Annotated in this window: 49 protein-coding genes (2 of these 49 running past the window's edge); 35 read left to right on the top strand and 14 right to left on the bottom strand. The window is 45.2% G+C overall.

The features are described 5' to 3' along the window. On the bottom strand, positions 1-608 hold the 5' end (the start) of the coding sequence (locus tag I2F54_RS05030; protein WP_195500636.1) for a hypothetical protein. It extends 1210 nt beyond the left edge of the window; 608 of the gene's 1818 nt are visible here — the first part of the coding sequence; it begins with the start codon at positions 606-608; its stop codon lies beyond the left edge, outside the window. A gap of 639 nt (positions 609-1247) precedes the next feature. Here I2F54_RS05030 and I2F54_RS05025 point away from each other — a divergent pair. The 5 genes from I2F54_RS05025 (at position 1248) to I2F54_RS05005 (ending at position 5682) form a co-directional block, all read left to right on the top strand. After that, entirely contained in the window at positions 1248-1643 is a 396-nt protein-coding gene (locus I2F54_RS05025) for a hypothetical protein (protein ID WP_009121068.1), read from the top strand. 2 nt (positions 1644-1645) lie between these two features. Next, positions 1646-2935 carry a DUF3440 domain-containing protein gene (locus tag I2F54_RS05020; protein WP_009121067.1) on the top strand — a complete coding sequence of 430 codons (1290 nt, stop codon included), beginning with the start codon at positions 1646-1648 and terminating at the stop codon, positions 2933-2935. Further along, positions 2932-3459 carry an IbrB-like domain-containing protein gene (locus I2F54_RS05015; RefSeq protein ID WP_009121066.1) on the top strand — a complete coding sequence of 176 codons (528 nt, stop codon included), beginning with the start codon at positions 2932-2934 and terminating at the stop codon, positions 3457-3459. Before I2F54_RS05020 ends, I2F54_RS05015 begins: the two co-directional genes overlap by 4 nt. 118 nt (positions 3460-3577) lie before the next feature. Then, positions 3578-4513 carry a UDP-glucuronic acid decarboxylase family protein gene (locus tag I2F54_RS05010; protein WP_022218806.1) on the top strand — a complete coding sequence of 312 codons (936 nt, stop codon included), beginning with the start codon at positions 3578-3580 and terminating at the stop codon, positions 4511-4513. A 41-nt stretch (positions 4514-4554) separates the two neighbouring features. After that, positions 4555-5682 (top strand): ATP-binding response regulator, encoded by a 1128-nt coding sequence (locus I2F54_RS05005; RefSeq protein ID WP_087411880.1) that lies wholly within the window; start codon positions 4555-4557, stop codon positions 5680-5682. Between the two features lie 65 nt (positions 5683-5747). Here I2F54_RS05005 and I2F54_RS05000 read toward each other — a convergent pair whose 3' ends face one another. From I2F54_RS05000 to uvrB, 4 genes are all read right to left on the bottom strand, one after another. After that, on the bottom strand, positions 5748-8639 hold the full coding sequence (locus I2F54_RS05000; protein WP_195500635.1) for a PD-(D/E)XK nuclease family protein: 2892 nt from the start codon (positions 8637-8639) through the stop codon (positions 5748-5750). Then, a complete protein-coding gene (locus I2F54_RS04995; protein ID WP_195500634.1) occupies positions 8636-12022 on the bottom strand; it encodes a UvrD-helicase domain-containing protein in 3387 nt (1128 codons plus the stop codon). The genes I2F54_RS05000 and I2F54_RS04995 overlap by 4 nt, the downstream gene beginning before the upstream one ends. Positions 12023-12183: 161 nt before the next feature. Then, on the bottom strand, positions 12184-13242 hold the full coding sequence (locus I2F54_RS04990; RefSeq protein ID WP_009121061.1) for a linear amide C-N hydrolase: 1059 nt from the start codon (positions 13240-13242) through the stop codon (positions 12184-12186). A gap of 82 nt (positions 13243-13324) precedes the next feature. Then, positions 13325-15385 carry an excinuclease ABC subunit UvrB gene (gene uvrB / locus I2F54_RS04985; RefSeq protein ID WP_087411885.1) on the bottom strand — a complete coding sequence of 687 codons (2061 nt, stop codon included), beginning with the start codon at positions 15383-15385 and terminating at the stop codon, positions 13325-13327. Between the two features lie 119 nt (positions 15386-15504). On the opposite strand from uvrB, the gene I2F54_RS04980 reads away from it, so the two are divergent. The 5 genes from I2F54_RS04980 (at position 15505) to I2F54_RS04960 (ending at position 19132) form a co-directional block, all read left to right on the top strand. After that, positions 15505-16803, top strand: coding sequence for a phenylacetate--CoA ligase family protein (locus I2F54_RS04980; protein ID WP_009121059.1), 1299 nt, complete (start codon positions 15505-15507; stop codon positions 16801-16803). 20 nt (positions 16804-16823) lie between these two features. Continuing rightward, entirely contained in the window at positions 16824-17249 is a 426-nt protein-coding gene (locus tag I2F54_RS04975; RefSeq protein ID WP_004290856.1) for a hypothetical protein, read from the top strand. 233 nt (positions 17250-17482) lie between these two features. After that, positions 17483-18286, top strand: coding sequence for an outer membrane protein assembly factor BamD (locus I2F54_RS04970; protein ID WP_009121058.1), 804 nt, complete (start codon positions 17483-17485; stop codon positions 18284-18286). Between the two features lie 52 nt (positions 18287-18338). Further along, positions 18339-18674: a DNA-directed RNA polymerase subunit omega gene (locus I2F54_RS04965; RefSeq protein ID WP_009121057.1), complete on the top strand. Its 336-nt coding sequence runs from the start codon at positions 18339-18341 to the stop codon at positions 18672-18674. Next, entirely contained in the window at positions 18674-19132 is a 459-nt protein-coding gene (locus I2F54_RS04960) for a DUF4293 domain-containing protein (protein WP_009121056.1), read from the top strand. Before I2F54_RS04965 ends, I2F54_RS04960 begins: the two co-directional genes overlap by 1 nt. A 100-nt stretch (positions 19133-19232) precedes the next feature. Here I2F54_RS04960 and I2F54_RS04955 read toward each other — a convergent pair whose 3' ends face one another. Together I2F54_RS04955 and I2F54_RS04950 are read right to left on the bottom strand one after the other, a co-directional pair. After that, complete coding sequence (locus tag I2F54_RS04955; protein ID WP_087411886.1) at positions 19233-19919, bottom strand: porin family protein; 687 nt, start codon at positions 19917-19919, stop codon at positions 19233-19235. Positions 19920-19967: 48 nt separating this feature from the next. After that, positions 19968-21764, bottom strand: coding sequence for a muramidase family protein (locus I2F54_RS04950; RefSeq protein WP_195500633.1), 1797 nt, complete (start codon positions 21762-21764; stop codon positions 19968-19970). A gap of 184 nt (positions 21765-21948) precedes the next feature. Here I2F54_RS04950 and uvrA point away from each other — a divergent pair, with 184 nt between their 5' ends. The 3 genes from uvrA (at position 21949) to I2F54_RS04935 (ending at position 27000) form a co-directional block, all read left to right on the top strand. Further along, on the top strand, positions 21949-24777 hold the full coding sequence (gene uvrA / locus I2F54_RS04945; RefSeq protein ID WP_195500632.1) for an excinuclease ABC subunit UvrA: 2829 nt from the start codon (positions 21949-21951) through the stop codon (positions 24775-24777). Between the two features lie 52 nt (positions 24778-24829). After that, entirely contained in the window at positions 24830-25318 is a 489-nt protein-coding gene (gene ybaK, locus I2F54_RS04940) for a Cys-tRNA(Pro) deacylase (RefSeq protein ID WP_195500631.1), read from the top strand. Between the two features lie 119 nt (positions 25319-25437). After that, positions 25438-27000 (top strand): peptide MFS transporter, encoded by a 1563-nt coding sequence (locus I2F54_RS04935; RefSeq protein ID WP_118047759.1) that lies wholly within the window; start codon positions 25438-25440, stop codon positions 26998-27000. A 79-nt stretch (positions 27001-27079) separates the two neighbouring features. Here the strand turns inward: I2F54_RS04935 and I2F54_RS04930 are convergent, their stop codons facing one another. Continuing rightward, a complete protein-coding gene (locus I2F54_RS04930) occupies positions 27080-27577 on the bottom strand; it encodes a GNAT family N-acetyltransferase (protein ID WP_022218814.1) in 498 nt (165 codons plus the stop codon). Between the two features lie 313 nt (positions 27578-27890). On the opposite strand from I2F54_RS04930, the gene I2F54_RS04925 reads away from it, so the two are divergent. Continuing rightward, complete coding sequence (locus I2F54_RS04925; RefSeq protein WP_009121048.1) at positions 27891-28217, top strand: PadR family transcriptional regulator; 327 nt, start codon at positions 27891-27893, stop codon at positions 28215-28217. Positions 28218-28272: 55 nt separating this feature from the next. Then, complete coding sequence (locus tag I2F54_RS04920; protein WP_195500630.1) at positions 28273-29331, top strand: PspC domain-containing protein; 1059 nt, start codon at positions 28273-28275, stop codon at positions 29329-29331. A gap of 148 nt (positions 29332-29479) precedes the next feature. Here the strand turns inward: I2F54_RS04920 and I2F54_RS04915 are convergent, their stop codons facing one another. The 4 genes from I2F54_RS04915 to I2F54_RS04900 form a co-directional block, all read right to left on the bottom strand. Beyond that, entirely contained in the window at positions 29480-31690 is a 2211-nt protein-coding gene (locus I2F54_RS04915; protein WP_229097133.1) for a dipeptidyl-peptidase 5, read from the bottom strand. 44 nt (positions 31691-31734) lie between these two features. Beyond that, positions 31735-33066 carry an MATE family efflux transporter gene (locus tag I2F54_RS04910; protein WP_087426030.1) on the bottom strand — a complete coding sequence of 444 codons (1332 nt, stop codon included), beginning with the start codon at positions 33064-33066 and terminating at the stop codon, positions 31735-31737. Between the two features lie 146 nt (positions 33067-33212). Beyond that, positions 33213-35060 carry a membrane protein insertase YidC gene (yidC, locus tag I2F54_RS04905; protein WP_009121044.1) on the bottom strand — a complete coding sequence of 616 codons (1848 nt, stop codon included), beginning with the start codon at positions 35058-35060 and terminating at the stop codon, positions 33213-33215. Between the two features lie 39 nt (positions 35061-35099). Continuing rightward, positions 35100-36713, bottom strand: a complete 1614-nt coding sequence (locus I2F54_RS04900; protein ID WP_009121043.1) for a CTP synthase — start codon at positions 36711-36713, stop codon at positions 35100-35102. A 209-nt stretch (positions 36714-36922) separates the two neighbouring features. Between I2F54_RS04900 and I2F54_RS04895 the strand changes: the two genes are divergently transcribed. The 20 genes from I2F54_RS04895 (at position 36923) to I2F54_RS04800 (ending at position 56364) form a co-directional block, all read left to right on the top strand. Next, positions 36923-38353 carry a DUF3078 domain-containing protein gene (locus I2F54_RS04895; protein WP_009121041.1) on the top strand — a complete coding sequence of 477 codons (1431 nt, stop codon included), beginning with the start codon at positions 36923-36925 and terminating at the stop codon, positions 38351-38353. A gap of 203 nt (positions 38354-38556) precedes the next feature. Next, positions 38557-38976, top strand: coding sequence for a SoxR reducing system RseC family protein (locus tag I2F54_RS04890; protein ID WP_009121040.1), 420 nt, complete (start codon positions 38557-38559; stop codon positions 38974-38976). A 38-nt stretch (positions 38977-39014) separates the two neighbouring features. Beyond that, positions 39015-39980, top strand: coding sequence for a Fe-S cluster domain-containing protein (locus tag I2F54_RS04885; protein WP_022218819.1), 966 nt, complete (start codon positions 39015-39017; stop codon positions 39978-39980). 38 nt (positions 39981-40018) lie between these two features. Next, positions 40019-41356 carry an electron transport complex subunit RsxC gene (gene rsxC, locus I2F54_RS04880; protein WP_087411892.1) on the top strand — a complete coding sequence of 446 codons (1338 nt, stop codon included), beginning with the start codon at positions 40019-40021 and terminating at the stop codon, positions 41354-41356. A gap of 23 nt (positions 41357-41379) precedes the next feature. Then, positions 41380-42372 carry an RnfABCDGE type electron transport complex subunit D gene (locus I2F54_RS04875; protein ID WP_009121037.1) on the top strand — a complete coding sequence of 331 codons (993 nt, stop codon included), beginning with the start codon at positions 41380-41382 and terminating at the stop codon, positions 42370-42372. Next, positions 42369-43055 (top strand): RnfABCDGE type electron transport complex subunit G, encoded by a 687-nt coding sequence (locus tag I2F54_RS04870; protein WP_009121036.1) that lies wholly within the window; start codon positions 42369-42371, stop codon positions 43053-43055. The genes I2F54_RS04875 and I2F54_RS04870 overlap by 4 nt, the downstream gene beginning before the upstream one ends. A gap of 15 nt (positions 43056-43070) precedes the next feature. After that, positions 43071-43655 carry an electron transport complex subunit RsxE gene (gene rsxE / locus I2F54_RS04865; RefSeq protein ID WP_022218821.1) on the top strand — a complete coding sequence of 195 codons (585 nt, stop codon included), beginning with the start codon at positions 43071-43073 and terminating at the stop codon, positions 43653-43655. A gap of 28 nt (positions 43656-43683) precedes the next feature. After that, positions 43684-44262, top strand: a complete 579-nt coding sequence (rsxA, locus tag I2F54_RS04860) for an electron transport complex subunit RsxA (protein ID WP_009121034.1) — start codon at positions 43684-43686, stop codon at positions 44260-44262. Between the two features lie 216 nt (positions 44263-44478). Then, entirely contained in the window at positions 44479-45513 is a 1035-nt protein-coding gene (gene galE, locus I2F54_RS04855) for a UDP-glucose 4-epimerase GalE (RefSeq protein WP_009121033.1), read from the top strand. Positions 45514-45818: 305 nt separating this feature from the next. Beyond that, a complete protein-coding gene (locus tag I2F54_RS04850; protein ID WP_022218822.1) occupies positions 45819-46052 on the top strand; it encodes a YecH family metal-binding protein in 234 nt (77 codons plus the stop codon). A 476-nt stretch (positions 46053-46528) separates the two neighbouring features. Beyond that, positions 46529-48049, top strand: coding sequence for a F0F1 ATP synthase subunit beta (gene atpD / locus I2F54_RS04845; RefSeq protein ID WP_009121031.1), 1521 nt, complete (start codon positions 46529-46531; stop codon positions 48047-48049). 32 nt (positions 48050-48081) lie between these two features. Further along, positions 48082-48327 (top strand): ATP synthase F1 subunit epsilon, encoded by a 246-nt coding sequence (gene atpC, locus I2F54_RS04840; RefSeq protein ID WP_009121030.1) that lies wholly within the window; start codon positions 48082-48084, stop codon positions 48325-48327. Positions 48328-48361: 34 nt separating this feature from the next. After that, a complete protein-coding gene (locus tag I2F54_RS04835) occupies positions 48362-48787 on the top strand; it encodes a hypothetical protein (RefSeq protein ID WP_022218825.1) in 426 nt (141 codons plus the stop codon). Then, positions 48771-49940, top strand: a complete 1170-nt coding sequence (gene atpB, locus I2F54_RS04830; protein WP_087426033.1) for a F0F1 ATP synthase subunit A — start codon at positions 48771-48773, stop codon at positions 49938-49940. Before I2F54_RS04835 ends, atpB begins: the two co-directional genes overlap by 17 nt. A gap of 60 nt (positions 49941-50000) precedes the next feature. Next, complete coding sequence (gene atpE / locus I2F54_RS04825; RefSeq protein ID WP_005829122.1) at positions 50001-50258, top strand: ATP synthase F0 subunit C; 258 nt, start codon at positions 50001-50003, stop codon at positions 50256-50258. Between the two features lie 12 nt (positions 50259-50270). Then, positions 50271-50771: a F0F1 ATP synthase subunit B gene (atpF, locus tag I2F54_RS04820; RefSeq protein ID WP_022218827.1), complete on the top strand. Its 501-nt coding sequence runs from the start codon at positions 50271-50273 to the stop codon at positions 50769-50771. A gap of 19 nt (positions 50772-50790) precedes the next feature. Further along, entirely contained in the window at positions 50791-51351 is a 561-nt protein-coding gene (locus I2F54_RS04815) for a F0F1 ATP synthase subunit delta (RefSeq protein WP_022218828.1), read from the top strand. Between the two features lie 131 nt (positions 51352-51482). Then, on the top strand, positions 51483-53066 hold the full coding sequence (gene atpA / locus I2F54_RS04810; protein WP_087412039.1) for a F0F1 ATP synthase subunit alpha: 1584 nt from the start codon (positions 51483-51485) through the stop codon (positions 53064-53066). A 62-nt stretch (positions 53067-53128) separates the two neighbouring features. Further along, positions 53129-54013 carry a F0F1 ATP synthase subunit gamma gene (locus tag I2F54_RS04805; protein ID WP_009121023.1) on the top strand — a complete coding sequence of 295 codons (885 nt, stop codon included), beginning with the start codon at positions 53129-53131 and terminating at the stop codon, positions 54011-54013. A 143-nt stretch (positions 54014-54156) separates the two neighbouring features. Then, positions 54157-56364 carry an AAA family ATPase gene (locus I2F54_RS04800; protein WP_195500629.1) on the top strand — a complete coding sequence of 736 codons (2208 nt, stop codon included), beginning with the start codon at positions 54157-54159 and terminating at the stop codon, positions 56362-56364. Here I2F54_RS04800 and I2F54_RS04795 read toward each other — a convergent pair. Then, positions 56361-56936 (bottom strand): occludin, encoded by a 576-nt coding sequence (locus I2F54_RS04795; RefSeq protein WP_195500628.1) that lies wholly within the window; start codon positions 56934-56936, stop codon positions 56361-56363. The genes I2F54_RS04800 and I2F54_RS04795 overlap by 4 nt on opposite strands. Before the next feature lie 181 nt (positions 56937-57117). After that, positions 57118-57671, bottom strand: the 3' portion of a protein-coding gene (locus I2F54_RS04790; protein ID WP_009121020.1) for a response regulator transcription factor. The gene runs 163 nt beyond the window's last position; 554 of the gene's 717 nt are visible here — the last part of the coding sequence; its start codon lies off the right edge, out of view; the stop codon is at positions 57118-57120.

The following is a 57671-nucleotide window of genomic DNA, read 5'->3' as shown; positions in this document are numbered from 1 at the left end:
ATTATTCCCTCAGTATCTTGAGTGTCGGCAAAAACAAGAAAATCAGGTAATTCTATTTGCAAGTTTGTTACTTTTACTATGCTAAATTCTCCCTCTATATTAATGAAAATATCAAATGCAACTTTATCTTTTGCTTCAAGTTCTCCAATTTCTTTTACTGCTTCATCTATCCTTTTGGCAGTTACTTCTATTTTACCTGTTTTTTCGAAATCAGTATTATATTTGTTTTCATTTGAGGTTCTTTGTTGGGGAGACGAAGTGCTGCTGTCCTTACTGATATCAATCTTTTCAATATTACTTTTAATTTCATCTATCGTTACATCTTCTACCTTTGTCGTACTTGGTTCAATATCATCTCCTTTCAACAGATGGTATTCTCCGTCTACCAGTTGTAAATCATCTCCTTCTTCAATCTCAATGATTTTATCCAGCGTAATCTTCTCCGTATATCCCACAGGAATCGCCAAATGTTCGCCACCGGCACTGATTGTCATGTCGATATCCTTGTTCAAGTCATAACTATTATCGATGCATGATGTAGTTATTCCTAACGATGTTAATAATAAGGCCACGGCTATAAGCGGTCTTTTCTTTGCGTTTAGAATCATAATTTTATTGTTTATAATTGTTTTGTTGTTTATTTATATTCAATATATGGAAAAATAGAACAGATAAAAAGTATTTTAGGCTATCTTCTAAAATCTGCGCAAATGTATGAATTTTATTTAATTAATAGCTGATAAGCCGTTAAAAAATAAGTTGGTAAGTGAAATAAGGTTGCTTATTTGCTTTAGGGACAAAATCGTCACGTTGAAAATCGTTCATGTCTTTAATAAGGAGAGACATTGCCAATATTTATTCGTTCCACCATGGTGGAACAGAAACTTCCCCATGATGGAACAAAAGTTTCTCCACGGTGGAACGAAAACTTTTCCATGGTGGAACGAATAAGCATTAGCAGCCCAACCTCTTAAACAAAGAAACGGATTGTACTGAGATATGCGAATCAGGAGTGAAAGGAGTTAGAGAAGTTATCAGTCCGCAGGTGGCGGGCTTGGGGGTTAAAGCCGATACTGAGATAGTGTAACTTTTATATTTTTTGTTTATCAGTGTACTATGGTTTTATGTAGGAAACATAAATCATGGCATGTAAAATCTTTATTCTTAAAACTGCTTAAAAAGTGCTTAAGTCGTAAAGTTTAATATTTATCTTTGAACATTCGAAAATATTAAACCGCCAATACAGGATGATACAGATTATACAACTACAAGGAACGGACAAGCGGCTATATGAGCTTGTAGCACCATTGGTGATGAATCCTGATATCTTAAAGCAGAATTATAACTACCCCTTCCGTACATCGGAAGATTTTGTTTGGTTTGTGGCAGTAGACAAAAAGAAAGTCATAGGTTTTATACCGGTAGAAGAAAAGAAGAAAGAGTGTATCATTAATAATTATTATATAGAAGGTAATAATGAAAGTACACTGAAATTATTATTAGAGAAAGTTATATCGGAGACGACTGCGAGTAAGGAACTGACTTCGGTTACTTTCATGGAGCACTGTTCTCTTTTTAAGGAATTAGGCTTTTCGGAGGAAAAGGTCTGGACTCGCTACGTGAAAATGAAAAAAGATAAATAAGTATGGCCGCATCTAAAAATGTATACGAACTTGCGCAGGAACGTTTAGAACTGATTTTTAGAGAGTTCGATACAATATGCGTGTCGTTTTCCGGCGGGAAAGACAGTGGCGTATTGCTGAACTTATGCATAGATTACATCCGGCGCAATAATTTAAAGCGAAAGTTATGTGTGTTTCATATGGATTATGAGATACAATATACCGTAACCATAGATTATGTAGACCGTATATTGGAAGCCAATAAGGATATTCTGGAAGTCTATCGGGTATGTGTCCCTTTCAAGGTTACTACTTGCACATCCATGTATCAGAGTTATTGGCGTCCCTGGGATGAGAGCATGAAAGAACTTTGGGTGCGTCAGATGCCTCCGGGCTCTTATACGAAAGAGGCTTTTCCGTTCTATACGGAGAATATGTGGGATTATGAGTATCAGATGCATTTTGCCAAATGGCTGCACCTGCGAAAAGATGCGGTGCGTACCTGTTTCCTTATAGGTATTCGCACGCAGGAGAGCTTCAACCGCTGGCGCAGTATTCATCTGAACCGTAAATATCAGATGTATCATAATTACAGGTGGACTTCCAAAATAGGCAATGACATATTCAACGCTTATCCCATCTACGACTGGAAAACGACGGATATTTGGACTGCCAATGGAAAGTTCGGCTTCGATTATAACCATTTGTACGACTTGTATTATAAGGCAGGTGTCAATATAGAACGCCAGCGTGTGGCCAGCCCGTTTCTGTGCGAGGCGCAGGAGAGCCTTGCGTTGTATAAAGTGATAGACCCTAATACTTGGGGAAAAATGATAGGACGTGTCAATGGAGTGAACTTTACAGGTATTTATGGCGGTACTCACGCTATGGGATGGCAGAGCGTACGCATTCCGAAAGGCTATACGTGGAAAGGCTTTATGCAGTTTCTGCTTTCTACCTTGCCCGAAGAAACCCGGCGCAACTATTTGAAGAAATTGACCGTCAGCATCGAGTTCTGGCGAACCAAAGGAGGATGTCTTAGCGAGAATACCATAAAAAAATTACAGGATGCGGGTATCCCCATCGAAGTGGTGAACTATACCAATTACAAAACAAACAAGAAACCTGTCCGCATGGATTATCTGGATGATATCGATATTACGGAATTCAGGGAGATACCTACTTATAAACGTATGTGCATTTGTATTTTGAAGAATGACCATGCGTGTAAATACATGGGATTTGCCCTGACTAAAGAAGAGATATACAAGCGAGACAAAATAATGGAACAATTCAAAAATATGATGCTATGAGTGTAGATAAAAGTCCGGTATACAATGTAAAAGCGGTTCCCATAGAAAAGATACAAGCCAATGATTATAATCCGAATGTAGTGGCGCCGCCCGAAATGAAACTGTTGGAACTGTCCATCTGGGAAGATGGTTTTACAATGCCCTGCGTCTGCTATTACGACCGGGAGAAAGACAACTATATTTTGGTAGACGGATACCACCGCTATCAGGTATTGAAAACTTCCAAACGGATTTATCAACGCGAGAACGGTTTGTTACCGGTCGTTGTGATTGATAAGGAATTGTCCAACCGTATGGCATCCACAATCCGCCATAACCGTGCGCGTGGAACACATAACATCGAGCTGATGTGTAATATTGTCGCCGAACTGGATCATGCCGGCATGTCCGACCAGTGGATTATGAAGAATATAGGAATGGACCGTGACGAGCTGCTTCGTTTAAAGCAAATTTCGGGTTTGGCAGACTTGTTTGCCAATAAAGATTTCAGTATTCCCGATAACAAGCCGGAATATATTCCCTGACAATTGAAATAATCCTTTTACAAACTTGCATATTTTAACCAAATCGCCTACATTTGTCAGCACATAAGCAAAACAAACAGATTGTATGGTCTTCGGACATATAGAAATATAGTGCTGCATGAAAAAAATATTGGTTAGCGGTGGTGCCGGCTTTATAGGTTCTCATCTGTGTACCCGGTTGATTAAAGACGGACACAAAGTAATATGCTTGGATAATCTTTTCACCGGTTCGGAAGAGAATATAGCCCACCTGAAGGGGAATCCTCATTTTGAATTTGTGCTTCACGATGTGGAATTCCCTTATGAGGCGGAGGTCGATGAAATTTATAATCTGGCTTGTCCCGCATCCCCGATACATTATCAGCACGATGCCATAAAAACTATTAAAACTTCGGTATTGGGAGCTATTAATATGTTGGGACTGGCAAAAAAGGCAAATGCGAAAATCATGCAGGCGTCTACCAGCGAAATCTATGGTGATCCTATCATACATCCCCAAGTGGAAAGTTATTGGGGAAATGTAAACCCGATCGGAATCCGTTCTTGTTATGATGAAGGCAAACGTTGCGCCGAAACGCTTTTTATGGATTATCATCGTCAGAACGGGATACGCATAAAGATTATACGTATTTTCAATACATATGGTCCGCGTATGTTGCCTGATGACGGGCGGGTGGTTTCTAATTTTGTGGTTCAGGCATTGCGGAACGAGGATATTACGATTTACGGCTCAGGCGCTCAAACTCGTAGTTTTCAGTATGTGGACGACTTGATAGAAGGAATGGTGCGGATGATGAATACGGAAGATGAGTTTATCGGTCCGATAAATTTGGGTAATCCCTGCGAATTCTCCATTCTTGAGCTGGCGGAGAAAGTCATCGAGCTGACAGGCTCCCAATCAAAGCTGATATTCAAACCGTTGCCGCACGATGATCCGAGACAACGAAAACCCGACATTACGTTGGCTAAAAGCAAACTGCTCTGGCAACCTGCAATCGGGCTGGAGGAAGGCTTGCGCCGCATGATTGAATATTTCGGAAAGTATCGTTCTTGAATAAATATAATATCGATAACGGGAAAAAATATAATACAAAGATGAACATGGAAATAAATCCTTCCGAGTACAAGATTCTCATCGTAGATGATGTGATGTCCAACGTATTGTTGTTGAAAGTACTCTTGACAAATGAGAAGTTTGCGATTGCTACGGCGAACAACGGACAGCAGGCTTTGGAACAGGTGGAAAAAGAACATCCGGACTTAGTGTTGCTGGATGTGATGATGCCGGATTTAAGCGGATTTGAAGTTGCGCAGCGTCTCAAGTCAAACCCCGATACGGCAGATATTCCAATCATCTTTTTGACTGCATTGAACAGTACGACGGATATTGTGAAAGGTTTCCAGGTAGGGGCCAATGATTTTATATCCAAGCCTTTCAATAAGGAAGAACTGATAATCCGTGTCACTCATCAGATTTCATTGGTGGCGGCCAAACGTATTATTTTGAAGAAAACGGAAGAGTTGCAGCGTACCATTGCCGGACGTGACAAGCTGTATTCTGTGATTGCCCACGATTTGCGTTCTCCGATGGGCTCTATCAAAATGGTGCTGAATATGCTGATTCTTAACCTGCCTGTTGAGAAGATTGGCACCGAGATGCACGAGCTGCTGACAATGGCAAACCGGACAACAGAAGATGTTTTCTCATTATTGGATAACCTGCTGAAATGGACAAAGAGCCAAATCGGTAATCTGAATGTTGTCTATCAGGATATTGATGCAGTGGAAGTGATGGACAGCGTGATTGATGTATTCAATATGATAGCCGGTTTGAAGAAGATTACCATTCGTGAAGAAAAGCCGGAGAAGTTACCTGTCTGTGCCGATATTGATATGCTGAAAACCGTTATTCGCAACCTGTTGAGCAATGCCATTAAATTCAGTAATGAAAACTCCGAAGTGTTGGTGAAAATGGAAGAACAGGGAGATATGGTGGTGGTCAGCGTAAAAGATAACGGTTGCGGAATTGACGAAGAAGGGCAGAAAAAATTACTGCATACCGATACGCATTTCAGCACCTTCGGTACTAACAATGAAGAAGGTTCCGGATTAGGATTGCTATTGTGTCAGGATTTTGTCGTGAAGAATGGCGGTAAGCTGTGGTTTACATCCAAGCAGGGAGAAGGATCGACATTCTATTTCTCTATCCCGTTGAAGAAATAAATAAGGAGGTCGTGTCAATACAAAAAAACAAATAGTAAACGTTTTTTTGTATTGACACAACCTCCTTATTTGTTACATAACCTTTTAAAGTCGCAGTATTCACATTTCTTCGTATCTTTTGTTTGAGTGAAGGGCTCCCCGGGATTGTATATCTCTTGCAGAAGCGCCGATAGCCGCTCCCGAAAATCATCTTCATAAAATGCAAAATTATAAACCGGTATTTTAGGCTGACGCGGTGCACCCATTTCGATGACGGGCGAGTAGCTTTCGGACGCGGCACGATGAATGTATAGCAGGGAGGGGGCTACTTTCAAGGTTTGTTTGCGGCACATGATGGCGGCATACAGGAAAGTCTGGAAGATATAACTTGGACGGTTATCGGCTGGAGTAAACAGTTGTTCTATGTTCTCAGGAGTTTTGGGAGTACCGCCTGTCTTATAGTCCACAATACGCAGGGTATCGTTTTTACTATCCATCCGGTCTATCGTTCCACCAATATTTAAAGGCAGAGTTCCCAAGGGAGTATTTACTTCTATGGTTTCCGTTACTTTTTGTTCCATGGCTTCCATGTGGAAAGGAGCATACTGCAAGTCATTACGGAGCAGTTGCCGCAAATAGGAAGCAATGACTTTGGAGTGAACGAGCTGTGTGCCGTTATACTCGGGACGCTCGTCGGCCGGTACATGAAAAAGTTCTTCTTTGAAGGCGGTGTCTACGTAAGTTTGCAGTTTAACGTCATTACGGAGCAGTTGTTCCAAATCTTCTTTGCGTATCTCTTTTCCATTGGCGGTAAGGTCTTGATATACCAGTTCGGCAGAACGGTGGAAGATGGTTCCGAACAAGGCGGAGTCAATCTCTGCACTGACCTCATCGGGGGCTTTCAGTCCGGCAACGTAGCGGTAGTAGAACTTTAGCCGGCAATCGAGGTAGGTATTGAGTGCCGAAGGCGAAAAGAGCGCATTCGGATGTCGCCGGATGTCGTATGTGTTGTACATTCGTGATAGTACCTCATCCGTCTTATGTATTTCTATCTCACGGCTGTGTTGGGGAGATTGTCCCGCTTCCAGATATTCGCGCGAGATGTCGTGTGGAGACTCTACGAGGAATTGGAGCATGAAACGTGACATTTCACCTCGGTTCAAACCGTCGGATGCCGTATTGTATAATAAGGTGATATTTTCCGCACGCTGTATAAGGCGGTAGAAGTAATAGGCATATACCGAGTTCTTGTGCTCGATGGTGGTCATGCCGAATGCTTTGCGCAGGTTATAAGGAATGAAGGACGAGTCACCGCCGGCTTTTGGGAGTTGGCCTTCATTGAGGGACAGCATAATAAGATTACGGAAGTCAAGATTACGTGTTTCCAGCACTCCCATTACTTGCATGCCGATAGCCGGTTCGCCATGAAACGGGATGTTGGTTGAGGTGAGCAGACGATTCATCAAACGTTTCAGGGTGTCTGTCTGCAGGCTCAGTCCGTCGCTCTCTATCAAGCTGAGTAAACGGTTGACAAGCGTATAACTCTTGAATAGTGATTCCCGGTAAAGCTGGTTGAAAATATCTTCTTCGTCTTTTTCCTGACGGTAAACAACGGCTACTTCGTGCAGCAGTTCGGTGAGATAACGGCAGATGGAAGAGATTCCGTTCTGCGGAGTGAATATCCGTTCAAGAAAAGCGTCTTTTTTAAGCTCCGACGGAAGAGGGTAGAAACGGTTGTCTTTGGTGAGTTGCTTCTCCAAGTCTTCGGAGGCGGCAGACAGTTGCCGGGTATAGGGGTGTTTCAATATGGCAAGTACCGTTTCGTACGTATAGCGTCCCGTATCTCTGCGGTATCCCGTAGTCTGCAATTCCATAAGGGCGTTGATGTAACTGTATACGGGTGTCTGCGCCAATGGAAATCCCATAGTTATGTTGACGTTCTCCACTTCCGGGGGAATGGAGTGCAGTACGGGCAGTAACAGCGATTCATTGCATAATACGATGGCGTTTTCTTTCTCCTTGCTTGTTTCGGTATCATTTTTCGTAACCGTACGCACCCATTCGGGCAGGTAGCGGGCTTGTGCATTTTCTGTCGGAGCGGATATGAAACGGACTTTCTTGGGATGCCGCAGGACGTCAAAGGCTGTTTCGGGCAGTTGATTGGGGAACAGCTTTAAGTTGCGCAGGATAAATTCACCTGCCTCGTGGATGTACGGCGGTTGCTGTTCGTGGGGCAGACGGGTGTAGAACACATCGTAATCCCAGTAGAACATGGCTTTTCCCGCATCCTGCAGAAGTTGGAAGAAGCGGGTTTCCACCTTATTCAGCACGTTGAAGCCGACGAATACGTAGCGGTCATAGCGCAGGCGGTTTGTATCGAGCTGTTCTATGACGTGGCGGTACATCATGCCTTCATAAGCGATGCCCAGTTCGGAGAGATTCTTCCGGTAGTTTCTATAAATGTCTCCCAGCCTGTCCCAAAGGGAGATAAACTTCTCTTTGAGCTGCGTGCGCTTGTCAATGGAGAAGTTTTGAAAAAACTGTTGTATGGCTTCTTCCTGTTCTTTATCAAGAAAATCGTAGCTGTCCATGATGTTCTTCAAGTCCTGCAGGTTGCTGAACAGTTTGCCGGCATCTACAAGGTTCTTATCTACGTCATCGAAGTCGCTGATAAGCAGTTCTCCCCAAAAATAGAAGTCATCCAACGGCTCTTCGCTATGGGTTTCTTCCCGGAATACTTTATACAACTCGCACACCAACCGGATAGGGTCACCCGGTTTCAAGGGTGAAAGTTGGCGAAACAGTTCGCTGATGTTGACGTATGCGGGCGACCATAACGGGCGGTCGCTTTGGGCTGCCAGATGTTCATTAAAGAACAGGCCGGCGCGTTTATTGGGAAATACGATGGCTGTGCGTGACAGGTCGTTTCCTATTTTGGAATATAGGTCTTGGGCTACTAATTGAAGGAATGTTTTCATACTTTCTCTATTATTTCTTCTTCTACATACCACAGATACCCGCTGATAGTATTTACATCATACCCCATGCGGACAAGTAATTCTATGTATCCTTGCACCTGCTTGTTATATTTCTTGTTAGGTTTGCCGAACTTGAAGTCTACAACCACGATTACACCGTCACGCATCATCACGCGGTCGGGGCGGCGGTTGCGGAGCGCGCCGTTCTCCTGCCAAATGATGTCGCATTCGTTGAATAACTGCCATGCGCCCGAATACCAATCCTTGATTTGCGGTTGAGAGAACGCCTTGCGGGTCAGTTCCCGTATTTCCTCTTCTGTTTCGGTACGTCCTATAATACCCTCGAATACCAGGCGGCTGATGGCATCGTCAATATCCGCTTCGGTTTCGATGGCAGAGAATAATGTGTGCAACAAACGTCCCCGATTGATGAAACGCCGGCTGGATTCGGCTTCGTCCACTCCGGCTATGAAGTCGGCGGAACGGTTGGACTGGCGGAATTCGATGTCGTGGCGCATGCTCTCCATGTGCACCGGAAGCTTGACGGGCTTCTGGGCAAGCTTGTTCAGGACTTTGCTTTTGTCATTCGGCTTATCCGTGTCTTTGTTCTTTTCATTCTGAACGCAGTGAAGAATCTCTTCTCCCGACGGATATATCTCTCCGCTTTCATAGACACTTTCCTCTTCATCCCAACTGCCTTCACCCGTTTGGGCAACTTGAGGCAGGGCGGCGGAAAGAAGTTCCGCCATCGTCCCCTTCTGGTCTTTCTTGCTCCATAATATCAGGTTCTTCCCGGCGCGGGTAAACGCTACATAAAGCAGGTTCAGATTGTCCACCCACAGTTGCAAGCGCTCGTCAAGATAGTCTTGACGGTAAACAGACTCCGCCATTGTGGAAGAGTAGTTGACGGGAACAAGGTCTATTGCATTATAAGGTGACTCGGGAGCGGTGCACCATACGAGCTGGTTGTATGTTTCGTTCTCCAGTTTCCAGTCGCAGAAGGGAATGAGGACGGTATGGAACTCCAGTCCTTTGGATTTATGAATGGAGAAGATACGTATGCCGTCCATTTCTCCGCTGGGGATTGTCTTGGCGCAAAGTGTCTCGTCCCAGTAACGGATAAAGCCGTCGAGGTCGGAAGAATTACTTTGCAGATACTCCGTCACCGCATCGAAGAAGGAGAACAGGTAAGCGTCCTGCTTTTCGATGCTGCCCATATTGAACAGTGTAAAGAGTTCTTCCAGTAGTTCGTATAGCGGCATCAGGCGTAGTTCGTTCATACGGGAAACGAACTCTGCGGGAAGCGCTGTTCTTGCATCAGCCGTTAAGATATTGTGCCAATCTGCCGATTCTGCAAAGTTCGCCTCTCGCTTGTCTTCGTTTGCTCCTGCAATATTTCCGTTTTCTCGGAGCTTATTCTCATTTGCTCCTGCCTTATCGGCTTTCGCTTGTTTTTCATCTGTAATCTGTAATTTGTAATTCATGATTAGCGAAGCTTTCGCTATCTTTTCTTCCGGATTCGACAGATAGCGCAGAGCATCTATCAACATGCAGATAGCAAGAGACGCATCCAAACGGAACGCTTCATCCGATACGACGGGAAGATGCAGTTCTTTGTCGAAATAATCCGCGATAGGCGGTATGTTCTTATTCTTGCGTACAAGAATGGTGATGTCATTCAGTTTCACACCTTCCGAGAGCAGTCTTTGTACTTCTTCGCCCAAAGCGGATAAAGTTTTTTCGGTATAGTTCCGTTCCTCGTCAGGCTCTATGAAAGAGACTTTGACATAGCCCTTACTGTCTGTTTTAGGAGATTCCTGGGCTACATCGGCATAGGCCCGTTTCAGCGGAAAGCATTCTTCTTTCAGTTCTTCCAAATGCAAGGAATTCAGATAATCTACCGCAGCGGTAAACAAGTGGTTATTGAAATTGATGACATTCGTTTCACTCCGGCGGTTTACCTTCAATGTTTCCACACGTACCGGGAAAGGAAAAGAGAGTTGGGAACTGTTGTTGTAGAGTTGAGGTTGGGATTGACTGCTTCCCAGGCTGTTCAATATTCCCCAATCACCGTTGCGCCAACGATAGATGGACTGTTTCACGTCACCCACAATCAGACTGTCAGCTCCTTGTGAAAGCCCTTCGAGCAACAGTAACCGAAAATTATCCCATTGCATGCGGCTTGTATCCTGAAACTCGTCTATCATTACATTGCGGATGTTGGCGCCTATTTTCTCGAATACGAAGGAAGAATCACCCTCGTGCACTAATTTATGTAACAGGGCGTTGGTGTCTGACAACAGAAACCGGTTATGCTCTCGGTTCAGTGTGCGTACTTCTTCATCGATATGGTTGAGCAACTGTAATTTGTTGAGATGTTGCAACGAGAGGCGGCAACTGTTTATCGTACGGCTTTTCTGCGGGCGCAGCCTCTCTGCATCCTGAAGCAAAGGTATCAGACTGGTTTCCGCAAGACGGATAATCTCATCCTTACGGGAAGATGTTTTTGTAGTCCAGTTTTTGGCATCTGCCAGACTGTTTTGTAAGGTGGCATTCAGTACGTCTTTGTCTGTCAGCCGCCCGTCACGCAATTTGCGGAAATAGCTACCTATGCCGCGTGCACCGCCTTTCAAGTCCTCGGGTACGAGAGCATGACCGTCCAGCTCTCCTTCGAACTGGTCATAGAAACCTTTCATCTGTTCCAGCGCATCAGTCTCCATTTCGCGCAGCACGTCACGATAAAGTTTGATTGTTTCGGGCGAACGAAGTTTGAGACGCAGTCCTTCGCCGCGTTCTATATAACTTTCATCGAAGATGTTCCGTCCGAAACTCTTGACTTCATTGGAGACATTCCAGCGTTTGTCATCGGCAATGCGTTCGTTGATGTAATCCAATAGCCAAGCCAATACGGGCGAAGAGGGAGTCAGCTTTTCAATCATACTGTCGACGGCGTCACTCAGCACATCGGCGTTATTCAGTTCGATGTTCAGATTGGGGCTGAGTTCCAGTTCACGGGCAAGGTTGCGCATGACGGACTGGAAAAACGAGTCGATTGTCTCCACGCGGAAGCGACTGTAATCGTGCAGCATATATTGCAAGGCCATCCCTGCACGTTGGCGCAGTTCTTTGTCGGAAAGGGAAGAGGAATTCAAATCCTCTTTGATACGTTTCAGGTAAGCGTCTGATGCAGGGTCTGCCTTCCAAATGCCGTAAAGTTGCGTTAAAATACGCTCTTTCATCTCCGCCGTAGCCTTGTTGGTAAAAGTTACGGCAAGAATCTGCCGATAGGCGCGGGGATTGAGAATCAGAAGCTTGATGTATTCCACAGCCAGTGTGAAGGTCTTTCCCGAACCGGCCGAGGCTTTATATACTAATAGTTCCATGTAGATATGCGGCTTTGAAGTTTGACTACAAACATACATAAAAATCATGAGAAAGGCTTAAGGCTAACGTGAAAAACAAGTATGCAAAAAAGGACTGTACCCTTTTGTCCGTATGGTACAGTCCTTTATATGTATCTTTAATAAAGATTTATACGCTCTTATCAAAGAACGGGTGTCTGGAACAGGAATGTGAAAGAGGAACTGTCTTTCAAATCTTTTACGGCATCTCCCGCGTAGATTTCTCCGTTGGTCAGCGCAAGTTTCTTTACTGCGGCTTTAGGGCTGAAATCTATTTTCTTCAAATCAAGCCAGAACAGGTTAGGAGTGAGGGTTGACTCAAAATAATAGACTTTATCCTTTTGGTTGGAGACCGAACGCCAACGGGTGGAAGAGATGTGGGGCTTATCCGGTGTAGTGATTCCAAACGGGACGGATACGGTACGCATCACGCTCAACACACTGGGCACTGCAATCTTTGCGTCTGCCGTCTGAGGAATGGCATGGATGTAGAATGACGCACGTACAAAACGGTCGCTGGAACGATTGGTTCCGGGCAGCATTTGCAATCCGCCGACTTCTTTCCAGTAGTCGTTTATGGCTAATTGATCCTCATATTTGGGCGAGTTGGTCATTACCTGATATTCTTTGCCCTCGTGGATACTCAGCTTTCCGTCCAGATATTCCAGGATAGCGGTATTTCCCGTTTCGTCTGTAATAGCCAAATGAAGAGTGGAAGCCGAGCCGTTCGGCATTTGGGGGGCATCAATGCGGAAGGTCTCTTTTTTCAGCTCGTCTACGGCTTCGCGTACGGTAGCGAAGTTGTCAAGTACGTATTGCGTCCAAATACTGATGCCCATTACGGGGCGGGTATCTCCGGGACGGTCATATACGGACTCCGGCAGGAATAGCAGGCCGGCCACCAGACCTTTCTCATTCATACCGTCACATGTACCTATATCATAACCTGTTGCAATGACACTGCCGTACTTTGATGTCCATTTCACTGTTTCGCCTTTATTGTATCCGGCTCTTTCCATTCCCCGCGGGAATACGTAAATATTACTCATGATATCCTCTTTCCAGTCCATTGTACGGCCTGTGATAACCATATTGTCCGGTCCGATGTAAGTGGCGCGCGTACATGCGTCCGCTTGTTGTATGCCTAATGAAAACAGGGCAGCTAAGGCTGTTAATGCTACCGTTCCTCTTTTTGTATTCATAATCTTATGAGTTAAGTGATTTATATACAAAGAGTAACAAATGCAGCATTAAACAGTTTGATACAAACAGACTTTTTAGGTTCTATTCTGTTTTTTCTTTTAGAAGGTCTTCCATTTTTAGTACTTCATCACGGTATTGCGCGGCTTCGATGAAGTCGAGTTTCTTGGCGGCTTCCTGCATCAGTTTCTTGGTACGCTCGATGCTCTTTTCAAGCTGGGCGCGGTTCATGTACTGAACAATCGGGTCTGCGGCAAGCGTAGCGGTACTGTCTTGTTCCACATAGGGACGTGGAGTGGTTGCGGAAGATTTTTCTTTGCCGGCTCCGCTTTCGGCAAATCCTTCCGTACCGGCAAATACGTTGAGGTTCTTTGCTTTCTTGATTTGCCGGGGAGTAATGCCATGTTCTTCGTTATACTTCAATTGCTTTTCGCGACGGCGGTTGGTTTCGTCAATGGTAAGCTGCATACTTTCCGTAATTCTATCAGCATACATGATAACCATACCGTTGACATTACGGGCGGCACGTCCCGCTGTCTGCGTCAATGAACGGTGAGAGCGGAGAAATCCTTCCTTGTCCGCATCCAGAATAGCCACAAGAGAGACTTCCGGTAAGTCCAGTCCTTCACGCAGAAGGTTGACACCTACAAGCACATCATATTCGCCTTCACGTAAATCGCTCATAATCTTTACACGTTCCAGCGTGTCTACGTCACTATGGATATAGTTGCATTTTACGCTGTTATTGAGAAGGTACTCCGTCAGCTCTTCCGCCATACGTTTGGTCAGAGTGGTGACGAGTGTACGCTCATTGCGCTCTATGCGCAATTGAATTTCTTCCATCAGGTCGTCTATCTGGTTATGGCTGGGGCGTACTTCGATGATAGGGTCCAGCAAACCTGTGGGACGAATCACCTGTTCTACGACAATACCTTCGGATTGCATCAACTCATAGTCGGCGGGGGTGGCGCTGACGTATATTACCTGTTTGGCCATAGATTCAAATTCCTCAAACTTCAACGGGCGATTATCCATGGCAGCGGGAAGCCGGAAACCGTATTCTACAAGATTGGTTTTCCGGGCACGGTCACCGCCATACATGGCTCGTATCTGCGGAACACTGACGTGGCTCTCGTCAATGACGATAAGGAAGTCATCGGGGAAGAAATCCAGTAAACAGTAAGGGCGTGTACCCGCCTCACGTCCGTCAAAATAGCGCGAATAGTTCTCGATTCCCGAACAGTGTCCCAATTCGCGCAGCATTTCCATGTCGTAGGTGACCCGTTCCTGCAAGCGTTTGGCTTCAAAAGGACGTCCCTCGTTCTCAAACCATTGCACTTGTTTGCGCAAGTCGTCCTCTATCTCATGGATAGCCCGCAGAGTGGCTTCCTTGGTCGTCATAAAGAGGTTGGCGGGATATATTTTGTAAGCATCGAACCGGGCAATGGTAACTCCGCTTATAGGGTCTACTTCTTCGATGCTGTCTACCTCATCTCCCCAAAAAACTATGCGCAGCAGATTGTCGGCATAAGCAAGGTAAATGTCTACGGTGTCGCCTTTCACGCGAAAATTCCCCCGGTTCAAATCAATGTCGTTACGGACGTAAAGACTGTCTACAAGCCGGCGCAAGAACACATTGCGACTGTAATTTTTTCCTTGTTGCACGTCGATGACATTATTATAGAAATCGGCCGGATTTCCCATGCCGTAGATGCACGATACGGAAGATACCACTACCACATCCTTGCGTCCGGAAAGCAGGGCGGAAGTGGCGGCAAGCCTGAGCTTGTCGATTTCGTCGTTGATGGCGAGGTCTTTCTCTATATATGTGTCCGAAGAAGGAAGATAGGCTTCGGGCTGATAGTAATCATAATAGGATACATAGTATTCTACCGCGTTGTTCGGGAAGAATCCCTTGAACTCGCTGTATAGCTGTGCAGCCAGTGTCTTGTTATGGCTCAATATGAGCGTAGGCTTGTTGATGTTGGCTATGACATTGGCAATGGTAAATGTTTTTCCGGAACCTGTCACACCCAGCAAAGTTTGTGCGGGAATTCCTTCACGTACACCTTCGGTGAGTTGTGCAATTGCTTCCGGTTGGTCTCCGGTGGGACGATAGGCGGATGTTAACTCAAATTTATTCATTTCATCAGAATTGTCGGGCAAAGATAGGAAAGTTACATCGAAAATTTGTGAATTCGTAAGTAAAACATATCTTTGCGATATCAAATTAATAATAACCATTAATGTAATACAACAAAAACATGATTTGGAACGAAAGTATCGAATGCATGGATCGCGAAAGCCTTCGTAAAATTCAGAGCATTCGTCTTAAAAAAACGGTGGAGCGCGTATATCATGACACTCCTTTCTATCGCAAGAAAATGCAGGAACTGGGAATTACTCCCGATGACATCAACAGCATCGACGACATTGTAAAGCTTCCTTTTACTACAAAATATGATTTGCGGGACAATTACCCTTTCGGACTTTGTGCTGTTCCTATGAGCCAGATTGTTCGTATCCACGCGTCTTCCGGTACAACCGGAAAACCTACCGTAGTGGGATATACGCGCAAGGACCTTTCGGCTTGGTCGGAATGCCTGTCACGCGCTTTTACGGCGTATGGCGCAGGCAGTTCGGATATTTTTCAAGTATCTTACGGATACGGGTTGTTTACCGGCGGATTGGGGGCGCACGCAGGCGCCGAGAATATCGGTGCTTCTGTTATTCCGATGTCCAGCGGTAATACGGAAAAGCAAATTACATTGATGCATGATTTCGGTTCGACAGTACTCTGTTGTACGCCTTCTTATGCGTTGTATCTGGCGGACGCCATTAAGGATTCGGGTTTTCCGCGTGAGGAGTTCAAACTGAAAGTCGGTGCATTCGGTGCAGAGCCGTGGACGGAGAATATGCGTCGCGATATTGAAACGAAATTGGGAATAAAGGCTTATGACATTTATGGATTGAGTGAAATAGCGGGTCCGGGTGTAGGGTATGAATGTGAATGCCAGAATGGTACGCATCTTAACGAAGATCATTATTTTCCGGAGATAGTAGACCCGAAAACACTTGAACCTGTTGCACCGGGTGAAACGGGAGAGCTGGTATTTACTCACCTTACTAAAGAAGGCATGCCGTTGCTGCGTTATCGCACTAAAGACCTTACGGCTTTGCACTATGACAAATGTTCTTGCGGACGTACATTGGTGCGTATGGACCGTATTCTCGGACGTAGTGACGATATGCTCATTATACGCGGCGTGAATGTATTCCCCACACAGATTGAATCCGTTATTCTCGAAATGCCTGAATTCGAGCCGCATTATCTGCTGCTTGTCGACCGTAAGAATAATACGGATACCATGGAACTGCAAGTAGAAGTCCGTCCGGAATATTACTCCGATGAGATTAATAAGATGCTGGCTTTGAAGAAGAAGCTTACCGCGCGTTTGCAAAGCGTATTGGGCTTGGGCGTAGATGTCCGTCTGGTAGAGCCTCGCAGCATTGAGCGCAGTGTAGGCAAAGCGAAACGCGTAATTGATAATCGTAAATTGTAAATCGTCAAATAGTAAAACTTATGGTAGCAAAACAACTTTCTATTTTTTTGGAAAATAAGTCCGGTCGTCTTACGGAGGTGACGGAAGTTCTTGCCAAAGAAGGTGTTAATCTTTCTGCTCTCTGTATAGCCGAGAATGCCGATTTTGGTATTCTTCGCGGTATTGTCTCCGAACCGGATAAAGCATATAAGGCCTTAAAGGATAATCATTTTGCCGTGAACGTAACTGATGTGGTGGGTATCAGTTGTCCCAATATTCCGGGGTCATTGGCAAAAGTGCTCCGTTGCCTGTCTGATGAAGGCGTATTTATTGAATATATGTACTCCTTTGCCAACGGACAGACCGCTAACGTTATTATCCGTCCCAATGATATGGAAAACTGTATCCGGGTATTGACGGAGAAAAAGGTGGATTTACTCGCTGCAAGCGACTTATATAAACTGTAAAAAGGATGAAAAACAACAGAGTGATAGGGTATAGTCTCAGTACTTCATCACTCTGTTGCTCTGTCATCTTATTATCTTGTACCACTTTACCCTTCTGCCACTCTATTATCTTTTTTCCTCCCTATCCATCGATTATCTTGCGCCCTTAGTCTTTGTTTTTGAAAAATTAAGGTGCGTATCGTTGTTTAATTCGATGCGAACCTCTATCTTTGCACATTATTTGAATAAGAGTAATGAAGAAGAACATCCTTATAACTTTGCTTGCAGCACTGCTGCTCTCCTCATGCGGAGAATACAACAAGTTGCTGAAAAGCACAGACTACGAATACAAGTATGAAGCGGCAAAGAATTACTTCGCGAAAGGCCAGTATAATCGTGCTGCGACTTTGCTGAATGAGTTGATTGCTATTCTTAAAGGTACTGATAAAGCGGAAGAATCACTTTATATGCTGGGTATGAGCTATTATAACCAGAAAGATTATCAGACCGCCGCGCAGACATTTACCCAATATTATAATGTGTACCCGCGTGGTACGTTTACTGAACTGGCACGTTTCCATGCGGGAAAGGCGTTATATTTGGATACTCCGGAACCCCGTTTGGACCAATCCGGTACATATAGCGCGATTCAGCAGTTACAAATGTTTCTTGAATATTTCCCTAACAGCGCGAAGAAAGATGAAGCTCAAAGTATGATATTTACTTTGCAGGATAAGTTGGTTATGAAAGAATATCTTTCTGCCAAGCTCTATTATAATTTGGGAAATTATTTGGGAAATAACTACGAGTCTTGCGTTATTACTGCACAGAACGCATTGAAGGATTATCCTTATACCAATATGCGTGAAGATTTGTCTATCCTTATCTTGCGTGCCAAATATGAAATGGCGGTGTATAGTGTGGAGGATAAGAGAGCCGAACGTTATCGTGAGACGGTAGATGAATATTACGCTTTTAAGAATGAATTTCCGGAAAGCAAATACATGAAAGACGCCGATCGCATTTTTAAGGAGGCGCAGAAGATTTTGAAAGATTGATAAAAGAGAGGTTATTATTGTTATAGAATAAAATTAATTTAGATAGAAATTTATGGATTACAGAAAGACAAATGCTCCTGTTACTACGGTGACCCGTGATATGATGGAGTTGTGTGAGGATACCGGTAATGTATACGAAACAGTAGCGATCATTGGTAAGCGTGCCAATCAGATCAGTGTTGAAATCAAGAATGATCTTTCTAAGAAGTTGGCAGAGTTCGCTTCTTACAATGATAATCTTGAAGAAGTATTCGAGAATCGCGAACAGATTGAGATTTCCCGTTACTATGAGAAATTGCCGAAACCGACATTGATTGCCACTCAGGAATATCTTGAAGGCAAGGTATATTATCGTAATCCTTCTAAGGAAAAAGAAAAATTGCAGTAATGATACAGCGTATTCAATCCGTTTATTTATTATTAGTGACTATTCTGCTGGTTGTGGCCATCTGCTTGCCGGTAGGACAGTTCATAGGTTCGGATGGAATAGCGACTCATGTTTTCAAGCCGTTGGGTGTAACTTTGGCTGACGGAAGTTTTCAGTCTACATGGGGTTTGTTCGGTATTCTTTTACTGAGTGCAATTATTGCGCTATGTACTATATTCCTGTTCCGTAACCGTATGCTGCAAGTTCGTATGACGATATTCGGCAGTCTTTTACTGATAGGTTATTACATTGCTTTCTTTGTATTCATGTTTATTTTGAAAGGTGATTTGAATGCGATGAGTTTTCAGTTAGGTTGGGCTTTATGTCTGCCTGCTGTATGTATCATACTGAATTATTTGGCTTTTCGTGCCATCTATCGTGACGAACTGATGGTGAAAGCTGCGGATAGATTGAGATAATAAATCGGTTTCGATAAGAAAAGGATATTTAAATAATAACAAGCGGGGCATATGTTACTTCGACATGTGCCCCGCTTGTTTATTTATCGGACTTGTATCGTTATTTTCTTAAATCGAATAAATAGGTGATTTTAGCCGTGATAACTCCATGTGCCGAGCGGGAGAAATAGTCTTTCTTAGTACTGCTGTAAAAGTCGGACAAGGCATAATAATACCTGCCTTCTACCAGAAAGTTGCCTGCTTTAGTACGTAGCTCTACACCGGCTCCACCCGTAATACCATAGTCGAACTTATTGTCGACGGCTTTATCATGCTGCTCAACGGTTATTCCCGTATAATTGTCCCAGTCACCGCTTATTGTATAACTGTCTCCGAGAAAGAAACCTATCTGCGGACCGGCATGTACAAAGAATTGCAGGCCTCTTTCTTTTCCGAACGCCAGGTGCGCAAGGAAAGGAATCTCTATATAGTTCATCTTTCGCGTATATTGTAATTCGGGATAGTCCTGATAAAATTCATCCCAACCATGTTGGGAGAAGTTAAGTTCAATTTGTGCACCGCATATCATACTGAAATACTTTTCGGAAATATAACGGGCTGTCAGTCCGCCGTTGATACCCATCAGATTGCTTTGGCGAACTCTGGGAGAGAAGCTTACGCTGTTCAGGTTGATACCGCCGTTGATACCCACAGAAAGGTTATGGCGTTGTTCGCCTATCTGCGCGCTTGCCGGCAAAGCGCATGTACCTGCTAAAAGAGCTGTTCCTATGATTGTTTTTAGTTTCATTTTCTTCAATTGCGAATTGCTATAACGCCAAATGGCTGTCAGTCGTCTTTAATCAAAATCAAGCTTTATCAGCTCAAAATTTTTGGTGAAATGCACAAAGAATACTTTCCGGTTGATAAATCCGCCCCAGTTATTGACACGCTGGAACTTGAATCCTGTCTGAATAGGAACGAGGTTCATTTCGTTCAGGTTCTTTTCAAAACCTGAACCGTATCGAGACAGTCCTTTGAGGAAGAAATAGCCTGTATCGAAACCTAACATTCCGAATTTGGGATAACGTTCATCCATGTCTTTTCCATACCACTTACGGTAACTCTTGGTGAAGTTAATGGCCGCCGGAAGCAAGTTGTTCGTATAGAAAGATGAATAGAAATATGTATCGAGTTCAAAGAAGGCCTCAAGATGGTCTTTTGTATAAGTCTGCCATTCCGGATAACCGAACAAGTGTATACGGCTGTCTGGCTTTTCGCGTACCAATAACGTCAATTGCGGAAGTATCTTAATCAGGGTGATGTTGTTTCCGGAAGTCGGGATGAAGATATTTTCGCGGTCGTTACGCAGTACGGCTTTCAATGACTCTACGGTGGCATCTTCTTTCAACGATTTTGTCGGTATGGAACGGTTACGCAGTTCCTCTTTCAATCCTTTAATGAAGTCCGCCTTGTCTCTTGTGTCTTGGCTGGCTTCGATGAAGATTACATTGGCGTTGGGGAATTGGCGGACAAAGTGGTCGTACACTTCCGAATAGAGATAGGATTGGGGAGTGTTGATTTGGTACACCGACGGATTGCGGAATACGGTGTTATCTTTCGATGTAAACGGTATGACCAGACGTATGTCATGCTTGTCGGCAAAATCGGCCAGCGGCTTGATGTGTTGCTGGTGCAACGGACCGAAAATAATATCCATATCCCTCATTTCGCTTTTGCCCAGTATGGAGTTCAGAGATGATGTGGCGGAACCGGTAGTGTAAGTATAAAGGTCTATGGAAGTTCCTGTACGTTTCAAGCTGTCTACCGCCATGAGGAAACCTTCGTAGTATTCCACCATTTTTGCAGATTCGCTTTTACTTGCTCCATCGGATAGGAAGGGAAGGATAACGGCCGCCTTGATGACATTGATGCGCTCGTTACTCTTTTTGTTTTCACTGAATAGTTCGCTGTCGCTCGGCACGGTTTGGGGATGTGTGCTTTGCTGAGTTTGGGCAGAGGGGTAGGGAATGCAAAGGAATGAGCCTTTCTTTATTTTATTCTCCCCCCGTAACTCTGGATTGGCGGCAATGAGTTCGGCCTCTGTAATGCCGTATTCGCGGCTGATGCTGAATACCGTTTCTTTACGTTTTACCTTATGCATATCGCGGCAACGCGACTGTACCGGAGCTTGAACGGACGAATTGCCCGTAGATATACCGGATAGTTCCGGTGTGGTTGCGGTGACGGTTGTCTCGTCCGTAGCAGAGGGAATTTGGATTACCTGTCCGATGCGGAAGTTCTCGGCGCTCAGTCCGGGGTTGGCGTCGCATATTGCTTTGGCGGATACGTTATATTTCACGGTCAGGCGGTAAAGGGTCTCACCGGGCGCTATGGTGTGAAAGGTTTCTTTTTGCGTATTGGCGTCCGTGCGTGGAATGCGTAGAGCGCGTCCCACATATATCTTGTCATCGCTGCCGGGATTCAGTTTTACTATATCCGCCTGGCTGATGTTGTACATACTGGCAATGGAATATAAGCTTTGGCCTTTCTCTATTGTATGCAGAAAATATGACTGGTTTTCTTGTGCATTTACTCCGAGGCCACATGCGCCGGCAAGCAGTAGGGAGCATAAAATACGGTTGATTGTTTTCATTCAGTAATCGTTGGTTTATGTTTACAATTTCCCAAAGTAGCCGCAAAGTTAACAATATTGTCCTATTTTAACCAAAGGATTGAGTTAAGAAATAATATTGTGCATTTCAAAACTGAAAAATACTTCTTTTCGGCTGATATTCGGTCGGAAACCGTTATTTTTGCACAAATTCATTAATTAAAGTATGCAAGAAGAAACAGAATATATCAATGTATACGGAGCGCGTGTACATAATTTGAAAGATATCGATGCGGAAATCCCCCGTAACAGTCTGACGGTGATTACAGGATTGAGCGGAAGCGGCAAGTCATCTCTCGCGTTCGATACGATATTCGCCGAAGGCCAGCGCCGTTATATTGAAACATTTTCCGCTTATGCCCGTAACTTCTTGGGCAATTTGGAACGTCCCGATGTAGATAAGATTACAGGATTGAGTCCGGTGATTTCCATTGAGCAAAAGACAACCAATAAAAACCCACGTTCTACCGTAGGTACGACAACGGAGATATACGATTATCTTCGTCTGTTGTATGCCCGCGCCGGTGAAGCTTATTCTTATCTTTCCGGTGAAAAAATGGTGAAATATACCGAAGAGCAGATTCTTGAGCTTATTCTGAATGATTACAAAGGGAAACGCATTTACATTCTTGCTCCGCTGGTACGTAGCCGTAAGGGACATTATAAGGAGTTGTTCGAGCAAATTCGCAAAAAAGGCTATCTTTACGTCCGCGTGGACGGTGAAGTGCGCGAAGCGTTGCCCGGCATGAAACTGGACCGCTACAAGAACCATGATGTCGAGGTGGTCGTTGACAAACTGGTGGTAGCGGATAAGGATGATACCCGCTTGAAGAACAGCGTTGCCACCGCCATGCGCCAGGGTGACGGGTTGCTGATGATTCTTGATGCCCAAAGTGAGAGCGTACGTCATTACAGCAAACGTTTGATGTGTCCTGTGACCGGATTGTCCTATCGCGAACCTGCTCCCCACAATTTCTCTTTCAACTCTCCGCAAGGGGCTTGCCCGAAGTGTAAAGGGCTGGGTGTGGTGAGCCAGATTGATATAGACAAGATTATCCCCGACCGCGAACTGTCTATCGGAGAGGGAGCCATCATACCTTTGGGAAAATCCAAGAACAGCATGATATTCTGGCAGATCACCGCATTGTTGGAGAAATACGAAGCCACGCTGAAAACCCCTGTTAAGGAGCTTCCGGACGATGCCATCGAGGAGATATTGTACGGTTCGGACGAGCGTATAAAGATAAAGAGCTCGCTTATCGGTACATCTTCCGACTACTTTGTAACTTTTGAGGGAGTAGTGAAATACATCCAGATGTTACAGGAAAAGGATGCGTCTGCCACGGCACAGAAGTGGGCGGAGCAATTTGCCAAGACGGCCGTCTGTCCCGAGTGCCATGGGGCGAAGTTGAACAAGGAAGCCTTGTCATTCCGCATTCATGATAAAAATATTTACGAACTCTCTACAATGGATATCAACGAGTTGTATGACTGGCTGATGAATGTAGACCGGTATCTTAGCAATAAGCAGCAACAGATTGCCGTGGAAATTCTGAAAGAAATCCGCACCCGTCTGAAGTTCTTGCTGGATGTGGGATTGGACTATTTGTCGTTAGACCGCAGCGCTGTCAGCCTTTCCGGTGGTGAAAGCCAGCGCATCCGACTGGCTACGCAGATAGGTTCGCAGTTGGTAAATGTGCTCTACATCCTGGACGAGCCGAGCATCGGATTGCACCAGCGGGATAACCAGCGGCTTATCCATTCGCTGAAAGAACTGCGCGACATGGGTAATTCCGTTATCGTGGTGGAACATGATAAAGACATGATGCTCGCAGCCGATTATGTCATCGATATGGGCCCAAAAGCGGGCAGATTGGGTGGTGAAGTAGTATTCGCCGGTACTCCGCAGAAGATGTTGCAGACGCATACGCTGACTTCCCAATATTTGAACGGTGAGCGTGCCATCGAAATTCCTGCCGAACGGCGGAAGGGCAACGGTCATAGTCTTTGGCTGCGTGGCGCAAAGGGTAATAATCTGAAGAATGTGGATGTGGAGTTTCCGCTTGGCAAGCTGATTTGCGTTACAGGTGTGTCGGGTAGCGGAAAGTCTACGTTGATTAATGAAACGCTTCAGCCTATTCTTTCACAGAAGTTTTACCGTTCCCTTCAAGACCCTTTGGAATACGGCAGTATCGAAGGACTGGAGTATATAGATAAGGTGGTGAATGTAGACCAGTCGCCGTTGGGACGAACCCCTCGTTCCAATCCTGCCACCTATACGGGAGTCTTCTCCGATATCCGTAACTTGTTTGTAGGCTTGCCTGAGGCTAAAATCCGCGGTTACAAAGCGGGACGTTTTTCGTTCAATGTCAGTGGCGGACGTTGTGAAGCCTGTCAGGGTAATGGTTACAAAACCATTGAAATGAACTTCCTGCCCGATGTCTACGTCCCTTGTGAGGTTTGCCATGGCAAGCGTTACAACCGCGAAACGTTGGAAGTGCGCTTTAAAGGGAAGTCCATTGCCGATGTGCTGGATATGACGATAAACCGCGCGGTGGAATTCTTCGAGAACGTGCCTCAGATATTGAATAAGATTAAAGTAATTCAAGAGGTCGGCTTGGGGTATATCAAGTTGGGGCAATCTTCCACCACGCTTTCCGGTGGTGAGAGCCAGCGTGTGAAATTGGCTACCGAACTTTCCAAGCGGGATACGGGCAAGACGCTCTATATTCTTGACGAACCCACTACCGGACTGCATTTTGAAGATATTCGCGTTTTGATGAATGTATTGAATAAATTAGTTGATAAGGGTAATACGGTTATTGTTATCGAGCATAATCTCGACGTTATCAAAATGGCGGACTATATTATCGATATGGGCCCCGAAGGCGGTAAGGGCGGGGGAGAGCTTCTCTCTTGCGGCACACCCGAAGAAGTGGCGAAGAGTACAAAAGGATATACTCCGAAGTTTCTGAAAGAAGAACTTCATCTTTGAATATCCTACGGCGAAAGACAATTATCCTGTGATGAAAAATGATTATCTTGTGATGAAAGAACCCAAAATTAATAAAACGAATGCAGCACGGCTGCTCGATAAGGCGAAGATTGCCTATGAACTCATCCCGTACGAAGTGGATGAAAAAGATTTGAGTGCCATACACGTTGCCGCCAGCCTGGGAGAGGATATAGAACAAGTCTTTAAAACATTGATATTGCATGGTGACAAGACCGGTTATTTCGTGTGCGTCATTCCCGGAGAGCATGAAGTCGACTTGAAATTGGCGGCCAAGGTTTCCGGAAACAAGAAGTGCGACCTTATCCCCATGAAGGAACTGCTTTCGCTGACAGGATATATTCGCGGCGGCTGCTCGCCTATCGGTATGAAAAAGCCTTTTCCCACTTATATTCACGAGACATGCCTGCAATTCTCCTATATTTATATCAGTGCCGGGCAACGCGGACTACAGCTTAAACTGGCTCCGAAAGATTTGATAAAGGAAGTACGCGCCGAGGTTTGCACTCTTTTTGAACCGTAAAAGCTTGGTTCGGACAAGAGATATTCTGTTTTCTTATCGAAAATCTCGATGAAAAGTATATATTTGCAAAAAATATAAATAAACTAATACTAATTACTAATTTACAAAAACTTATTTTTATGTTTAGCAAACACCCTAATGGTTTGATTGCTGCCGCTTTGGCTAATATGGGAGAACGTTTCGGCTTCTATATCATGATGGCAATCCTTACACTGTTTATCTCGGCCAAGTTCGGGCTGTCTGAAACGACTACCGGATATATCTATTCCGCATTCTATGCATCCATCTATATTCTGGCATTGGCAGGCGGTATCATAGCTGACAAGACTAAAAACTTTAAAGGTACTATTCTTGCCGGTTTGGTGATGATGGCTGTCGGCTATTTGATTATTGCCATTCCTACTCCTACGCCGGTTCCCAGCATGGGACTTTACCTGGGATTGACTTGTCTCGGACTTTTGGTTATCGCTTTCGGTAACGGTTTGTTCAAAGGTAATCTTCAGGCATTGGTAGGTCAGATGTACGATGATCCAAAATACTCGAGTCTGCGTGACTCCGGTTTCCAAATTTTCTATATGTTTATCAATATCGGCGGTTTCTTTGCTCCGTGGATTGCTATCGGTGTACGTAACTGGTGGTTGAAGGTTAATAACTTCGATTATGATGCCACTTTACCCGAACTTTGTCACCAATTCCTTAAAGAAGGTGATAAAATGGCTCCTCAGGCAATGGAGAATCTTGCATCGTTGGCCGATAAGGTTACGCTCGACGGCAGCCACGTGGCTGATATGGGTGTATTTGTCAACAACTACCTGGATGTGTTTAACCGTGGTTTCCAATATGCTTTCATGGCTGCCATTGTTGCCATGTTGATTTCATTGGTAATCTATTTGGCCAATAAGAACCGTTTCCCCGATCCTGCAAAGAAAGTGGTAGCTGCCAAAGAGCAGAACGCTACTGTAAGCAAGGAAGAAATCAAGATGAGTGCGGCTGAAATCAAACAGCGTATTTACGCTTTGTTCGCTGTATTCGGTGTAGTGATTTTCTTTTGGTTGTCGTTCCACCAAAATGGTTATTCGCTGACTTACTTTGCGCGCGACTATGTAGACTTGAGCGTAATCGATATCGACCTCGGCTTTACCCGTATCAAGGGTGCTGAAATATTCCAGTGTGTAAATCCGTTCTTTGTGGTATTCCTTACTCCGTTTATCATGTGGTTCTTCGGCGCGCTGAAGAAGAAGGAGAAAGAACCTTCCACACCGATGAAGATTGCCATCGGTATGGGTATCGCGGCATTGGCTTATATTTTCCTTATGGTATTCTCGTTCACGCTGCCCGCCAAAGATGCGCTGAGTACAATGAGTGCGGCTGAAATTAATGCCATCCGTGTAACTCCGTGGATTATGATCGGTTTGTACTTCATCCTTACGGTTGCCGAATTGTTTATCTCGCCGCTGGGATTGTCTTTCGTATCGAAGGTGGCTCCTCCTCATTTGCAAGGTTTGATGCAGGGCTGTTGGTTGGCTGCGACCGCAGTAGGTAACTCGTTGCTTTTCATTGGCGGTATTCTTTATACTACCGTTCCAATCTGGGCTTGTTGGTTAGTCTTTGTAGGTGCGACGGGCGCTTCTATGATTGTAATGCTCTCAATGGTTAAGTGGCTGGAGAGAGTGGCAAAATAAATGAAAACCCAGTTAAATGAAGAATGAGAAATGAAGAATGAAGAATTTTTCATTTCTCATTCTTCATTTAAACTTAAATTTAAATTTCCTTTCCCATTATATAATCATTCATATAATACCCGTTTCCTATCGGGAAATCTCCTTCTCTTAATTTCTTCATTCCCATACGCTCATAAAAGTGTATTGCCTTATTATTACGGTTTACGTTTAATTCCAGCATACATGGTTCCGGATGCACTTCCTTGATGTATTTTATGGCTTCACGAAACAGGAAACTTCCACAGTGCGCCCCTTGATAATAGGGGAGTACATAAATCTTTTGCAGATGAAACAGGTTGTCGCCTTCCGGTTGTACGGATACATATCCTGCTGCTTCACACTCTTCGTAGGCTATGAGGTACACATGTCCTTCTTCTTCCATTTGCTTACGGATATTCTCCAAAGAGTACATCCATTCCATCATATATTCGGTTTGTTCCTTTGAAAGTATTTCCTTGTAGGTTTCGGGAAATATCTGCCAGGCAAGTTTGTGAATCAATTCACAATCGGCGCTTGTCGCTTTTCTGATAGTAAACATATTTGTGGCGTTTATATTGTTAATCGGATACAAATATAGCATGCTTTATGAAACGGTGTATCTTAATCGGCCGAAATTATAATCCGGTGCATCAGAGCTTAGCGTCGAGGTATATGTGTTGCAAACCTTAGGAATAAAAGGCATAAACTTTAGGTATTGGCGGGGTAAAATCCGGGATTATTGTTAATTAATATAAATATAAAGTACTTTGCAATACATAGTACTAATATAATACATATATTTGTGCCATACAAAGAATGTCGGTAGGGCATCTTTGTTGTAATTAATAAAGCAAATTAATAATGAATAGATTATGGATGTTAATAATGTAAAGTCGCAAATGCGTAAGGGCATGCTTGAATATTGCATCATGCTATTGCTCCATAAAGAACCGGCTTACGCTTCGGATATTATACAAAAACTGAAAGAAGCCCGGTTGATTGTGGTGGAAGGAACGCTGTATCCGTTACTTACCCGTTTGAAGAATGATGATTTATTGAGTTACGAATGGATAGAGTCCACGCAAGGGCCGCCACGCAAATACTATAAGCTGACAGAGAAAGGGGAGCTGTTTTTAGGTGAGCTGGAAGTATCTTGGCGGGAATTAAGTGATACGGTCAATCATATAGCGAATAATTAGCGGTTGGCAATTATATATATTAGATAATAAAGTAATAAATAAAAAACATATAACAATGAAAAAGACATTAACGGTAAACTTAGGCGGAACTGTTTTTCATATTGATGAAGACGCCTACCGTCTTTTGGATAATTATTTAAGTAATCTGAAGATACATTTCCGTAAGGAAGCCGGTGCAGACGAGATTATTGATGATATTGAGCGCCGTATTTCCGAGCTCTTTGCGGAGAAACTTACTGCGGGTTCGCAAGTGATTACCATTACTGATGTGGAAGAGGTTATTGCCCGTATGGGAAAACCGGAAGATATGGAAGCGGAAAACGATAGTGAGCCGTCGGTTGGCAATGCAACCCGTACTACGATACACCGCCGTCTTTACCGTAATCCGGATGATAAGTTACTGGGAGGTGTTATCAGCGGTATGGCTGCGTATTTGGGATGGGATGTGACTCTGCTCCGTCTGTTGTTGCTGGTTGTATTGATTTGTGGAGTAGGAACATTGATTCCGGTTTATATCGTTTGTTGGTTGGTTATTCCCGAAGCGCGTACAGCCGCCGAGAAACTGAGTATGCGCGGCGAAGCCGTTACAGTAGAAAATATAGGGAAGACCGTGACCGATGGTTTTGAAAAGGTTGCCAACGGTGTGAATGATTACATGAAATCCGATAAACCCCGTACTTTCTTGCAGAAGCTGGGTGATGCTTTGGTGATGGTGGCCGGTTGGTTTTTCAAAATCTGCCTGGTGATATTTGCCATTATTTGCAGTCCGCTATTGTTTGTGTTCGGGGTAGTATTTGTCGCGTTGCTTTTTGCGGCCGTGATGGTGGCTATTGGTGGCGGAGCTGCGCTTATCTCGATGTTCCCCACTTTTGATGTGATATTGCCTACTTCTCCGTTATCGGCTATTGTAATGTACATTGCGGGTGTTTTGCTGGTGGGCATTCCATTGGTAAGTCTTGTTTGGGCAATATTCAGCCAGATATTTAAGTGGCAGCCGATGGCTTCCGGCTTGAAATGGACTTTGGTTATTCTTTGGATTGTGAGTGCAGCCGTCTTTGGTATCTGCTTCGCTATGCAGGGAGCAACCTTCCCGATATTGGGCATTCTGGTGTGATTAATAGAATAATATCCTATTGATGCATTGGTAAATAGGAAGTTAATAGAATATTTATAGCAAGTTAATATCATAAAGAAAGGAAGTTAACATCATCGTACCAACGATGTTAACTTCCTTTTTTCATATCCTTTTTTATCTGCTTTCTTTATTGTTTAGCTGGTTTCAGCCATTTATCCAGCCATTCAAAGAATGTACGCTGCCACAGAATACCGTTTTGCGGTTTCAGTACCCAATGGTTTTCATCGGGATAGATAAGCAATTCGGCAGGCACGCCGCGCATGACGGCTGCATCAAAAGCGGCCATAGCTTGGTTGGCGAGAATACGGAAATCCTTTTCACCGTGGATACAGAGAATAGGAGTGTCCCATTTGTCTACAAAGAGGTGAGGGGAGTTGGCAAACGTACGTTGGGCTGTGGCATTGTTCTTTTCCCAGTATGCGCCGCCCATATCCCAGTTGGCAAACCATTTTTCTTCGGTTTCCAGGTATTGCATTTCCATATTGAAGATGCCGTCATGGGCGATAAATGCTTTGAAACGTTTGTCGTGATGTCCTGCAAGCCAGTAAACGGAGAAACCGCCGAAGCTGGCGCCTACACAACCCAAACGGTCTTTATCGACAAACGGCTCTTTCGCCATTTCATCAATGGCGGTGAAATAATCCTTCATGCACTGACCGCCGTAATCGCCGCTGATAGCCTCATTCCATTCTACGCCGAAGCCCGGAAGACCGCGACGGTTGGGAGCTACGATGATATAATCGTTGGCCGCCATAATCTGGAAATTCCAACGATAACTCCAGAACTGGCTGACAGGACTTTGAGGACCGCCTTCGCAGAAGAGCAGGGTAGGATACTTCTTGTTCGGGTCGAAGTGCGGCGGATAGATAACCCAGGTCAACATCTGCTTGCCGTCAGTGGTTTTCATCCAGCGTCCCTCTACTTTACCCATTTCCAGTTGGTCGTAGATTTGTTTGTTCTCGAAGGTGAGTTGCGTTACGGGATAAATCTCCTCTACCGGAGTATTGCTATCGGCATTGTTGTACGTATCGGTACCGAACATGCAGACAGGGAAAGGTTTGCTGTCCAACTGACCGATGGAGAAGATTTCATCGCCCATGGACATGGAGTGGCGTTTGGCAATCATACTGTTACCGCATAAGGCCATCGAAGCATAGTCGTACATGCCGTTGGTCAGTTGGTATATATGTTTGTCATCTTCCAAACCGGTGTTGTAGATTTGAGTTCTGCCCTGCCATACACCCAGGAAGAAGATGCTTTGCGAGTCTTTATTCCACAAGAAAGCGTCTACATTGGATTGGAATCCTTGGCTGACGAAACGTTTCTCTCCGGTAGCACGGTCCATTACACACAGGCGGTTGAGGTCTGCCTCATAGCCGTCGCGCTCCATACTCTGCCATGCGATGTATTTGCCGTCCGGAGAATATTGCGGATTGGTGTCGTAGCCCGCCATTTCGGTTTGACCGTCGGAAGCTTTCGCATCCTGTTTACAAAGGTTGACGAAGCCGCCTTTCTGTACGTCGTATTCATAGATATCCGAGTCGGTAGAAATAGCATATGCCAGTCCCGTTTTCATACGGCAGGTGAAAGCCACTTTATCCGATGCGGGGCTCCACGCCAGTTGCTCGATGCCGCCGAAAGGCTTCATCGGACTTTCATAGGGAAGTCCTTCAAGGATGTCTTTCACATTACTGATGCCATTGCCGTCGAATTCGGCAACGAAAGGATGCGGAGCGGTCGTTACCCATTCATCCCAATGTTTGTACATCAAATCGGTAACGATGATGCCGGTTGCCTTGGGCAAATCGGGATGCTTGTCGGCGGTGCTCTGCACGGTCTTTACTTGAGCGATGAAAAGTAATTTCTTACCATCGGGCGAGAAAGCAAATCCCTCGATATCTCCGTCATACTGAGTGAGTTGTTTGCGTTCCGTACCGTCCGGATTCATTTCCCATACTTGGCTGCTACCGCTTTCATTGCACAGGAAAGCGATTTTCTTGCCGTCCTTAATCCAGGCAGGCTGGCTTTCCTGCCAATTGTCACGAGTAATTTGCTTGTTATTGCTGCCGTCGGCATTCATAACAAACAATTCATTATTGCTCTTATTCTCCGGCACGCTGTAATAAGCTACCGAATAAGCAATCTGTTTCTCGTCGGGCGATACGGCTACGCTGCCGATACGTCCCATTGCCCAAAGCGCTTCGGGCGTCATACGCTGACCTTCGATTTTTATATCCGATCTCTCGATAAGCGCTCCGTTTTGTCCTGCTTCTTTGGTTCCGCCGCAGGATGCCAACATCATTGCTGCCGACATAAATAATAGGTTTGATTGTTTCATATATGTTTGAAGATTTATTTTGGTAGCGAAGATAGGGAATTAATTTAAATTTTCTTCAGACTCCATTTTCCTTTCTTCATATAGAAGTAACAAAGCACTAAAATACCTACGGAATAAACTATTTCCGATGTCCATGCAAATGCCACGTCTAACTTCAGATAGGCTACAATGTATGTGATATAGCAGGTGTAAATTACCAGCGTTATCAGCTCCAAGGCCAAGGCGGTACGTGTGTTACCCGTTCCCGATACGGACTGAAAATATACATTGGCCGGTACGAGAAACAAGTAAGCGGAGCAAAGCACCCACAGCGAGGGGATAGCCGCCTCTTGCAATTCCGGCATATCCGTATACACGCCCAATATCAATTTGGGGAACAGGGCGAAAAATACGGCAAACGGCAATACGAAAGCGTACGCGATACGTATATGTTGCCGTATTGTTCCGGGTACGCAGCTGATGTTTCCCGCTCCGATAAGGTTGCTGACCAATGAGCCGCAGGTCGACGCGAATGCCATCATCACCATAAACATGATTCCCGATACGTTACGGATGATATTTGTGATGGCCAGCGAACGTTCTCCCAAATGTTCTACGTAGAGGAACAGCAGGAACCAAGTAGAGAGTGACAGGAAATTCTGTACCATTGTCCAAAAAGAAACGTTGAGCATACGCTTGAGTATGTTCCAACGGATGCCCGGTATCTTGTCCAACCCATATTTGCGGATATCAATGCGGTTGCGGGTATAGATGATGAAGAATACCAATGAAACCAATTCCGCCAATGACGAGCCGATGGCCGCTCCGGCAATGCCGAGGACGGGGAAGCCGAACTTGCCGAATATCAGGATATAGTTGAAGACGACGTTGCTCAATACCATGACGATTGAGTTCAATGTCAGTGTCTTGGTTTGTGTCGTTCCCAGGAAAAACGCACGGAACATTACCGCCGTAAAGGAGAAGAAGAAACCGAAGACACGCCAGTTGAGATAACTCATTGCCGCATCATAAATATGCTCGGAAGAGACAAGCCGCTTCAATATCACCGGAGCAAAGCTATAACAGACGACAAACATAACCGCTGCCATTCCTAATTGAAAATAGATGCCTTGATAGAACAAGTTGCCTATTTCTTTATATTGCTGCTCACCGTTACGCCGTGCAATCAGAATTTGCGCTCCGATACTGAAACCGAAGGCCACCATGAACATTACTATATAGAAGATACCCGCAATGGCAGATGCTCCTAATTCTATTTCGCCTACACGTCCCAGGAAGGCGGTGTCTGTCATACCGATCATCTGCTCCATGAGCAAACTGATTAGGATAGGGTAGGCTATAAGCCAAATTTCTTTGTAGGTGTACTTAGTTTGCATATTCGATAAATAAGTTTTTTTGATATACTTGAAAAAATCATTTGATATACTTGATAACCCTTTTTGATGTACTTGAAAAAGGAAAAGAAAGCCGGGCAATGCGAATTGTCCGGCTCCCTTCTGAAAAAATATCTTGAACGGAAGTTTTATTTCCTGTTCTGTTTTTCTTTCATCATCTGTTCTTGCTGCTTTTGCATGGCTTCAAGACGGGCGGCAAAGCCGGTTTTCTTCATTTTCTTCGGGTCTTTCTTCTTCGCTTCCAGTTGTGCAAGAAGAGCTTCCTCATTAGTCATCTTACGCATGATGAGCGTAGTCACTACGCTGATAAGCGTGGAAATGAAGTAGTAATAGTTCAGTCCCGAAGGATAATCGTTCAATATGAACAGGAACATAACAGGCATCAGGTATGACATCCATTTCATAGCCGCCATTTGCGGATTGGCGCCGGTATCCTGCTGCTGCATCATAAACCTGGTGTTCAGAATATTTGTTACGGTCATCAACAAACAGAATAAACTGAGGTGACTGCCCAGGAACGGAATATGGAACGGGAAGTTGATGAATGCGTCGTATGTAGACAAGTCATCGGCCCACAAGAAACTTTGCTGGCGAAGCTCGATAGCACTCGGTACGAACATAAACAAGGCCATTAAGATGGGGAACTGAATCAGCATAGGCAAACATCCGCCCATCGGGCTGACACCGTACTGGCTATACAATCCCATTACTTCCTGCTGTTTCTTCATGGCATCTTCCTGCTTGGGATATTTCTTGCCGATTTCGTCGATTTTAGGTTTCAGGACGCGCATTTTAGCAGAAGAAATATACGTTTTCCAGGTTGCGGGGAATACCACTGCTTTTACAATCAGTGTCATCAGCAACAAAACGATACCCATGCTCAATCCCCAGCTGGATAACCAGTCGAAGATGTTGATGGTGAACCATTTGTTTATCCAGCGGATTAACGGCCAGCCCAAGTATACCAAGCGGTTGAGTTCCCACTTATCCTCACGTCCCTTATCGAGCGCAGTCAGTGTTTTGTAGTGGTTCGGACCGAAGTAGAAGAACAGTTGAGTAGGAGTTTTGCCCGTCGGATCGAAAGCCGTACTCATTTCAGCGGAATAATCCTTGATATATCCGCTGCCCTGCGCTTCCATTTTTGAGTTTAACTTGGTCTTTTCAAAGTCTGCATCGGCCAGGAATACAGAAGAGAAGAACTGATTCTTGAAAGCAATCCAGTCCAAACGTTCTGCGACTTCTTTTTCATCATTCTTACCGGCGGATAGATAGTCGGTTCCGTCTCCGGTAATTTTATAAGTCAGTTCCGACAAACGGTTTTCGTACGTATACCCCTTTTCTATCTGGCGTGCACGTTGCGACCACTCGATATCCACATAGTCGGTACTTGCCAGTTTGTTTGCCATGCCTGTTGCGTCAATCGTAAAGTCTACCAGATAAGTGTCATTATGCATGGCATAATTAAAGTCGATATAGCTGGCGCTATCTGCCGACAAACGCATGGTTACGGTACTGTCCGTACGGTTTACCACTGTAAAGTAGTAATCTTCCGTCTGTATCGTTTCCTTTTTGTTGTAGAAAAGGAAGTTCATGGAAGCGTCGTCGCCGCTGAATAAAGTAACAGGAGTCTTCTTGTCCTGTCCCATATACTCTTTCAACGTAGCTGATGAAATACGTCCGCCTTTAGTGGCTACCGTCAGTTCCGCCAGGTTGTTTTGTATTGTAACCTGTGAGTCGGTTCCTTGAAGCGCATTAAAGAATAGGGCGGTGGAATCTGCCGTTTGAGCTTCTTTGTCATTAGCCAGGGCGGCTTCCGCCTTTGCTTTCAGGTCAGCTTCGCGTTGTTGTACTTGGGCTATGGAGTCATAATAACGTTGCTGTGCGGCCAGCTGCTCCTTGCTCGGACGGCTTAGGAAACTGAATCCGACTAACAAAACGGCTATTAGGACAAGGCCTGTGATGGTATTTTTATCCATTTAGTCAAATATGAATTATCTATTATTAATTAGTAATGATTACTTCTTTTCATTTTCAATCGCAGCTTTCACAAAGGCTACGAACAACGGGTGCGGGTGTAATACTGTACTGCTGTATTCCGGATGGAACTGGGTTCCCACAAACCACTTCAATGCAGGAATTTCCACGATTTCCACTAAATCGGATTCCGGATTGATACCTACGCATTTCATGCCTGCCGCCTCATATTCCGTTTTATAGGCGGAATTAAACTCGTAACGGTGGCGATGACGCTCCTGTATGTGCTCTGTTCCGTAGGCTTCGTATGCTTTGCTGCCTTCTTGCAATACGCACTCATAGGCGCCCAAGCGCATGGTACCTCCCATATTGGTAATGGATTTTTGTTCCTCCATGATGTCGATAACGTTGTGAGGCGTCTTTTCGTCCATTTCGCGTGAATTGGCGTCTGCGTATCCCAAGACATTGCGGGCGAATTCGATGGCGATGCACTGCATGCCCAAGCAAATACCGAATGTCGGAATATCGTGCGTACGCGCATATTTGATAGCTACAAATTTACCTGCGATGCCGCGTTCGCCGAAGCCCGGTCCGATGAGAACACCCGACATGCCTTTTAATGCTTCCGCTACATTTTCGTCTGTCAGCTTTTCGCTGTTTACAAAATCTACGGATACCTTGCGGTCATTATATGTTCCGGCTTGTGAAAGGGCTTCGCGGATGGATTTGTAAGCATCCTGCAAGTCGTATTTACCCACCAGCGCAATGTGTACCGGTTCTGTTGTTTCTGCCTTATGACGACGTTCGAGGAAAGCGCGCCAGGGGCCCAGTCCCGGAGTGTCGCCCACAGGAAGTCCCATTTTTTTCAAGATGGTTTCATCCAATCCCTGAGCTTGCATCAAGATAGGCACTTCATAGATGGTCGGCGCATCAATGCTCTGTACAACGGCATTTTCGTCCACGTTACAGAAAAGGGCTACCTTCTTGCGTAAATTAGTGCTCAATTCGTGTTCCGTACGGAGCACAAGCACGTCGGGCTGAATTCCGGCGCTTTGCAATTCTTTTACGGAATGCTGGGTGGGTTTTGTTTTCAATTCACCGGCAGCGGCGAGGTAGGGCACATAAGTAAGGTGTACGCATAACGCGTCTTTACCCAGTTCCCATTTCAGTTGGCGGATACTCTCCAAATACGGAAGAGACTCGATGTCACCTACCGTACCGCCGATTTCAGTAATAACAAAATCGAACTTGTATTTGTTGCCCAACAGCTTTACGTTACGCTTGATTTCATCTGTGATATGAGGGATCACCTGAATGGTCTTTCCCAGATAATCGCCGCGACGCTCTTTGTCGATAACGCTCTTATAGATACGTCCGGTTGTAATGTTGTTAGCTTTGGTAGTCTGGATGCCCAGGAAGCGTTCATAGTGTCCCAAGTCAAGGTCAGCTTCGTGACCGTCTACCGTTACGTAGCATTCTCCGTGTTCATAAGGGTTCAGTGTGCCCGGGTCGATATTGATATACGGGTCGAACTTTTGAATCGTTACTTTATAACCTCTTGCTTGCAATAATTTACCGATGGATGACGAAATAATACCTTTACCTAATGAAGAGGCAACGCCACCGGTGACGAAAATATACTTTGTTTCTCCCACAGCTATACTGTTTTTAAATGTTTTCTCTAAAAATTAAAGCGCAAAATTATGAAAAAAAAGAGGAAGTACATAACAGTTTAGTGAAAACAATTATAAAAAGTGGAATATGTGCGCATAATAAGGTTCTGATAAACTTTCACTTCCTACCTTTTGTTATCTGAACATTTTGATTTAATTTTGCGTTCAAATATAGATTTTAAGAAAAAAGTATGAGGAATAGACGCGTTTTAATAGGATTGGTTGCCGCACTACTTTCATTTCCGGTGATAGCCCAGAATTCTGCAAAGAATATAAAGAAACAGGCTGTAACGGAGAATGCGGATACATTGTCGGGTATTTGGAGTCAAAACTGGATATTGAAGCTGAAACCTTACAATGATGGATATCGGTTGGATACGGTCTCTGTGTTGTATGAGAAGTATTTCGGGGTACTGAATTATTTGAATGATCCGGCTACTCCCGAACGCTACATCGCGTACAATCCGAATTACTACCGCATGTTCGTTCCCACTACTTATTATTATGCTCCGATGGAACGTATGTCACAGGTCAACTGGACTTTTCAGAAACCTGATACGGTACCTGCCCTGACAAAAGAGCTTTTGCCTTTCGATACATTGAGCTTCTTGTCGAAAGAGAATGCCAATAAGGTTGTGGATCGTGTGATGATGAGTACGTATATCAATCGTCCGGATTTAGTGGTAATGACTGAAAAGGAGATTAAAAAGAAGAAATTGTTCAAAGATAATATAGAAAAGGAAGTTTCCTCCAAACCTTCCGTAGCAAAGCTTTTTGCCCAAGAGAAAATGGTGGGAGTGAAGGAAGAGGCTGAAGTCGTGATACAGAAGCCTAACTGGTGGGTGACCGGCGGAAACGGTTCGTTGCAGATTACGCAAAACTATATTTCCGATAACTGGTACAAAGGTGGTGAAAGTACCAACGCTTTGCTTGCCAACTTGCAGTTGTTTGCCAATTACAATGATAAAGAGAAGGTTCAATGGGAGAATATGCTGGACGCTAAATTAGGTTTCAGCTCCGCGCCTTCCGATGAATTTCACGATTATTTGGTAAGTACCGACCAGCTTCGTATTTATAGTAAATTGGGTATTCAGGCTGCATCCAAATGGTACTATACCGTTTCTACGGAATTTAAAACGCAGTTCTGCCATGGTTATAAAGCAAACAGTGAGGAACTGGTTTCTGCATTCTTCGCTCCGGCGGATTGGTCATCCAGTATCGGTATGGATTATAAATTGAAAAAGAAAAAGTTCAACTTATCTGTTTTCATAGCTCCGTTGACTTATATGCTGCGCTATGTAGGCAATAAAGATGTGGATGAAGTGAAGTTTGGTTTGGATGAGGGCACATGCGTCAAGCACAATTTCGGTTCTCAAATACAACCGACTTTGTCATGGACTATCATCCCTTCCATTGTTTTGGACTCACGGCTGGATTTCCAGACCAGTTATGAGTGGACGCGTATCGAGTGGGAAAATACGGTTAATTTTGTGTTGAACCGTTATCTTTCCACCAAGCTCTATGTTCATGCCCGTTTTGATGATAGCGCCAAGCCGACCGAAGGAGACAGCTATTTCCAAGTAAAGGAATTGTTGAGTTTTGGTATCAATTACAAATGGTAACCATATATATTGTTAACGGCTGAAAAGAGCGCTCCGTTGGATGACAACGGAGCGCTCTTTTTCTTTTTCCGGTAGAAAAAATCAAGAAAAATCACTAAAATCAGGAAAAAGAACGTTTACGCACACAGAAAAAGTTATCTAATCCCTTGCAGTTCGCAAATAATGCGTAAATTTGCCGCGATTTGTAATGCACACTTTGCAAAATGGCGAATACTATAAAACATCAGGGTATTGTGGAAAACATAAACGGTTCTCATCTTCAAGTGAGAATTATTCAAACTTCGGCATGCGCTTCATGCAGTATCAAAGGACATTGCAGTTCCGCCGATACGAAAGAGAAGCTCATCGATGTTACAGACGATAACGTATCTTCCTATCAGCCGGGTGACCGTGTATGGGTTATCGGCGAATTATCGATGGGAGTGATGGCGGTTCTGTTAGCCTTTATACTACCTTTCCTTGTTTTAATCTTTTCCCTTTTTATCTTTATGGCTATATGGAATGACGAGCTGGGTTCGGCGCTTTGCTCGTTGGCTCTCCTTATACCTTATTATTATATATTGTGGCTGAACAAGTCGCGGTTGGGAAAGAAGTTCTCTTTCTCAATAAGCCCCATGAACTAACTAATACATAAAACAAATAATTAATAAACAACTAATTTATGAATGTAATTCTGATTGCAGTAATTTCATTGGGAGCGATAGCGCTGGTGTCAGCGGCTATTCTTTATGTAGCTTCCAAGAAATTTGCCGTGTATGAAGATCCGCGAATTGCACAGGTGGCCGAAGTGCTTCCCCAAGCAAATTGCGGTGGATGTGGTTACCCGGGTTGTAGCGGATTTGCCGATGCTTGCGTGAAGGCCGGTTCGCTTGAAGGTAAACTTTGTCCGGTGGGTGGACAACCCGTTATGACTAAGGTTGCTGAAATCCTGGGATTGGATGCTGCCGCCGCCGAACCGATGGTTGCAGTGGTTAGATGTAACGGAACATGCGCCAACCGTCCTCGCGTCAATCAATATGACGGCGCAAAGAGTTGTGCTATCGCATCTTCTCTTTACGGTGGTGAAACCGGTTGCAGCTTTGGCTGCTTGGGCTGTGGCGACTGTGTGGTTGCCTGTCAGTTCGATGCTATTCACATGAATCCCGAAACCGGACTTCCGGAGGTGGATGAAGCGAAATGTACTGCTTGTGGCGCATGCGCTAAGGCTTGTCCGAGAAACATTATTGAAATCCGCCCGCAAGGTAAGAAATCCCGCCGGGTGTATGTACAATGTGTAAACAAGGATAAGGGTGCTGTGGCACGTAAGGCTTGTACCGTAGCTTGTATCGGTTGCGGCAAGTGTGTGAAAGTATGTCCGTTCGAAGCAATTACATTGGAAAATAATCTGGCCTACATCGACCCGAATAAGTGTAAATCTTGCCGTAAGTGCGAAGAAGTTTGTCCGCAGGGCACAATTATAGCACTGAACTTCCCGCCGCGTAAGCCAAAGGCAGAGGGGGAAACTCCGGTTGTAGCTCCTAAGGCTGCAGAAGCTACTACGAAGGTAGCGGAAGCTCCGAAGAAAACGGTGGAAAGCCCCAAAGCTCCTGAGGCTCCTGCAACAGAAGCTCCGAAAGCAGAGGCATAATATTAAAAGAAATTAAACGACTAAAAATACAGAATTGTATGTTGAAGACATTTTCAATTGGTGGAGTTCATCCACACGAAAATAAACTTTCAGCACATCAGCCTATCGTGAAGGCAGAGATTCCGGCAAAAGCCGTTATCTTATTGAGCCAGCATATCGGTGCTCCTGCAAAGCCTATCGTAGCTAAAGGTGATGTTGTGAAAGTAGGTACAAAGATTGCCGAACCCGGCGGCTTCGTATCGGCAGCCATCCATTCGTCTGTCAGCGGAAAGGTCGCTAAAATTGACACAGTTGTCGATGCCAGCGGATACGCTAAACCGGCTATCTTCATTGATGTAGAGGGAGATGAGTGGGAAGAATCCATCGACCGTACCGATACGTTGGTAAAAGAGTGTAACCTCACAGCCGAGGAAATCGTGAAGAAGATTGCGGACGCCGGTATCGTAGGTTTGGGCGGCGCTTGTTTCCCGACACAAGTAAAATTGTGTCCACCGCCTGCATTTAAGGCGGAATGTGTTATTATCAATGCCGTAGAGTGCGAACCGTATCTGACCGCCGACCATCAGTTAATGCTGGAGCATGCCGAAGAAATAATGGTAGGTGTTTCTATTTTGATGAAAGCCGTTAAAGTAAACAAGGCATTTATCGGTATCGAGAACAATAAACCCGATGCTATCCAGTTGATGACGAAAGTAGCCGCCGGTTATGCCGGTATCGAGGTTGTTCCTTTGAAAGTACAATATCCGCAAGGCGGTGAAAAACAGTTGATTGATGCTGTTATCAGCCGTCAGGTTGCTGCTGGCGCATTGCCTATCTCTACGGGTGCTGTGGTGCAGAATGTAGGTACCGCATTTGCCGTATATCAGGCTGTGCAGAAGAATAAGCCGCTGTTTGAACGCGTTATTACCGTTACCGGTAAATCTTTGTCCAAACCCTCTAACTTCCTGGCACGTATCGGTACGCCGATGAAGCAGCTGATTGATGCTTGTGGCGGTTTGCCCGAAGATACGGGTAAGGTTATCGGCGGTGGACCGATGATGGGTAAAGCTCTGGTAAATACCGATGTGCCGACAGCTAAAGGCAGTTCCGGTATTCTGATTATGAACGATAAAGAGGCTAAGCGCGGTGAGGTACAACCGTGTATCCGTTGCGCCAAATGCGTAGGTGCTTGTCCGATGGGACTGGAACCCTACTTGCTTGCTACTGTATCGGCTCACGGAGACTTTGAGAGAGTAGAGAAAGAAGATATCATGTCATGTATCGAATGCGGCTCATGCCAGTTCACTTGTCCTTCCAACCGTCCGATGTTGGACTACATCCGTTTAGGTAAGGGAAAAGTAGGAGCGATGATACGTGCACGTCAAGTAAAAAAATGAAAGAATTAATTTAGTATAATCTTATGAATAAATTAATCGTATCCCTTTCGCCCCATGTTCACGGCGGTGACAGCGTAAAGAAGAATATGTACGGCGTGCTTATAGCATTGATTCCTGCATTTCTTGTATCGCTTTACTTTTTCGGACTGGGCGCACTGATTGTTACGGCTACTTCCGTAGCGGCCTGCTTGTTCTTTGAATGGGCTATCGGCAAATTCCTGATGAAGAAAGAAACCACAACTATCTGTGACGGCTCTGCCATTATCACCGGTGTGTTGCTGGCCTTCAACCTGCCTTCCAATCTTCCTATCTGGATTATCATTTTAGGCGCATTGTTTGCTATCGGCGTAGGCAAGATGTCTTTCGGTGGTCTGGGCTGTAATCCTTTTAATCCGGCATTGGCAGGACGTGTGTTCTTGCTGCTGTCATTCCCTGTGCAGATGACTACATGGCCTGCCGTGGGACAGTTGACCGCTTATACGGATGCCACTACGGCTGCTACACCGTTGGCTATTATGAAAGGTGTAATCAGCGGTGCTCCGGGAATGTCTTTAAGCGACCTTCCTGCATCTTTCGACCTGCTGATCGGTAATAACGGCGGTTGTTTGGGCGAAGTCAGCGCATTGGCTCTGTTGTTGGGATTGGCTTATATGTTGTGGAAAAAGATTATAACCTGGCATATTCCTGTTTCCATCTTGGTTACGGTATTTGTTTTTTCCGGTATCATGTATTGGACTAATCCGGAAATCTATGTGTCTCCGGTGATACAACTGCTGTCCGGTGGTTTGATGCTGGGTGCTATCTTCATGGCTACGGACTATGTCACTTCTCCGATGAGCCATAAGGGAATGTTGATTTACGGCGTATGTATCGGTTTGCTGACAGTCATCATCCGTCTGTTCGGTGCATATCCCGAAGGTATGTCGTTCGCTATTCTGATTATGAATGCGTTCACTCCGCTGATTAACACGTATGTTAAACCTAAACGCTTTGGGGAGGTAGCGAAGAAGAAATGAAAAAGTTAGAATCATCCTTAAAGAATATGTTGCTGGTGCTTACGGGAGTTACTGCTATTTCCGTAGCCTTGCTGGCCTATGTCAACGAATTGACAAAAGAACCTATTGCGCAAGCCAATGCCAAGACCTTGAGCGATGCAGTCAGTGCAGTTGTTCCCGGTTTTGACAATGATCCGATTGCGGAAAAGAAAGCCCAAGAGGTTAACGGTGTTGAATACTCCGTATATCCCGCCACCAAAGAAGGTAAATTCATTGGCGCGGCTGTTGAAGCGGCAGCCATGGGCTTCGGCGGTGAACTGAAAGTCCTGGTCGGTTTCGATGCTGAGGGTAAGATTATCGATTACTCCTTGCTGTCGCACGTAGAAACTCCGGGATTGGGTTCCAAGGCTGCCGATTGGTTTAAGAAAGGAAACAAGGGAGATATTACGGGTATGAATCCCGGTGAAGCTCCTCTGACTGTAAGTAAAGACGGTGGTAAAGTAGACGCTATTACAGCTTCAACCATTACTTCACGTGCGTTCCTGAACGCTGTAAATGTTGCATACGCTGCGTATGCGGGTCAAAACACAGCCGATGGAGCTACGGGAGCTACTCAAAAGAATGTGGAAGAAGCCGCTGATACCAATACGGCTACGGGAGCTACCATTAAAGTTGAACTCACTGATTCTGTCAGTGCTAAATAAGAAAGGAGTAGAGATATGAATAATTTTAAAGTATTGATGAACGGGATTGTTAAAGAGAATCCTACGTTTGTGCTCCTGCTTGGTATGTGTCCTACACTGGGTACTACTTCATCTGCCATCAACGGTATGGGTATGGGCTTGGCTACGGCATTCGTACTGATATGTTCCAATGTGGTAATTTCTGCGATTAAGAATCTTATTCCGGATATGGTACGTATTCCTGCGTTTGTGGTCGTTATCGCATCATTCGTAACATTATTGCAGATGATAATGCAAGCTTATGTTCCTGCATTGTATGCGACGTTAGGCTTATTTATTCCGTTGATTGTGGTAAACTGTATCCTGCTGGGACGTGCCGAAGCTTTTGCCGCCAAAAACGGTCCGGTGGCTTCTATGTTCGATGGTTTGGGCATGGGACTCGGTTTTACTTTAGGTTTGACTTTGCTGGGCGCTGTTCGCGAATTTCTGGGCACGGGTAAGATTTTCAATCTTACGATTCTTCCCGAAGAATACGGAATGTTGGTGTTTGTACTTGCTCCGGGTGCATTTATTGCGTTGGGATACCTCATTGCGTTGGTTAACAGCTTCAAGAAAGCGTAGTTTGTAATTCATAATTAGAATTGATATTATGGAATATATATTGATATTTATCTCGGCAATCTTTGTCAATAACATTGTGTTGTCGCAGTTCTTGGGTATTTGTCCGTTCCTGGGTGTGTCCAAGAAAGTGGAGACGGCGTTGGGTATGTCGGCAGCGGTGGCTTTCGTGCTTACCATTGCAACAATCGTAACGTTCCTCATTCAGAAGTATGTGCTCGATGCTTTCGATTTAGGGTATCTTCAAACCATCACCTTTATCCTTGTGATTGCCGCATTGGTGCAGATGGTGGAAATTATCCTGAAAAAAGTATCTCCTTCTTTATATCAGGCTTTAGGTGTGTTCTTGCCTTTGATTACGACAAACTGTTGTATTCTCGGTGTAGCTATTCTCGTTATCCAGAAAGATTACGATTTGCTGACCGGTGTGGTTTACGCATTCTCCACTGCCCTTGGCTTTGGTTTGGCGTTGACACTCTTTGCGGGTTTACGCGAACAGATGAGTTTGGTAAACATACCGAAAGGCATGCAGGGAACTCCGATAGCTTTGATTACCGCCGGTTTGCTGGCTATGGCATTTATGGGCTTCTCCGGTGTAGTTAAAATCTAAGATATACTTGGAAGTCAAGATAAGGCGAAAGAGCTGTTCTCTTTGTAAAAGAAGAGGATAGCCCTTTCGCTTTGTCTTTTATATGAGGAGTTATCGCGCACGGTCAGGGTGGAGTAATCTTTCGCTAATTTTTCTCCGCCATGTATATACTTTATGAATTTATTTCCTTACATTTGCGGCCTAGTGATAACCTAAAAGCTAAATTATCTATTTAATATGAAAGAGAAAATCTTGGTTACAGGCGGAACCGGCTATATCGGTTCTCATACTGTTGTAGAACTTCAAAACGCAGGCTATGAAGTTGTTATTATTGATAATCTGTCAAATTCCAGCGCAGATGTTGTAGACAATATCGAAAAAGTATCGGGTATCCGTCCCGTATTTGAGAAATTGGATTGCTTGGATTATGCCGGTCTTGACGCTGTGTTCGCTAAATATAAAGGTATCAAAGCAATTATTCATTTTGCAGCGAGCAAAGCTGTGGGAGAGTCTGTGGAAAAGCCGTTGCTGTATTACCGCAACAACTTGGTTTCTTTGATAAATCTGCTCGAACTGATGCCTAAACATGGAGTAGAGGGTATTGTATTCTCTTCTTCTTGTACTGTATATGGTCAGCCCGACCAACTTCCTGTCACGGAAGAAGCTCCTATAAAGAAGGCGGAATCCCCATACGGAAATACGAAGCAAATCAACGAAGAGATTGTTCGTGATACAGTCGCTTCCGGCGCTCCTATCAATGCTATCTTGCTGCGTTATTTCAATCCGATAGGCGCTCATCCTACGGCATTGCTTGGTGAATTGCCTAACGGTGTGCCGCAGAACTTGATACCGTATCTTACTCAGACTGCTATCGGTATCCGTGAGAAGCTGAGTGTGTTCGGTGATGATTATGATACTCCTGACGGTTCTTGTATCCGCGATTTCATTAATGTGGTGGATTTGGCAAAGGCTCATGTCGTAGCTATCCGTCGTATTTTGGAGAAGAAACAGAAAGAGAAAGTTGAAGTATTCAATATCGGTACAGGACGCGGTCTTTCCGTATTGGAGCTGATTAATGCGTTTGAGAAGGCTACCGGCGTGAAGTTGAATTATCAGATTGTGGGCCGTCGTGCCGGAGATATTGAAAAAGTATGGGCTAATCCTGAACTGGCTAACAATGAATTAGGCTGGAAAGCGGAAGAGGGTATTGAAGATACTTTACGTTCCGCATGGAATTGGCAGTTGAAACTTCGTGAAAGAGGTATTCAATAAGAATAAACGGATTTGTGTTTTTTAACAGATAGAAAATAAACAAATGCTTCCCCGCATTTGTTTATTACATGCAAATCAGCCTGAAGCTGCTTATGTATATGTGAATATCCGTAATTAGTACATATGCCTCCCCGGCATAGACAGGTAAGATTGCATAGTAGTTTTGTCGTGTTTTATTTTGTGTTTGTGTTGTGAATAAGCCTTGTCGCGAGACAGGGCTTATTTTTTTGTTTTTTTCATTAGTTTTGTCACATTTGTTACACTCGGGAGTTTTTCCTTGTTTTATCTTTGCAAGAAAAAAGATTATGGAACAGTTACACGCTCATGAAGTTCTTCACATGATGGAAGGCAACAGTTATACGGAATTGTCGTTAAAAGAAGCGATCGTTCGCAAGTTCGGTAAAGAACAGCGGTTCTATGCTTGTTCGGCTGATAATATGGACATCGATACTCTCATTGAATTTCTTAAAATGAAAGGTAAGTTTATGCCTGCCGGCAATGGATTTACGGTAGATATTACCAAGGTCTGCAATCATTGATTATCTTGAATATTCTTCCCATACGGAATTGAATATATTTGTACTTGGCATAAGAAATATACATGTATTTCTTATGCCAAGTTTCTTTTTGAAATAAACTTAGAATCTTGTTCGCCGATATTTATTGGTGGAATATGAGGCGCAATTAACTGTTTTTTATAATTAGGTGCATTACTAATTGTTAACCAACGTTATTGTATATGGAACAAATTGTTCCTATTGTAGTATAAATCGTTCAAAATCGTATAATTTATAGAAAAAAAGCTTTTAAGGAGAACAATTAGACGTGATTTGTTTATACATTTGCGAGGTTGTTTATGTAACTATTTTAAATGAACAAATAGCCTGACGCAAATGTTAAGAGAGCAAGTGAAATTGGATGATGAAGGACGCGACATGGCTGGTAGAAGATTTACGCGACGACTTACAACTTTACTGGATAATAATTAAGAAAACAGAATATAAAAAGATTGCTTATGTCACAGATTGTTGGACATATCTCTCAGGTTATCGGACCTGTTGTAGACGTCTATTTTGAAGGTACAGAGGCAGAACTGATGCTGCCAAGCATTCACGACGCGCTGGAAATAAAAAAGAACCACGGTAAGAGACTGATTGTGGAAGTACAACAGCACATTGGTGAAAACACCGTGAGAACCGTAGCTATGGATAGTACGGACGGTTTACAGAGAGGTATGAAAGTTTACCCGTTAGGCGGACCTATCACCATGCCGATAGGAGAACAAATCAAAGGCCGCTTGATGAACGTTGTGGGCGACTCTATCGACGGAATGAAAGAATTGGATCGTGCCGGCGCTTATCCCATTCACCGCGAACCCCCTAAATTTGAAGATTTGACTACCGTACAGGAAGTTCTCTATACGGGTATCAAGGTTATCGACTTGCTGGAACCATACAGTAAGGGCGGTAAGATTGGTTTGTTTGGTGGCGCCGGTGTAGGTAAGACTGTATTAATCCAGGAGTTAATCAATAATATCGCCAAGAAACAGAATGGTTTTTCTGTGTTTGCCGGAGTAGGAGAGCGTACCCGTGAAGGTAACGACCTGCTAAGGGAAATGATTGAATCCGGTGTGATCCGCTATGGCGAAGAATTCAAGAAAGGAATGGAAGAAGGTCATTGGGACCTTTCCAAAGTTGATTATAACGAAGTGGCTAAATCGCAGGTCTCCTTGATATTCGGTCAGATGAACGAACCGCCGGGTGCACGTCAGTCTGTTGCATTGTCCGGTCTGACGGTAGCCGAGTCTTTCCGTGATATGGGTTCCGAGACGAATGGCCCGCGCGATATATTGTTCTTTATTGATAATATATTCCGTTTCACTCAAGCAGGTTCCGAGGTGTCCGCATTGTTGGGACGTATGCCTTCGGCCGTAGGTTATCAGCCGACACTGGCAACGGAGATGGGGGCCATGCAAGAACGTATTACTTCTACGCGCAACGGTTCTATTACTTCTGTACAGGCTGTTTATGTGCCTGCCGACGACTTGACCGACCCTGCGCCTGCCACTACCTTTACGCATTTGGACGCAACAACGGTATTGAGCCGTAAGATTACCGAGCTCGGTATTTATCCGGCTGTCGACCCGTTGGAGTCCACCTCGCGTATTCTCGACCCGCACATTGTAGGTCAGGAACACTATGAAGTAGCTCAACGTGTAAAGCAGATTCTTCAGCGCAACAAAGAATTACAGGATATTATTTCCATCCTCGGTATGGAAGAACTCTCGGATGCCGACCGCACATTGGTAAATCGCGCTCGTCGCGTACAGCGTTTCTTGTCCCAGCCTTTTGCCGTAGCCGAACAGTTTACCGGAGTTCCCGGTACGATGGTCTCTATCGAAGATACCATCAAAGGCTTTAAGATGATTCTGGACGGTGAAGTTGACTATCTGCCCGAACCGGCTTTCCTGAATGTCGGAACTATTGAAGAAGCGATAGAGAAAGGTAAGAAGTTGCTGGAACAGGCAAAGAAGTAGTTTGAATATTTAAATTTCAATAGACTAAAAAAATGAAGGGACTGCATTTGGATATTGTATCGCCGGATAAGGAAATCTTCAATGGCGAGGTCGACAGTGTTACATTGCCGGGTACGCTTGGTTCGTTTACTATTTTGTCGCAACATGCGCCCATCGTGTCTTCGCTCAAAGCCGGTACACTGGCTTATGTAACAAAAGACGGAGAAGAGCATGTGCAGGATATTCATGGCGGTTTTGTGGAGATGAACGGCAACAAAGTTTCGGTTTGCGTAGACTGACCCCTTTTGATTTTGAACCTTAAATTGAATCGATGTGAGTATTACAAAACGAAATTATTTGTGGCAGGTAGCGCTCTTAACGGTATTGGTAGGCGGTATAGGCGGTTGGGCTTATTATTCGGTATTCCCGCATCACTATTTTGGCGGTTATCCGTTGATACCGATTTTCTTCTTGGTTTTCGGCGTGTTTATGATAAGCATGGTCGAAAGCTGCCGTCACCGGATGCCGGGGCGGATGTTGCAGATATACCTGTTGATGCGCGTTATGCGAATGCTTGCTTCTATCATTGTGATGCTGGTATATTGCGTTGCCGTGCGTGAAGAAGCGAAAGAATTCCTGCTGACGTTTATCGCGAACTATCTGATATATTTGATTTATGACTCTTGGTTTTTCTTCACTTTTGAAGCTAACCGGAAGTTGAAAAAGAAAATGAAACAAAAAAATGAAACAATTGCGTAACATACTAACCGGGGTGTTGCTGGTGTGGGGATTATTGTTATCCGCCTCTGTGCAGGCCGACAGTATTCCTGTTGCACAAAATGGACTTGCGGCCGAACTCGACAGTATAGCCCAACGTGATGATGTAACCTCTGCAGAGCAAGAGAAGAATACGGTGAATGTAAAGGAAATCGTATTCGGGCATATTGGCGATTCGTACGAATGGCATATTACAGCTTTTGGGGAAACGCATGTTATCATTCCGTTGCCTGTCATTGTATATAGCAGTACAACAGGATGGCACACTTTCCTTTCTTCCCGTTTGGAAGAAAACGGCGGAAGCTACGAGGGGTTGTCTATCGCTCCGGAAGGCAGTAAGTACGAGGGAAAATTGGTGGAATACGATGCCGCAGGTAATGAGGTGCGTCCTTGGGATATATCCATTACGAAAGTTACGTTGGCATTGCTTATCAATAGCGTCTTATTGCTTATCATTATTCTGAGCGTGGCCCAATGGTATCGCAAGCATCCTCAAGGCAGTGCGGCGCCGGGCGGTTTCATAGGATTTATGGAGATGTTCATTATGATGGTGAACGACGACATTATAAAGAGTTGTGTGGGACCAAAGTACCGTAAGTTTGCCCCTTACCTGCTGACAGCGTTTTTCTTTATCTTCATAAATAACCTCATGGGATTGATTCCTATCTTCCCGGGCGGGGCGAATGTCACCGGAAACATTGCCATTACGATGGTCCTGGCTGTCTGTACGTTCCTTGCCGTCAATATTTTTGGAACCAAAACATATTGGAAAGACATTTTTTGGCCGGATGTACCCTGGTGGTTGAAAGTGCCTGTACCCATGATGCCGTTCATAGAATTCTTCGGAATCTTTACGAAGCCGTTTGCTCTGATGATACGTCTTTTTGCCAATATGCTGGCGGGACACATGGCAATGCTGGTGCTGACTTGTTTGATATTCATATCGGCGAGTATGGGACCTGCTTTGAACGGGACATTAACGGTGGCTTCGGTGCTGTTTAATATCTTTATGAACGCATTGGAATTATTGGTAGCCTTTATCCAGGCCTATGTGTTTACGATGCTGTCGGCCGTGTTCATCGGTCTGGCGCAAGAGGAACACAAAGAGAAAGCGGAGGAGAAGGCTATAAAGTGATGGAGTGATAAAATCGAGAAAATAAACATTAATAGAATAACAATTTAAAAACTGAAAGTTATGTTACTATCTGTATTATTGCAAGCTGCTGCGGCAGGTGTTGGAGTTAGTAAATTGGGTGCAGCCATTGGTGCTGGTTTAGCTGTTATCGGCGCAGGTGTAGGTATCGGTAAGATTGGCGGTTCCGCCATGGAAGCCATCGCACGCCAACCGGAAGCATCGGGAGATATTCGTATGAACATGATTATTGCCGCCGCCTTGATTGAAGGTGTCGCATTGTTGGCAGTTGTTGTGTGTCTGTTGGTATTCTTCTTATAAAAAGATAAAATTATGTCATTGTTATTACCTGATAGTGGTCTGCTGTTCTGGATGCTCCTTTCATTCGGCGTGGTTTTTGTGATATTGGCCAAGTACGGCTTTCCCGTCATTACTAAAATGGTGGAAGGCCGTAGGACCTACATAGACCAGTCGCTGGAAGTGGCACGTCAGGCAAACGCCCAGCTCGCCAAACTGAAAGAGGAGAGTGAAGCGCTGATTGCTGCCGCGAACAAGGAGCAGGGACGCATCATGCGGGAAGCAATGCACGAGCGTGACAAGATTATTGTCGAAGCGCGTAAACATGCGGAAGCCGTTGCGCAGAAGGAACTGGATGATGTAAAACAGCAGATTCAGCAAGAGAAGGAAGAAGCTATCCGCGATATTCGCCGTCAGGTTGCTGTACTATCGGTAGATATTGCGGAGAAGATTATCCGTCGTAATCTGGACGAAAAGCAAGACCAGATGGAAATGATTGACCGTATGCTGGATGAGATGCTGACGCCCAATCACTAATCATTAATCTTTAGAAGAAATGGATATAGGAATTGTTTCGATGCGATATGCAAAGGCTCTTATGGAGTATGCCAAGAGCACGGGTACGGAAGACAGACTATATACTGAAATGCGTACGTTGAGCCGGAGTTTCGAGAAACATCCTGATTTGCGTACGGCATTGGAGAATCCGGTACTGTCGGTACGGGAGAAATTCTCGCTTATCTGTACCGCGGCCGTGGGGGATGCTCCTGCCGAGCGTGAGTTGGCCCGTTTCATTACGCTGGTATTAAGAAACAGGCGTGAGGCGTTTCTGCAATATATTTGTCTGAGCTATCTGGATTTATACAGAAAGAGCAGGCATATCGGGATTGCGAAACTGACGACCGCCGTACCCGTAAGCCATGAGATTTGGGAACGTATCCGAAACAGCGCTTCCCATCTGCTACATGCCGAAATGGAGTTACAGACAGATGTCGACCCATCTATTGAAGGCGGATTTATATTCGACGTCAACGATTTCCGTCTGGATGCCAGTATTGCTACTCAGCTAAAGAGAGTGAAACAACAGTTCATTGATAAGAACAGAAGAATCGTGTGATTTACGATTTGACAATTTGCAATTTATTATTTAGCATTGTGACGGGTAAGTTGTAAGAGGTCAAAAGCGGTATATGATTCGTTTCTTCAGAAAGTAAAATAGTAAATCGTTAAATAGTAAATACTAAAATGTTGTCTGAAAATATAAAAGTAAGCGAAGTCTCCGATATTCTGCGCAAACAGTTGGAAGGCATCGACACCCGCGTGCAACTGGATGAAATCGGTACGGTACTGCAAGTCAGCGATGGCGTGGCACGTATCTACGGATTGCGCAATGCCGAAGCAAACGAGTTGCTGGAATTTGACAACGGTATCAAAGCCATCGTGATGAACCTTGAAGAAGACAACGTGGGTGCCGTATTATTAGGCCCTACGGATAAAATCAAGGAAGGATTCGTGGTGAAACGTACCAAGCGTATTGCTTCCATCATGGTGGGAGAGGGTATGTTGGGACGCGTTATCGACCCGTTGGGCGCACCGTTGGACGGCAAAGGCCTGATAGGCGGCGAGCTTTGTGAGATGCCGTTGGAACGTAAGGCTCCGGGCGTTATTTTCCGCCAGCCGGTAAACCAGCCGTTGCAAACCGGCTTGAAAGCTGTCGATGCCATGATTCCTATCGGCCGAGGGCAGCGTGAGTTGATTATCGGCGACCGCCAGACGGGTAAGACTGCGATTGCCATCGATACTATCATAAACCAGCGTGCCAACTATGAAGCGGGCGATCCTGTGTACTGTATCTACGTAGCCATCGGTCAGAAAGGCTCTACGGTAGCATCCATCGTAAACACATTGCGTGAAAACGGTGCGATGGATTACACCATCGTTGTGGCTGCTACGGCAGGCGATCCGGCTGCATTGCAGTATTATGCTCCGTTTGCCGGCGCTGCAATCGGTGAGTATTTCCGTGATACCGGCCGTCATGCGCTGGTGGTTTATGACGACTTGTCCAAGCAGGCGGTAGCCTATCGTGAGGTTTCCTTGATTTTGCGCCGTCCGTCGGGACGTGAGGCATATCCGGGTGATATCTTCTACCTGCATTCCCGTCTGTTGGAGCGTGCGGCAAAGATTATCAGCCAGGAAGAGGTGGCGCGCGAGATGAACGACCTGCCCGAAAGCCTGAAAGGCAGAGTAAAAGGCGGCGGCTCATTAACGGCGCTTCCTATTATCGAAACGCAGGCCGGTGACGTGTCGGCTTACATTCCTACAAACGTAATCTCCATTACCGACGGACAGATATTCCTCGACACCAACCTCTTCAACCAGGGTAACCGTCCGGCTATCGACGTAGGTATCTCCGTGAGCCGTGTAGGCGGTAATGCCCAGATTAAGGCGATGAAGAAGGTTGCGGGTACATTGAAGATAGACCAGGCTCAGTATCGCGAACTGGAAGCGTTTACCAAATTCAGCGGTGATATGGACCCTGTTACTGCGCTGACTATCGACAAAGGGCAAAAGAATACCCGTTTGCTGGTACAGCCTCAGTATAGCCCGATGCCCGTAGAGAAGCAGATTGCCATTCTTTATTGCGGTACGCATGGTTTGTTGAAAGACGTGCCTTTGGACAAAGTGAGCGAGTTTGAACGCAGTTTCCTCGAATTCCTTGAAAGAGATTATCAGATGGAAGTGCTCGATGTATTGAAGACGGGTGTCATTGATGATAATGTCTGCAAGAAGATAGAAGAAACGGCGGCAAAGACAGCCAAGCAATTTATGTAGATGGCGGTCAGGCATTCAACAACGACTAATCGCCAATCACCAACCCCTAATCACTATATGAAATGGCTTCACTGAAAGAGGTAAAAAATAGAATAAGCTCCGTCAAGAGTACGCGTCAGATAACCTCGGCGATGAAGATGGTAGCATCTGCCAAACTGCATAAGGCGCAGGGGCGGATTGAGAATATGCTACCTTATCAACGGAAGCTGAATGAGATTCTGACAAACTTCTTGAGTACGGATGCTACGATAGAGTCACCCTATACCGAGGAACGTCCGGTAGAGAAAGTGGCGATTGTGGCGTTCTCGTCCAATTCGTCCTTATGCGGCGCTTTCAATTCCAACGTGGCGAAGATGCTGGAGCGCACACTGGAAGACTATAAATCGTTGGGCAAAGAGAACATCTTGCTGTATCCCGTAGGCAAGAAGGTGGAAGAAGCCGTAAAGAAGTTGGGATACGAGCCGCAAGGCAGCTATCAGGAAATGGCCGACAAACCTTCGTATGTGCAGGCTTACGAGCTTGCCGGACTCTTGATGAAAGAGTTTCTGGAGGGACGCATCGACAAGGTAGAGCTGATTTATCATCATTTCAAATCTACCGGGTCGCAAATCCTGACGAGAGATAAGTATCTGCCTATCAACTTGGATAAGGTGGCCGAAGAAGCGACGGAAACCGCCGGAAAGAGCAACTTCAATAATGATTATATTGTAGAGCCTTCCGCAGCCCGGTTGATAGCCGACCTTCTTCCTAAAGTATTGAGCCAGAAGATTTATACGGTTCTGCTGGACTCGAATACTTCCGAACATGCAGCCCGTATGCTTGCCATGCAGGCCGCTACGGACAATGCCAACGAGTTGATTCAGGACCTGACGAAGCAGTATAACAAGAGTCGCCAACAGGCGATTACGAATGAATTGCTGGATATAATCGGCGGCAGCCTGAAATAAGTTTTGCATAGGAATAAGAGGATGTACCGAAGCGCTTTCGGTACATCCTCTTTTCCTATCATAAAAAACATTCCGCCAACATCCCCTTTCCTTTATTTATTTGTGCTACCTTTACCACCTGTTACAACAAACTGAAAGGAATAATGGAGCAAAACTCTGAATTAGCGCTTGCATGGCAGTTCATTGAAAATACAGGCACTCATCTTTTTCTGACCGGTAAGGCCGGAACCGGTAAAACAACCTTCTTACGTAAACTCAAGCGGGAAAGTCCTAAGCGCATGGTCGTTATCGCGCCGACCGGTATCGCGGCCATCAATGCCGGCGGTGTAACAATCCATTCGTTCTTTCAGATTCCGTTCGCGCCTTATGTGCCCGAAAGCTCGTTCAGTACGAATGGACAGGCAACCTATCGTTTCCGTTTCGGTAAGGAGAAAATCAATATCATACGCAGTATGGACCTGCTGGTGATTGATGAAATCAGTATGGTGCGTGCCGACCTGTTGGATGCGGTAGATGAAATGCTCCGCCGTTACCGCGACCGTCACAAGCCGTTTGGCGGTGTGCAACTATTGATGATTGGCGATTTGCAGCAGTTGGCTCCCGTAGTGAAGGACGAGGAATGGCAGATGCTGAAGAAGTATTACGATACTCCCTATTTTTTCTCCAGCCGCGCGCTGAAGCAGACGGAATACTGCACTATCGAACTTAAAACCGTATACAGGCAGAGTGACGGAGCTTTCTTGGACTTACTGAACCGCATTCGCGAGAATCATTGCGACCCTCAAGTCCTGGAAGCCCTGAACCGTCGCTATCTTCCCGATTTCCAACCCCGGAAGGAAGAGGGTTATATCCGTCTGGTCACCCATAACTACCAGGCGCAGCGCATCAACAATTACGAACTGGAACAGCTTCCGGGACGTTCTTACGCTTTTCGTGCCACGATTGACGGAAAGTTTCCCGAGTATTCATATCCCACGGACGAACTCCTGGAGCTGAAAAAAGGCGCTCAGGTGATGTTTGTAAAGAACGACTCGTCCGGCGAGCACCGCTACTATAACGGCATGATCGGTGAAATCACCGACCTTTCCGCCGACAGCATCGAAGTGCGTGCCAAAGATAGCACCGCTGCCTTCCTGCTGCAAGAAGAGGAGTGGGCAAACGCAAAATATGTATTGGACGAGGAAAGCAAGGAGATTGTGGAAGATATTGAAGGTACTTTCCGGCAGTTCCCTTTGAAACTGGCATGGGCCATTACGATTCATAAAAGCCAGGGACTTACGTTTGAACGCGCCATTATCGACGCCAGCTCATCCTTTGCGCACGGACAGACGTATGTGGCTCTGAGCCGTTGCAAGACATTGGAAGGTTTGGTGCTTAGCGCCCCGCTTTCCGCAAAAGCCGTCATCAGCGACCGGGCGGTAGACCGCTTTACGGAAGAAGCACGCAGAAACGAACCGGATGAAGACCGCTTCCATTCGTTGCAGCGAACCTATTTCCATGAACTGTTGTCGGGACTATTCGATTTCCGGCCGTTGGAGCAATCGCTTCAGCGCTATGTACGCCTGATTGACGAGCATCTTTATAAACTCTATCCCAAGCAGTTGGCAGCATACAAGGCAGAAGCGGAACGTTTTCACGAGAAGGTGGTGATAGTGGCGCAGAAGTTCGGTATGCAATACAACCGTCTGATTGACGCCGTGCAGAACTATGCTACGGACGAAACATTGCAGGAACGGATTGCTGCGGGAGCCGGCTACTTCAAAAAAGAAATGGAGCCTCAGTATCTCGTATTGATAAAAGAACGGGTTCTTGCCACGGACAACAAGGAACTGAAGAAACAGTTGAATACCGCGAAAGAAGAGCTGAACACCCTTTTCTTGCTGAAAGACGACCTCTTGGCTTACGTCATAGCGCACGGATTCCGTACAGCCGAATATTTAAGGCAGAAAGCGATACTCTCCATCGGTGACTCCGCTCTCTCCGGTAAAGAAGACCTGAAACGAAGAGGACTGTTGGATGCGGTGGAGAAGAATATACGGGAACGGAAAAAGAAAGAATCGGCTACACCTGCTGTTCAAGTTCCTTCGGACGTGTTACATCCCGAACTTTACGACCGGCTGGTGGCATGGAGAAACTCGGAAGCGTCCCGGCTGGGGCTGCCCGTCTATACGGTTATCCAACAAAAAGCCATTTTAGGCATCAGCAACCTGCTGCCCGCCGATAAAGCCATGCTTGTCCGCATCCCTTATTTCGGAAAGAAAGGAGTGGAAAAATACGGGGATATTATTTTGGAAATGGTACATGGATACCGCAAGGAAAAAGGATTGACAGAGCCGGAACTCATGCTTTAGAACGGGCTTCTGTTACCTTGCTGCACTTCGATGCGTATGCCGAACGCTCCGTTGGAAGATTTCATCTCGAATGCGCCCTTGAAGTTGTTCTTCTCCCATGGCAGCGCCGAGCGGTTGGGAACTTTCCAGCCGTCTTTGTCATATTCGCCATAGGTATTGATACGCATACCGTTTTTCAGTTTGAAGCTGCCCATCTGCAGATTCTCCGGTGACGACCAGAATCCGGTCAGCCCGAACGGATTCATGCTGTAAACGGTGGAATTGGTCAGTGAGAATACATTCGAAAGCCCTTGCGAGTAGGTAACGTCCGGATTAAGACGGAATATGCTGCTGTAATCCTTGCTTGCGTCCGGTATTTCCAGCGTAAACTCAGGCAGGCGGGGAGCTTCCATTTTCATCAGGCTCATATCCAAAAGAAAGCCGTTGTAATTCTTTGTTTCGGGCAGGAATACGCCATCGGGCGGAGTACCGTCGGGCATGGAGCGTACGCTGTCGCCCTTCACTTCGCTTTGGGCATATAGCGAAGCGATGCTTACAAGCAGTGCGATGATAAAAAAGCAAACTCGTTTCATTGTTCCATTCAACTATTCTTAATGGAGCTCTCACCAATCCGGCGGTTTCGCTCCTTCATTCTTTAATTCCCCGTCTCCCGATTACAAAGATAAACCTTTCCGGTCATTCTTCGAAATTTCTTTAAGTAAATATTGAGGGGCGGTCTGCATCGGGAGTGTTCGTCTCATTCATTTATACTCTTTATACTATCAGTTTATATCCTATTCCGCGTACGTTTACGATGCGGATTCGGTCGTCCAGCGCCAGTTTGTGGCGTAGCTTGGTGATGAACACGTGCAGGCTGCGGGAGTTGAAAAAGCTGTCGTCTCCCCAAAGTTCGAGCAGAACATTCTGGGTGTTGACAACTTGGTTACGGTTTTCGCAGAGGCGTTTCAGTATTTCCGATTCACGGTGGGAGAGTTCCATATCCGTGTCAGTGTGCGGAGATACGGCAGTCCCTATATACGACAACCGTTGCGTGACGGAGTTAAACCGGTAATCGCCTATTTCAAAATCGGTGACTTCTTTGGGTGCGGCGTCAGTGAAGCTGAAAGCCCTGCCCGCCAGCGCTTTGATACGGATAATCAGCTCTTGCATGCCGAAAGGCTTTTTCAGATAATCGTTGGCGCCAAGCTCAAAGCCCTCTACGACATCATTGATGGCCGAGCGGGCGGTAAGGAACAGTACCGGCGTATGCTTGTCAGTCTGGCGGATGCGGCGTACCATTTCAAAACCGTCCATGCGGGGCATCATTA

The organism is Bacteroides clarus (assembly GCF_015555825.1).
GTDB classification, from domain to species: domain Bacteria; phylum Bacteroidota; class Bacteroidia; order Bacteroidales; family Bacteroidaceae; genus Bacteroides; species Bacteroides clarus.
This window is presented reverse-complemented; position numbering and strand designations above follow the sequence as displayed.

Coding starts and splice junctions, on each gene's coding strand:
- I2F54_RS04805 (WP_009121023.1), top strand. CDS start 53,129: ATGGCTTCACTGAAAGAGGTAAAAAATAGAATAAGCTCCGTCAAGAGT.
- I2F54_RS04890 (WP_009121040.1), top strand. CDS start 38,557: ATGGCGAATACTATAAAACATCAGGGTATTGTGGAAAACATAAACGGT.
- yidC (WP_009121044.1), bottom strand. CDS start 35,060: ATGGATAAAAATACCATCACAGGCCTTGTCCTAATAGCCGTTTTGTTA.
- I2F54_RS04910 (WP_087426030.1), bottom strand. CDS start 33,066: ATGCAAACTAAGTACACCTACAAAGAAATTTGGCTTATAGCCTACCCT.
- I2F54_RS04950 (WP_195500633.1), bottom strand. CDS start 21,764: ATGAAAACAATCAACCGTATTTTATGCTCCCTACTGCTTGCCGGCGCA.
- I2F54_RS04975 (WP_004290856.1), top strand. CDS start 16,824: ATGGTAGCAAAACAACTTTCTATTTTTTTGGAAAATAAGTCCGGTCGT.
- I2F54_RS04795 (WP_195500628.1), bottom strand. CDS start 56,936: ATGAAACGAGTTTGCTTTTTTATCATCGCACTGCTTGTAAGCATCGCT.
- rsxA (WP_009121034.1), top strand. CDS start 43,684: ATGGAATATATATTGATATTTATCTCGGCAATCTTTGTCAATAACATT.
- I2F54_RS04800 (WP_195500629.1), top strand. CDS start 54,157: ATGGAGCAAAACTCTGAATTAGCGCTTGCATGGCAGTTCATTGAAAAT.
- uvrB (WP_087411885.1), bottom strand. CDS start 15,385: ATGAATAAATTTGAGTTAACATCCGCCTATCGTCCCACCGGAGACCAA.
- I2F54_RS05005 (WP_087411880.1), top strand. CDS start 4,555: ATGAACATGGAAATAAATCCTTCCGAGTACAAGATTCTCATCGTAGAT.
- ybaK (WP_195500631.1), top strand. CDS start 24,830: ATGAAAGAACCCAAAATTAATAAAACGAATGCAGCACGGCTGCTCGAT.
- I2F54_RS04920 (WP_195500630.1), top strand. CDS start 28,273: ATGAAAAAGACATTAACGGTAAACTTAGGCGGAACTGTTTTTCATATT.
- I2F54_RS04895 (WP_009121041.1), top strand. CDS start 36,923: ATGAGGAATAGACGCGTTTTAATAGGATTGGTTGCCGCACTACTTTCA.
- I2F54_RS05015 (WP_009121066.1), top strand. CDS start 2,932: ATGAGTGTAGATAAAAGTCCGGTATACAATGTAAAAGCGGTTCCCATA.
- uvrA (WP_195500632.1), top strand. CDS start 21,949: ATGCAAGAAGAAACAGAATATATCAATGTATACGGAGCGCGTGTACAT.
- atpC (WP_009121030.1), top strand. CDS start 48,082: ATGAAGGGACTGCATTTGGATATTGTATCGCCGGATAAGGAAATCTTC.
- galE (WP_009121033.1), top strand. CDS start 44,479: ATGAAAGAGAAAATCTTGGTTACAGGCGGAACCGGCTATATCGGTTCT.
- rsxE (WP_022218821.1), top strand. CDS start 43,071: ATGAATAATTTTAAAGTATTGATGAACGGGATTGTTAAAGAGAATCCT.
- I2F54_RS04990 (WP_009121061.1), bottom strand. CDS start 13,242: ATGAATACAAAAAGAGGAACGGTAGCATTAACAGCCTTAGCTGCCCTG.
- I2F54_RS05000 (WP_195500635.1), bottom strand. CDS start 8,639: ATGAAAACATTCCTTCAATTAGTAGCCCAAGACCTATATTCCAAAATA.
- atpB (WP_087426033.1), top strand. CDS start 48,771: ATGAAACAATTGCGTAACATACTAACCGGGGTGTTGCTGGTGTGGGGA.
- I2F54_RS04965 (WP_009121057.1), top strand. CDS start 18,339: ATGGATTACAGAAAGACAAATGCTCCTGTTACTACGGTGACCCGTGAT.
- I2F54_RS04970 (WP_009121058.1), top strand. CDS start 17,483: ATGAAGAAGAACATCCTTATAACTTTGCTTGCAGCACTGCTGCTCTCC.
- I2F54_RS04935 (WP_118047759.1), top strand. CDS start 25,438: ATGTTTAGCAAACACCCTAATGGTTTGATTGCTGCCGCTTTGGCTAAT.
- I2F54_RS04870 (WP_009121036.1), top strand. CDS start 42,369: ATGAAAAAGTTAGAATCATCCTTAAAGAATATGTTGCTGGTGCTTACG.
- I2F54_RS04925 (WP_009121048.1), top strand. CDS start 27,891: ATGGATGTTAATAATGTAAAGTCGCAAATGCGTAAGGGCATGCTTGAA.
- I2F54_RS05010 (WP_022218806.1), top strand. CDS start 3,578: ATGAAAAAAATATTGGTTAGCGGTGGTGCCGGCTTTATAGGTTCTCAT.
- atpE (WP_005829122.1), top strand. CDS start 50,001: ATGTTACTATCTGTATTATTGCAAGCTGCTGCGGCAGGTGTTGGAGTT.
- I2F54_RS04875 (WP_009121037.1), top strand. CDS start 41,380: ATGAATAAATTAATCGTATCCCTTTCGCCCCATGTTCACGGCGGTGAC.
- I2F54_RS04980 (WP_009121059.1), top strand. CDS start 15,505: ATGATTTGGAACGAAAGTATCGAATGCATGGATCGCGAAAGCCTTCGT.
- I2F54_RS04955 (WP_087411886.1), bottom strand. CDS start 19,919: ATGAAACTAAAAACAATCATAGGAACAGCTCTTTTAGCAGGTACATGC.
- I2F54_RS04815 (WP_022218828.1), top strand. CDS start 50,791: ATGGATATAGGAATTGTTTCGATGCGATATGCAAAGGCTCTTATGGAG.
- rsxC (WP_087411892.1), top strand. CDS start 40,019: ATGTTGAAGACATTTTCAATTGGTGGAGTTCATCCACACGAAAATAAA.
- I2F54_RS04850 (WP_022218822.1), top strand. CDS start 45,819: ATGGAACAGTTACACGCTCATGAAGTTCTTCACATGATGGAAGGCAAC.
- I2F54_RS04995 (WP_195500634.1), bottom strand. CDS start 12,022: ATGGAACTATTAGTATATAAAGCCTCGGCCGGTTCGGGAAAGACCTTC.
- atpD (WP_009121031.1), top strand. CDS start 46,529: ATGTCACAGATTGTTGGACATATCTCTCAGGTTATCGGACCTGTTGTA.
- I2F54_RS04915 (WP_229097133.1), bottom strand. CDS start 31,690: ATGAAACAATCAAACCTATTATTTATGTCGGCAGCAATGATGTTGGCA.
- atpF (WP_022218827.1), top strand. CDS start 50,271: ATGTCATTGTTATTACCTGATAGTGGTCTGCTGTTCTGGATGCTCCTT.
- I2F54_RS04885 (WP_022218819.1), top strand. CDS start 39,015: ATGAATGTAATTCTGATTGCAGTAATTTCATTGGGAGCGATAGCGCTG.
- I2F54_RS04960 (WP_009121056.1), top strand. CDS start 18,674: ATGATACAGCGTATTCAATCCGTTTATTTATTATTAGTGACTATTCTG.
- I2F54_RS05025 (WP_009121068.1), top strand. CDS start 1,248: ATGATACAGATTATACAACTACAAGGAACGGACAAGCGGCTATATGAG.
- I2F54_RS04930 (WP_022218814.1), bottom strand. CDS start 27,577: ATGTTTACTATCAGAAAAGCGACAAGCGCCGATTGTGAATTGATTCAC.
- I2F54_RS05020 (WP_009121067.1), top strand. CDS start 1,646: ATGGCCGCATCTAAAAATGTATACGAACTTGCGCAGGAACGTTTAGAA.